Annotated in this window: 54 protein-coding genes (2 of these 54 running past the window's edge); 32 read left to right on the top strand and 22 right to left on the bottom strand. The window is 63.7% G+C overall.

What is annotated here, in order from left to right; genetic code table 11:
* On the bottom strand, window positions 1–480 hold the 5' portion of the coding sequence (locus NFJ07_RS00525; protein ID WP_269991722.1) for a purine-cytosine permease family protein. The gene continues 954 nt to the left of window position 1, outside the view; 480 of the gene's 1,434 nt are visible here — the first part of the coding sequence; it begins with the start codon at window positions 478–480; the stop codon falls past the left edge of the window.
* Between the two features lie 105 nt (window positions 481–585).
* Entirely contained in the window at window positions 586–1,524 is a 939-nt protein-coding gene (locus NFJ07_RS00520; protein WP_269991721.1) for a flavin reductase, read from the bottom strand.
* Between the two features lie 140 nt (window positions 1,525–1,664).
* On the opposite strand from NFJ07_RS00520, the gene NFJ07_RS00515 reads away from it, so the two are divergent.
* From NFJ07_RS00515 to NFJ07_RS00485, 7 genes are all read left to right on the top strand, one after another.
* Window positions 1,665–2,348, top strand: coding sequence for a GntR family transcriptional regulator (locus NFJ07_RS00515; RefSeq protein WP_269991720.1), 684 nt, complete (start codon window positions 1,665–1,667; stop codon window positions 2,346–2,348).
* A gap of 69 nt (window positions 2,349–2,417) precedes the next feature.
* On the top strand, window positions 2,418–3,026 hold the full coding sequence (locus NFJ07_RS00510; protein ID WP_269991719.1) for an amino acid synthesis family protein: 609 nt from the start codon (window positions 2,418–2,420) through the stop codon (window positions 3,024–3,026).
* On the top strand, window positions 3,023–3,577 hold the full coding sequence (locus NFJ07_RS00505; RefSeq protein WP_269991718.1) for an amino acid synthesis family protein: 555 nt from the start codon (window positions 3,023–3,025) through the stop codon (window positions 3,575–3,577). Before NFJ07_RS00510 ends, NFJ07_RS00505 begins: the two co-directional genes overlap by 4 nt.
* A 12-nt stretch (window positions 3,578–3,589) precedes the next feature.
* Complete coding sequence (locus tag NFJ07_RS00500; protein WP_269991716.1) at window positions 3,590–4,327, top strand: alpha/beta fold hydrolase; 738 nt, start codon at window positions 3,590–3,592, stop codon at window positions 4,325–4,327.
* A complete protein-coding gene (locus tag NFJ07_RS00495) occupies window positions 4,317–5,804 on the top strand; it encodes an aldehyde dehydrogenase (protein WP_269991715.1) in 1,488 nt (495 codons plus the stop codon). Before NFJ07_RS00500 ends, NFJ07_RS00495 begins: the two co-directional genes overlap by 11 nt.
* Before the next feature lie 49 nt (window positions 5,805–5,853).
* The gene (locus tag NFJ07_RS00490; RefSeq protein WP_269991714.1) at window positions 5,854–6,111 is read left to right on the top strand and encodes a tautomerase family protein; all 258 of its coding nucleotides are present in this window, start codon (window positions 5,854–5,856) and stop codon (window positions 6,109–6,111) included.
* Entirely contained in the window at window positions 6,111–7,178 is a 1,068-nt protein-coding gene (locus NFJ07_RS00485) for an LLM class flavin-dependent oxidoreductase (protein WP_269991712.1), read from the top strand. The genes NFJ07_RS00490 and NFJ07_RS00485 overlap by 1 nt, the downstream gene beginning before the upstream one ends.
* Before the next feature lie 32 nt (window positions 7,179–7,210).
* On the opposite strand, the gene NFJ07_RS00480 is transcribed toward NFJ07_RS00485, so the two are convergent.
* Genes NFJ07_RS00480 through glnT form a run of 7 tightly spaced genes read right to left on the bottom strand, consistent with a single transcriptional unit; the run spans window position 7,211 to window position 14,712 of the window.
* A complete protein-coding gene (locus NFJ07_RS00480) occupies window positions 7,211–7,831 on the bottom strand; it encodes a helix-turn-helix domain-containing protein (protein ID WP_269991710.1) in 621 nt (206 codons plus the stop codon).
* Window positions 7,832–7,860: 29 nt separating this feature from the next.
* Entirely contained in the window at window positions 7,861–9,117 is a 1,257-nt protein-coding gene (locus NFJ07_RS00475) for an allantoate amidohydrolase (RefSeq protein WP_269991709.1), read from the bottom strand.
* Between the two features lie 27 nt (window positions 9,118–9,144).
* The gene (locus tag NFJ07_RS00470; protein ID WP_333482026.1) at window positions 9,145–10,290 is read right to left on the bottom strand and encodes an FAD-dependent oxidoreductase; all 1,146 of its coding nucleotides are present in this window, start codon (window positions 10,288–10,290) and stop codon (window positions 9,145–9,147) included.
* A complete protein-coding gene (locus NFJ07_RS00460) occupies window positions 10,290–11,663 on the bottom strand; it encodes an FMN-binding glutamate synthase family protein (RefSeq protein ID WP_269991707.1) in 1,374 nt (457 codons plus the stop codon). The genes NFJ07_RS00470 and NFJ07_RS00460 overlap by 1 nt, the downstream gene beginning before the upstream one ends.
* Window positions 11,664–11,672: 9 nt before the next feature.
* A complete protein-coding gene (locus tag NFJ07_RS00455; protein ID WP_269991706.1) occupies window positions 11,673–12,383 on the bottom strand; it encodes a protein glxC in 711 nt (236 codons plus the stop codon).
* Window positions 12,371–13,279, bottom strand: coding sequence for a glutamine amidotransferase (locus NFJ07_RS00450; protein ID WP_269991705.1), 909 nt, complete (start codon window positions 13,277–13,279; stop codon window positions 12,371–12,373). Before NFJ07_RS00450 ends, NFJ07_RS00455 begins: the two co-directional genes overlap by 13 nt.
* Window positions 13,280–13,308: 29 nt before the next feature.
* Window positions 13,309–14,712: a type III glutamate--ammonia ligase gene (gene glnT / locus NFJ07_RS00445; protein ID WP_269991703.1), complete on the bottom strand. Its 1,404-nt coding sequence runs from the start codon at window positions 14,710–14,712 to the stop codon at window positions 13,309–13,311.
* A gap of 258 nt (window positions 14,713–14,970) precedes the next feature.
* Between glnT and NFJ07_RS00440 the strand changes: the two genes are divergently transcribed.
* The gene (locus NFJ07_RS00440; protein ID WP_269991702.1) at window positions 14,971–16,260 is read left to right on the top strand and encodes an ammonium transporter; all 1,290 of its coding nucleotides are present in this window, start codon (window positions 14,971–14,973) and stop codon (window positions 16,258–16,260) included.
* Between the two features lie 131 nt (window positions 16,261–16,391).
* On the opposite strand, the gene NFJ07_RS00435 is transcribed toward NFJ07_RS00440, so the two are convergent.
* Window positions 16,392–17,159: a sugar phosphate isomerase/epimerase family protein gene (locus tag NFJ07_RS00435; protein WP_269991701.1), complete on the bottom strand. Its 768-nt coding sequence runs from the start codon at window positions 17,157–17,159 to the stop codon at window positions 16,392–16,394.
* Between the two features lie 188 nt (window positions 17,160–17,347).
* On the opposite strand from NFJ07_RS00435, the gene NFJ07_RS00430 reads away from it, so the two are divergent.
* The 6 genes from NFJ07_RS00430 (at window position 17,348) to NFJ07_RS00405 (ending at window position 25,120) form a co-directional block, all read left to right on the top strand.
* Window positions 17,348–18,517, top strand: coding sequence for a substrate-binding domain-containing protein (locus NFJ07_RS00430; RefSeq protein ID WP_269991700.1), 1,170 nt, complete (start codon window positions 17,348–17,350; stop codon window positions 18,515–18,517).
* Between the two features lie 210 nt (window positions 18,518–18,727).
* Window positions 18,728–20,038: an ABC transporter substrate-binding protein gene (locus tag NFJ07_RS00425; RefSeq protein WP_269991698.1), complete on the top strand. Its 1,311-nt coding sequence runs from the start codon at window positions 18,728–18,730 to the stop codon at window positions 20,036–20,038.
* A gap of 55 nt (window positions 20,039–20,093) precedes the next feature.
* Window positions 20,094–21,026, top strand: coding sequence for a carbohydrate ABC transporter permease (locus NFJ07_RS00420; RefSeq protein WP_269991697.1), 933 nt, complete (start codon window positions 20,094–20,096; stop codon window positions 21,024–21,026).
* On the top strand, window positions 21,023–21,934 hold the full coding sequence (locus tag NFJ07_RS00415) for a carbohydrate ABC transporter permease (protein WP_269991696.1): 912 nt from the start codon (window positions 21,023–21,025) through the stop codon (window positions 21,932–21,934). Before NFJ07_RS00420 ends, NFJ07_RS00415 begins: the two co-directional genes overlap by 4 nt.
* On the top strand, window positions 21,931–22,944 hold the full coding sequence (locus NFJ07_RS00410) for a hydroxyacid dehydrogenase (RefSeq protein ID WP_269991694.1): 1,014 nt from the start codon (window positions 21,931–21,933) through the stop codon (window positions 22,942–22,944). Before NFJ07_RS00415 ends, NFJ07_RS00410 begins: the two co-directional genes overlap by 4 nt.
* Window positions 22,945–23,047: 103 nt before the next feature.
* Window positions 23,048–25,120 (top strand): outer membrane protein assembly factor BamB family protein, encoded by a 2,073-nt coding sequence (locus NFJ07_RS00405; protein ID WP_269991693.1) that lies wholly within the window; start codon window positions 23,048–23,050, stop codon window positions 25,118–25,120.
* A 13-nt stretch (window positions 25,121–25,133) separates the two neighbouring features.
* Here NFJ07_RS00405 and NFJ07_RS00400 read toward each other — a convergent pair whose 3' ends face one another.
* Window positions 25,134–25,919, bottom strand: a complete 786-nt coding sequence (locus NFJ07_RS00400; RefSeq protein ID WP_269991692.1) for an SDR family oxidoreductase — start codon at window positions 25,917–25,919, stop codon at window positions 25,134–25,136.
* Window positions 25,916–26,797 carry a helix-turn-helix transcriptional regulator gene (locus tag NFJ07_RS00395; RefSeq protein ID WP_269991691.1) on the bottom strand — a complete coding sequence of 294 codons (882 nt, stop codon included), beginning with the start codon at window positions 26,795–26,797 and terminating at the stop codon, window positions 25,916–25,918. The genes NFJ07_RS00400 and NFJ07_RS00395 overlap by 4 nt, the downstream gene beginning before the upstream one ends.
* A gap of 471 nt (window positions 26,798–27,268) precedes the next feature.
* On the opposite strand from NFJ07_RS00395, the gene NFJ07_RS00390 reads away from it, so the two are divergent.
* Both NFJ07_RS00390 and NFJ07_RS00385 read left to right on the top strand, forming a co-directional pair.
* On the top strand, window positions 27,269–28,153 hold the full coding sequence (locus tag NFJ07_RS00390) for an aldo/keto reductase (protein ID WP_269991690.1): 885 nt from the start codon (window positions 27,269–27,271) through the stop codon (window positions 28,151–28,153).
* A 20-nt stretch (window positions 28,154–28,173) separates the two neighbouring features.
* The gene (locus NFJ07_RS00385; protein WP_269991689.1) at window positions 28,174–29,190 is read left to right on the top strand and encodes an aldo/keto reductase; all 1,017 of its coding nucleotides are present in this window, start codon (window positions 28,174–28,176) and stop codon (window positions 29,188–29,190) included.
* A 275-nt stretch (window positions 29,191–29,465) separates the two neighbouring features.
* Here NFJ07_RS00385 and NFJ07_RS00380 read toward each other — a convergent pair whose 3' ends face one another.
* The 3 genes from NFJ07_RS00380 to NFJ07_RS00370 all read right to left on the bottom strand — a co-directional run bounded on the left by NFJ07_RS00380 (window position 29,466) and on the right by NFJ07_RS00370 (window position 32,565).
* Window positions 29,466–30,362 carry an RNA polymerase sigma-70 factor gene (locus NFJ07_RS00380; protein WP_269991687.1) on the bottom strand — a complete coding sequence of 299 codons (897 nt, stop codon included), beginning with the start codon at window positions 30,360–30,362 and terminating at the stop codon, window positions 29,466–29,468.
* A gap of 19 nt (window positions 30,363–30,381) precedes the next feature.
* The gene (locus tag NFJ07_RS00375; RefSeq protein ID WP_269991685.1) at window positions 30,382–31,581 is read right to left on the bottom strand and encodes an NAD(P)/FAD-dependent oxidoreductase; all 1,200 of its coding nucleotides are present in this window, start codon (window positions 31,579–31,581) and stop codon (window positions 30,382–30,384) included.
* 162 nt (window positions 31,582–31,743) lie between these two features.
* The gene (locus tag NFJ07_RS00370) at window positions 31,744–32,565 is read right to left on the bottom strand and encodes an IclR family transcriptional regulator domain-containing protein (RefSeq protein ID WP_269991684.1); all 822 of its coding nucleotides are present in this window, start codon (window positions 32,563–32,565) and stop codon (window positions 31,744–31,746) included.
* A 165-nt stretch (window positions 32,566–32,730) separates the two neighbouring features.
* Between NFJ07_RS00370 and NFJ07_RS00365 the strand changes: the two genes are divergently transcribed.
* From NFJ07_RS00365 to NFJ07_RS00310, 12 genes are all read left to right on the top strand, one after another.
* Window positions 32,731–33,939, top strand: a complete 1,209-nt coding sequence (locus NFJ07_RS00365) for an acyl-CoA dehydrogenase family protein (RefSeq protein ID WP_269991683.1) — start codon at window positions 32,731–32,733, stop codon at window positions 33,937–33,939.
* Window positions 33,940–33,983: 44 nt separating this feature from the next.
* Entirely contained in the window at window positions 33,984–35,168 is a 1,185-nt protein-coding gene (locus tag NFJ07_RS00360) for a flavin reductase (protein WP_269991681.1), read from the top strand.
* A gap of 172 nt (window positions 35,169–35,340) precedes the next feature.
* A complete protein-coding gene (locus tag NFJ07_RS00355; RefSeq protein ID WP_269991679.1) occupies window positions 35,341–36,327 on the top strand; it encodes an ABC transporter substrate-binding protein in 987 nt (328 codons plus the stop codon).
* A 2-nt stretch (window positions 36,328–36,329) separates the two neighbouring features.
* Entirely contained in the window at window positions 36,330–37,115 is a 786-nt protein-coding gene (locus NFJ07_RS00350) for an ABC transporter permease (protein ID WP_269991677.1), read from the top strand.
* Window positions 37,112–37,900: an ABC transporter permease gene (locus NFJ07_RS00345; protein ID WP_269991676.1), complete on the top strand. Its 789-nt coding sequence runs from the start codon at window positions 37,112–37,114 to the stop codon at window positions 37,898–37,900. The genes NFJ07_RS00350 and NFJ07_RS00345 overlap by 4 nt, the downstream gene beginning before the upstream one ends.
* Window positions 37,897–38,706, top strand: coding sequence for an ABC transporter ATP-binding protein (locus NFJ07_RS00340; RefSeq protein WP_269991674.1), 810 nt, complete (start codon window positions 37,897–37,899; stop codon window positions 38,704–38,706). The genes NFJ07_RS00345 and NFJ07_RS00340 overlap by 4 nt, the downstream gene beginning before the upstream one ends.
* A gap of 57 nt (window positions 38,707–38,763) precedes the next feature.
* Complete coding sequence (locus NFJ07_RS00335) at window positions 38,764–39,264, top strand: DoxX family protein (RefSeq protein WP_269991672.1); 501 nt, start codon at window positions 38,764–38,766, stop codon at window positions 39,262–39,264.
* Window positions 39,265–39,343: 79 nt separating this feature from the next.
* On the top strand, window positions 39,344–40,201 hold the full coding sequence (locus tag NFJ07_RS00330; protein WP_269991671.1) for a fumarylacetoacetate hydrolase family protein: 858 nt from the start codon (window positions 39,344–39,346) through the stop codon (window positions 40,199–40,201).
* A gap of 102 nt (window positions 40,202–40,303) precedes the next feature.
* Window positions 40,304–41,251: a VOC family protein gene (locus tag NFJ07_RS00325; RefSeq protein ID WP_269991670.1), complete on the top strand. Its 948-nt coding sequence runs from the start codon at window positions 40,304–40,306 to the stop codon at window positions 41,249–41,251.
* A 37-nt stretch (window positions 41,252–41,288) separates the two neighbouring features.
* Complete coding sequence (locus NFJ07_RS00320; protein WP_269991668.1) at window positions 41,289–41,597, top strand: YciI family protein; 309 nt, start codon at window positions 41,289–41,291, stop codon at window positions 41,595–41,597.
* Between the two features lie 148 nt (window positions 41,598–41,745).
* Window positions 41,746–41,946: a hypothetical protein gene (locus NFJ07_RS00315; protein ID WP_269991666.1), complete on the top strand. Its 201-nt coding sequence runs from the start codon at window positions 41,746–41,748 to the stop codon at window positions 41,944–41,946.
* Between the two features lie 183 nt (window positions 41,947–42,129).
* On the top strand, window positions 42,130–42,813 hold the full coding sequence (locus tag NFJ07_RS00310; protein ID WP_269991664.1) for a FadR/GntR family transcriptional regulator: 684 nt from the start codon (window positions 42,130–42,132) through the stop codon (window positions 42,811–42,813).
* A gap of 181 nt (window positions 42,814–42,994) precedes the next feature.
* Here NFJ07_RS00310 and NFJ07_RS00305 read toward each other — a convergent pair whose 3' ends face one another.
* The gene (locus NFJ07_RS00305) at window positions 42,995–45,199 is read right to left on the bottom strand and encodes a hypothetical protein (RefSeq protein WP_269991663.1); all 2,205 of its coding nucleotides are present in this window, start codon (window positions 45,197–45,199) and stop codon (window positions 42,995–42,997) included.
* Between the two features lie 253 nt (window positions 45,200–45,452).
* Window positions 45,453–46,100: a hypothetical protein gene (locus tag NFJ07_RS00300; protein ID WP_269991662.1), complete on the bottom strand. Its 648-nt coding sequence runs from the start codon at window positions 46,098–46,100 to the stop codon at window positions 45,453–45,455.
* Window positions 46,101–46,289: 189 nt separating this feature from the next.
* On the opposite strand from NFJ07_RS00300, the gene NFJ07_RS00295 reads away from it, so the two are divergent.
* Both NFJ07_RS00295 and NFJ07_RS00290 read left to right on the top strand, forming a co-directional pair.
* Window positions 46,290–47,336: a DUF2293 domain-containing protein gene (locus NFJ07_RS00295; protein ID WP_269991660.1), complete on the top strand. Its 1,047-nt coding sequence runs from the start codon at window positions 46,290–46,292 to the stop codon at window positions 47,334–47,336.
* 195 nt (window positions 47,337–47,531) lie between these two features.
* Window positions 47,532–48,155 (top strand): dihydrofolate reductase family protein, encoded by a 624-nt coding sequence (locus NFJ07_RS00290; RefSeq protein WP_269991658.1) that lies wholly within the window; start codon window positions 47,532–47,534, stop codon window positions 48,153–48,155.
* A gap of 50 nt (window positions 48,156–48,205) precedes the next feature.
* On the opposite strand, the gene NFJ07_RS00285 is transcribed toward NFJ07_RS00290, so the two are convergent.
* Complete coding sequence (locus tag NFJ07_RS00285) at window positions 48,206–49,285, bottom strand: amidohydrolase family protein (RefSeq protein WP_269991656.1); 1,080 nt, start codon at window positions 49,283–49,285, stop codon at window positions 48,206–48,208.
* A gap of 328 nt (window positions 49,286–49,613) precedes the next feature.
* On the opposite strand from NFJ07_RS00285, the gene NFJ07_RS00280 reads away from it, so the two are divergent.
* Entirely contained in the window at window positions 49,614–51,014 is a 1,401-nt protein-coding gene (locus NFJ07_RS00280; RefSeq protein WP_269991655.1) for an APC family permease, read from the top strand.
* A gap of 342 nt (window positions 51,015–51,356) precedes the next feature.
* On the opposite strand, the gene NFJ07_RS00275 is transcribed toward NFJ07_RS00280, so the two are convergent.
* From NFJ07_RS00275 to NFJ07_RS00265, 3 genes are all read right to left on the bottom strand, one after another.
* Complete coding sequence (locus NFJ07_RS00275; protein WP_333482025.1) at window positions 51,357–51,923, bottom strand: DUF6036 family nucleotidyltransferase; 567 nt, start codon at window positions 51,921–51,923, stop codon at window positions 51,357–51,359.
* Window positions 51,883–52,419 (bottom strand): hypothetical protein, encoded by a 537-nt coding sequence (locus tag NFJ07_RS00270; protein ID WP_269991653.1) that lies wholly within the window; start codon window positions 52,417–52,419, stop codon window positions 51,883–51,885. The genes NFJ07_RS00275 and NFJ07_RS00270 overlap by 41 nt, the downstream gene beginning before the upstream one ends.
* A gap of 361 nt (window positions 52,420–52,780) precedes the next feature.
* Window positions 52,781–53,719 carry a zinc-binding dehydrogenase gene (locus NFJ07_RS00265; protein WP_269991652.1) on the bottom strand — a complete coding sequence of 313 codons (939 nt, stop codon included), beginning with the start codon at window positions 53,717–53,719 and terminating at the stop codon, window positions 52,781–52,783.
* A 764-nt stretch (window positions 53,720–54,483) separates the two neighbouring features.
* Between NFJ07_RS00265 and NFJ07_RS00260 the strand changes: the two genes are divergently transcribed.
* Window positions 54,484–55,617, top strand: coding sequence for an ABC transporter substrate-binding protein (locus NFJ07_RS00260; RefSeq protein WP_269991651.1), 1,134 nt, complete (start codon window positions 54,484–54,486; stop codon window positions 55,615–55,617).
* A 125-nt stretch (window positions 55,618–55,742) separates the two neighbouring features.
* Here the strand turns inward: NFJ07_RS00260 and NFJ07_RS00255 are convergent, their stop codons facing one another.
* Window positions 55,743–56,331, bottom strand: the 3' portion of a protein-coding gene (locus NFJ07_RS00255) for a Fic family protein (protein WP_269991650.1). The gene runs 602 nt beyond the window's last position; 589 of the gene's 1,191 nt are visible here — the last part of the coding sequence; the start codon falls outside the window, past its right edge; the stop codon is at window positions 55,743–55,745.

The raw sequence follows: 56,331 nt of genomic DNA, 5'->3' as shown, positions 1-56,331 counted from the left end.
GATGAGCGCCGATAGCCAGAAGGGCACGTCGGTTAGCAATGCGATGGCCTGGCCGCCGAGAATGACGGTCACCGCTGCCCAGCCGATGCCAGCGAAGACGTTCACATATGCCACGGGGAACAGGTTGCCGATGAATCCGAGCGGACCGCGCCCTTGCATCTGCTGGGGCACGCCCAGCCGGACGCCCATCGCGGAGAGATAGCCCATTCCTGCCGAGGAGGTCACTCCGGCAAGAACGATCGCCAAGGCAGCGGCCCAGAAAGGGAGCCCGAAGTAGGCGGCGCTGAAGCCGAGGACGACGATGGGGAAGTTCATGCCGGCTGCGAACCAGAGGAAGAACTGGGAACGTGGCTTGCCGTGGCGTTCGACCTCGGGGATGTGCTCGATGCCGTACGGCTCGATCTTGGTAAGGCTGTCGCGGTAGCCGCGATCTTCGGCGATGCTGTCCTCGGAGACGGCACTTATGGTGTCTGGGATCATTTCTTGTCCTATTGTGGAATGCGCACCTATGGTGCGCTGCTTGAGAGAGCAGGTTGTGTCGGTGCGGCTGGTTTCCCGTGCAAGGCTTGTCAGCCGTGCCGACACTTAGAGTTCGGCGAGATTTCCGCCGTCGTAGAAATGTCCGGCCTTGTAGACCATTGGCGCAGAGTCGTCGATTTCGGCGTGCCGGACCCGGCAGATGAAGACAGTGTGGGTCTTCGCTTGGAAACGCTCTTGAATTTCGGCTTCCAAAGAAGCCGCGGACCCGTCCAAAAGCGGGCTTCCCTTCGGCCCCTCATGCCAGTCCAGGTCAGCAAACTTGTCTACGGCCTTCGAGGCGAACACACGCACCGTTTCGTGTTGTGCCGTTCCGAGGATGTTGATGCCGAGGTGGCTCGATGAGAACAGCGCCGGGTAGGTGCTGGAGGTTTTCTGGACACAGATCAGCACTAGGGGCGGCTCAATGGAGACTGAGCAGTACGAGTTCGCTGCCAGCCCTTTGGGGGTTTCGCCTTCTTTGGTGGTGACCACGGTGACGCCGGTGATGAACTGGCGGTTGAATGCCTTCATCAAGCCTGCGTCAAGCTCCGGGACGTCGCTGCTGTCTCCAACTGCAGGTGCAGCCGTACCGCGTAGTGGGCGAATCCCAAGGGCGGCCAGCAGCTCACTCCCGTCCCACGTCACGGTTTCTTTCGTGATCTTTCCATCTTTGAGAACCAAGATGTTCGAGCCCCTGGTCTGAACGGTGAGACCGGTCGCCGGAACGCCAAGATACTCGCGGGCGTGGGTGCCAGTGGAAGTCCAGAAGACGGCGACGGTGCCGTCCCCTTCGACGACGTTGTCAACGGTAGTGCGCAGATCGGGAAAAGCTTCGCGCACGGCAGCAATCTCAGACTTGAAGCCGGCGAGATCGACAGTTGCTCCTGTCGCCTTGCTGGTGCGGGTGTAACCATCCGCCACGAGGCCGTCGAGGGCGTTGAGGTCACCCTTGTCCCAGGCGTCGAGCCAAGCTGATGTGATGATCGGTTCGAGAGTCTGTTGCATACCAACGACGGTAAGGCAGGTCACACGTTTAGGTCAATAGAACCGGGCAAAGTAGCCATAAATGCCGAAATTTCAAGAAACTTCTCAAAGGATGACGGGACTCTTGACGCCCTTCATGCATGCATCATAAGCTGGCTCCCATGGAAGACACTCTGATGGTTACGACAGAAGCGGTCGGGCAGGAAGGCCTCCTCGACAGGATCCGGCGACTCGTCCTGGGCGGCGAGTTCCCCCCGGGCGCCCTCCTGCCCGAGGCCTACCTCGCCCAGGAATTCGAGGTCAGCCGCACTCCCGTCCGGGAGGCACTCAAACAGCTCCAGCAAGAAGGCCTGGTGGAAATCCGCCCGAAGGTCGGTACCTTCGTGCGGGAGCCCACGCGCCGTGAGATCGTCGAGCTCTTCCAGCTCAAGGAGTCCTTGGAGGGGTTGGCGGCGTCGCTGCTTGCCCGTCGCGGGGACGCGTCCGAACTTTCGGTTCTACGCCGGAACCTCAAGGACTCCGACGAGGCAGTCCTCACTGGGGACAAGGAAGCCTATGCCCGGCTAGTCCACGAATTCCACTGGACGATTGTCCGGGGCTCGGACAACCTCAAGCTTTACGAACACTATGAACGGCTGATGAACCAGCTGGCGTACCAGCGGCTGGTAGTGCGCACCGTCGAACACCCAGGCCGGATCGCGGCCTCCACCCGGGAGCACCATGCAGTCCTCGAAATGATCGAGAACAAAGACCCCTTCGGCGCGGAATCCGCCATGCGGAACCACGTCTACGCGACGTCCCGCGAAGCCCTGGTCACCGAACCGGCACTGGATCGCCGGAGCTAAGCGAAACACTATGCGAGAGGAAGCCATGCGCTTTTCGATTTTCCAGCACGCCCTGGCCAGGACGAAATGATGAACGATCAGGGCTTGGGAATCCGCAAGATTGTCTATTACAGCGAGGAGATCCTCCTCGAGAACGGCCTCTCCCCCGCTGTCCCGGCGGTCCGTGCAACGGCGGCCGCTGTGGTTACCAACCCGTGGCTGGGTGGAACCGCCACCGATGACTTGAGCGAGGAAGTAATCCAGCTCGCCCCGGTGCTTGCGCGAAAGCTCACTGACGTCCTTAGCATGGAGCTAGGTGGCGTGGATGCTATCCAAGCCTTCGGCAAGGCAGCAATCGTGGGCACGGACGGGGAGATCGAGCACGGGGCCGCGCTCATTCACACCCCGTTTTTCGGCAACCTGGTCCGTGAGTATTTCGAGGGCGAATCGATCATCTGTTTCGCCGATAATAGGGCCGACGCCGGCAGCACCCTCGTAGTGCCGCTGTGGCACAAGAACGCCGCCGCAACCCGCACCCATTACCAGACCATCACCGCGCGAATCGGTGACGCGCCCCGCCCAGGGGAGATCGTCGTAGTACTGGGGGCCTCTACCGGACCCCGCCCCCATTCGCGTATCGGGGATCGCCTTACCGACCCCATCGTCAAAGCAGACACCATAGGAGAACTAATTTCATGAGCATCCGCAAGATTGTCACCTTCACGGAAGACATCCTCACCGAGGGCGGCCGGGACGTCACGCCGAAAGCACGCGTCGCCGTGGTCGCAGCCATCGTCAAAAACCCTTGGGCTGGCCAGGGATTCGTCGAAGACCTCTCCGAAGGGATCGACGGCAATGCCTCGGACATCGGCGCCCTCCTCGCTCCCCGGGTGCTCGAAGCCCTCGGCGCTCCGGCCGAAGCGTACGGAAAGGCCGCCATCGTCGGCCTTAACGGCGAGATCGAGCATGGCTCCGGTCTCATTCACACCCTTGCCTTCGGAAACCACTTCCGCGACGCAGCCAATGCGACCACTCTTTTGCCTGCTGTCGAGAAGCGCGGACCTGCCGGCGTTGTGTTCGACATTCCGCTCAAACACATCACCGACGCGACCATCCGATCCCACCACCAGAGCATCGAGGTCCGGATCAATGACGCACCCCATGCCGATGAAATCGTGATCGCGCTTGCCGCTGCGGCTCAGGGACGACCTCAGCAGCGTCTCGCGGCTTTCGCGACCGAAACGAAGTAGGTGATCGCCGTCGTGAGCCGCGCCCGTATAGCACTGATCCACGGGGTCGGCCTCGACGGGTCGATGTGGGGACCCCTGCGCGAATTCCTCGAGCCGGAATACGATGTCCAGGTTCTCGAACTCCTGGGCCATGGACAACGACAGAAAGCCCCTGAAGGGGTGACGCTTGCCGAACTCGCAGCCGACGTGGCCGAGCGTCTTGAACCGGCAACCCATGTTGTGGGGTTCTCGCTGGGCGCCCTCGTGGGGCAGCACCTGGCACGGTTCCGGCCCGACGTCGTCGCCTCCCTGGTGAGCGTCGCATCGGTCTGTGCTCGGACCCCGGAAGAACACGCTGCGGTGATGATGCGGCTCACGGCCGCCGAAGCGGACTTTCCGGCGACAGTGGAGGCATCTATCCGCCGGTGGTACCCGGAGGGGACCTCCGTCCCGGCGGAACTGGTCGAGGCCACACGCAGGGTCCTGCAGCGCAACGACCCACAATCCTTCCTGGCCTGTTACCGCGTGTTCGCTACTGCAGACGCGGAGATCGCGCCCGAACTCCCCCGGATCGCGGTTCCCTCCCATGCCGTGACCGGTGAGTTGGACCCTGGGTCGACACCGGAGATGAGCGCCCGGCTGGCCTCTGCCATCCCCGGCTGCACCTACTCCGTTATCAGCGGGGCCCGCCACATGATGCCGCTGGAACGTCCCCAAGAGCTCGCCAACACCCTCACCGCCTTCATCAAGGAGCATTCACATGTCCACTGAACGCCGCTACGAGCACTTCATCAACGGAGAGTGGGTTCCGCCGTCGTCCGGGGAGTACTTTGAAAGCACGAACCCGGCGACGCTGGACGTGCTCTACCGCGCCGCACGGGGCAACGAGGCCGACGTCGAGCGGGCCGTATCAGCCGCGGGGGCGGCGTTTGAAAACCCTGCATGGCGCGACCTCAGCCAGACCCGGCGTGGGCACTTGCTCCGCCGCTTGGGCGACCTCGTCGGCGAACACGGGGAAGAACTCGCCCGGATGGAAACGGAAGACAACGGCAAGCTCCTCCGGGAAATGCGCGCCCAGCTCGCCGCGATGCCCGAGTATTATTACTACTACGCCGGGCTGGCTGACAAAATCCAGGGCGACACCATCCCGGGCTCCAGCCGGGCCATGCTCAACTACACCCTCCGCGAACCCCTCGGGGTGGTGGGTGCCATCACGCCGTGGAACTCGCCGCTGACGCTGACCACCAGCAAGCTCGCCCCCGCCCTCGCCGCGGGCAACACCATCGTGATCAAACCGTCGGAATATACCTCCGCTACCGTGCTGCGCTTGGCCGCACTGGCCGACGAAGCCGGTTTCCCGCCCGGTGTCATTAATGTCGTCACAGGCTTCGGCGCAGAAGCCGGAGCCGCGCTGGTCGACGACCGCCGCCTGGCCAAAATCTCCTTTACCGGCAGCACCGCCACCGGGGCCCGCATTGCTTCCTCAACCGCTTCCCGCTTTATCGGCTCGACGCTGGAATTGGGCGGCAAGTCCCCGAACATTGTTTTCGCGGATGCCAACGTGGCCAATGCGTCCATGGGGGTGGTGGCCGGTATCTTCGCCGCGGCTGGCCAGACCTGCATCGCAGGCAGCCGCGTGTTCGCCCACAAGGAGGTTTACGACGAATTGCTTGAGCGCGTCGCCAATCGCGCCCGCAGCATCGTGATCGGAGATCCGCTCCTGGACGCCACAGAACTCGGGCCGCTGGCCTTCCAGGATCAGCGGGACAAGGTGGCCGGCTACGTCGATCTCGGCGTCTCCGAGGGTGCCACTGTTCTGACCGGAGGGGGCCGCCCCAATATCGGCCTCGGCGGCTACTTCTTCGAACCCACCGTTCTCACCGGCGTCGACAATTCCATGCGCGTGGTCAGGGAGGAGATCTTCGGCCCTGTCGCAGCGATCATGCCTTTCGAAACCGAGGAGGAAGTGCTGCGCCTGGCAAACGACACCAGCTACGGACTAGCGGCGGGTGTCTGGACTACCAACCTCGCCAGGGCACACCGGATGGCCAGCCGCCTGGAAGCAGGCACCATCTGGGTCAACACTTACCGCACCATGTCTCCCCAATCACCCCGGGAAGGCTTCAAGACCAGCGGTGTCGGCGTCGAACACGGCATGGAGAGCATCCGTGAATACACCAGGCTCAAGAGCGTCTGGATCAACACGGACGAATCCCCCATTGCGGACCCCTTCATCATGAGGAGCTGATCATGCCCCTATCCGAGCTGTTCGTCCTCCGCAGTCATAAGGAGCCGTAATGCCTCTTATCGAAGTCTCCATCGCCCGGGGCCGGACCCCCGAGCAGCTTCGCTCGCTCATCGGCGCGCTTCACCGTGCCGCCGAAAGCTCAGTGGGTGCGGTACCCGAAAACACCACCGTCATCATCCGCGAAATCGAGCATGAACACTGGTCCCGCGGCAACCAAACCATCGCCGAACGCAACGCAGCCGCCCAGGAAACGGCACCCAGCCAACACGTGTCGGTGAACATCGCCGCAGAACGAAGGAGTCACTAATGCGCTTTTCCCTCTTTGCCCATATGGAGCGCTGGGACGAAACCGTCTCACACCGCGAATGCTTTGAGAACCTCACGGAGCTCGCGCTCATCGCGGAGGCCGGAGGTTTCAGCACCATCTGGATTGGTGAGCACCACTCGATGGAGTACACCATCTCTCCCAGCCCCATGCCCCAGCTCGCATACCTGGCAGCGCGCACGTCGCGCATCCGGCTGGGCGCGGGAACAATTATCGCGCCGTTCTGGAACCCGCTACGCGTTGCCGGCGAGACGGCGCTTCTGGATGTCATCAGCAACGGCCGAATGGAAGTGGGGCTGGCACGCGGCGCCTACCAGTTCGAGTTCGACCGCCTCATGGGCGGCATGTCGGCAGTCGACGGCGGCAAGCACTTGCGCGAGATGGTTCCCGCCGTGCGCGCCCTCTGGGAAGGTGACTACGCACACGACGGCGAGATCTGGCAGTTCCCGACCTCCACCAGTGTCCCAAAGCCCCTGCAAAAGCCCACTCCGCCCATGTGGATCGCCGCCCGCGACATCTCCTCGCACGAGTTCGCCGTCGCCAACGGCTGCAACGTGATGGTCACGCCTCTCATGAAGGGCGACGAAGAGGTCGACGACCTTGCACGCAAGTTCGACACTGCTGTCGAAAACAACCCCGGCGTCCCCCGCCCGGAACTCATGGTGCTCCGCCACACCCACGTCCACCCTGCGGACGAGCCCGAGGGATGGCGGCGTCCGGCGGAGGGCATCGAGAAGTTCTACCGGACCTTTGATGCTTGGTTCGGAAACAAGAACACCCCGAAGAACGGTTTCCTTGAGCCCAGCCCGGCCGAGAAGTTCGCCGACCGCCCGGAGTTCACGCCGGAGTCCCTGCACCAGACGGCGATGATCGGGACGCCGGACGAGGTGATCGAGCGGCTCCGCCACTACGAGGCCCTCGGCGTAACCGAGTTCAGCCTGTGGTCCGACAACAGCCTGACCCATGAGGAGAAGAAGCGCTCGCTCGAGCTCTTCATCGAGCACGTCGTTCCGGCTTTCCAGGAGCAGACCGCTACCGCGGCCCGCTGATCTCAACTGGTTGCTGAGTCTCGCCCAGGTTGCTATTTTGCCGATATGGCCAGGAACCTGATGGGCAGTTCGAGCAGTTCCAGGGGGCCATGGGGTCCTTCGCCGTCCAGAAGAAGTGAGTCCCCCGGTTCCATGGTGTATTCGTACGCACCGTGGCCGTAGATCATCTTTCCCGAGAGCATGTAGATGAATTCGGTGCCGGGGTGCTGGAACAGCGGGAAGACGTCGGAGGCGTTCGTCAGCGTGACCAGGGTGGGTTCGAGGGCGTCGGTGCGGCCCTTGAGGGTCCCGAGGACGCGATATTCGTGCCCGTGCTGGGTTCCGCTGCGCACGGTCAGGCTGCCTTCGCCGTTCTTGGTGAACGTTGCGTCCCTGTCGGTGTCCGCGCCGCGGAACAGGGCTGTGACCGGTATTTTCAGCCCGTCGGCCAGCCGCTGCAGGGTCGTGAGCGAACACGAGGTGCTGGCCGATTCGATCTTGGAGATCATCGCCTTGGACATGCCGGTCCTGGTTGCGAGTTCTGCGGCCGAGAGTCCTTGGGCGGTTCGGTAGTGGCGGAGCTGCGCGGCGATAATGCGCTCGAGCTTGCCGGCCACTCCATCTACTGCGGTCTCTGCTGACACATCCGTCTCCCCGCCTGTCTGATTGGTCACCCAGCCATCATAGGTGGCGGCCATGGCTTCTAGCCGATCACCCGGGCCTCACCCAACAGGCCCGAGAGGACGTCCGCCAAAGCTCGGGCTCCGGCTTCTGCGTCGGCGTCGTCGACGAGTTCCTCGGGAGAGTGCGAGATCCCGGTGGGGTTCCGGACGAACAGCATCGCCGTGGGGATGTGGCCTGCGAGCACTCCGGCGTCGTGGCCGGCGCCGGTGTCGAGGACCGGCGCGTTGGGGAGCAGGGTTTGGAGCTGGTCCCGCAAGCCGGTGTCGAAATGGACGGTGGGGCTGAGCGATTCAGTCCCGAAGGTGACAGTGCAGTTTTCCTCGGCGGCCATGACCTGGGCGTTGAGGTGGATGGATTCGACCAGGGCTGCGGTGACTTCGTCCCGGGGGTGCCGGACGTCGATCCACATATCGACCCGGGAGGCGATGACGTTGGTGCCTCCCGGGACCGGCTGGAGTCGGCCCACGGTGGCGCGGGCCTCCTTGTAGTTCCTGGCGGTGTCCCGGATGCCGATCATGATTTTGGCGGCGGCGATCATCGGGTCTTTCCGGTCCTTCATGAGGGTGGTTCCGGCGTGATTGCCCTGCCCGTGCACGGAGAGCTTCCACCGGCCGTGGCCCAGGATCGATGATCCGATGGCCACCGGCTGGCCCAGGTCGCTCAGTCCCCTCCCTTGTTCGACGTGTAGTTCAACGAACATGCCCAGCTGTTGGAGGGTTGTGTGGTCTGCGCCGATGAACCGAGGGTCTTGTCCGTTGGCTGCCGCCACCTCGGCGTAGCTGTTGCCATCCGCGTCTTTGAGGTTGCGGGCCTTGTCCGGGTCCAGGGCCCCGGTGATGAGCCGGGAGCCCAGGCAAGCGACGCCGAAGCGGGAACCTTCCTCTTCCGGGAACACCGCGATCGCCAGCGGGCGGCGCGGCCGGGTGCCGCGGGCCTTGAGGATGTCGACGGCGGCCAGCGCCGAGGCGACACCCAACGGGCCGTCGTACTCGCCGCCCCCGGGAACGGAATCGAGGTGGCTGCCGGTCACGACGGCGTCCGTGCGGACCCCGGTGGCGGTGTCCCACCAGGCCCAGATGATCCCGTTGTTGTCGGTGGTGACGTCCAGTCCCCGCCTGCCGGCCTGTTCGATGAACCAGCTTCGCAACTCGGTTTCGGCGTCGGAGAAGACCGGGCGGGAGTAGCCGCCGCGGTGCAGGTCTGTCCCGACGCCGGAAATGTCCCGCATGAGGGCGGTGACGGTGTCGGTTGTCGGTGTGGTCGCCGAAGAGGTCATTGGCTGGGTCCGTTTCTGCAGAAGGGTCTAGTTGGTACGGATCCGGGCGGTTGCCTGGCGGAACCGGGACGGGACCTCGCCGGTCCCGGTAGCCAGATCGGCCGCCCACCGGCCGATCAGGGGTGCGAATTTCGCGCCGTGCCCCGAGCAAGGGGAGACGATGGTGAGGCCGCCGGCCCGGTCGATGAGGAAATCCTCATTGGGAGTGTTGGTGAACAGGCACGTGGTCTCCGCGTACGGCTCGGGGTCAAGACCGGGCAGGTATTTCCGCACGTAGTCCGCGACGCGGCTCCGGTTCTCCGGATCCACCCTGCCGGTCTGCTGAAGGGCTGACGGAATGAATTTGCCGCCGTTGTATTCGGCGACCTTCTGGCCGGCGAAGCCGGCATCCCGTCCTCCGGGCAGACCGTAGGTCTGGATGTCCGCGCTCTTGTGGATGAAGGTGGGCCAGGCCGCAACGCTCCCGGGATCGAGGTAGCGGAAGTGGTAGGCCTGTTCCTGCCGGACGGTGAACTCCGGCAGCCCGGCCAGGAACCCGGCCGGAAGCGGCAAGTGTCCCAGCAGTGAGGGCAGCCACCCGCCCGCGCTGATGATGACGTTCCCGGCGTCGAGCGTTTCCCAACCGCCGGAAAACAGCCGGTAGCCGGTTCCCCGCTTTTCCACGCGCGAGACGTTCCATCCGGTCAGCAGCCTGGCGCCGTGCTTCACTGCCTGTTCGATCATGGCGTTCACCGAGGACTCGGCGTCGATCACGCCTGCGCCGGGGTGCCAGAGCACGGCTGTGTCGAAGGCGATGTGCGGCCAGCGCTCCCGTGCTTCGGCGGCGCTGAGGAGTTCGTGTTCGACGCCGGCCGCGGCGAGGATCCGGGCGAGGTGCTCCGGTTGCCGCTCGGGGCCGTAGTCCACGGCCCCGCAGGGTGTGATCAGTTCCAGTCCGCTGGCATGGTCCAGTTCATCCCACAGCTCGCGGGATTCAATGACCGCCCGGGTGTAGAACTCGTCCGGGTAGGCGTAGCGGAAGATCCGGGCGGAGCCGTGGGAGCTGCCGTCGTGGGCCGCCGCTCGCGTGCGTTCCAGGATCGTGACGTCATGGCCCCGCAAGGCCAGCTGCCAGGCCGTGGCGGCGCCGGCCAGCCCGGCGCCGACCACGACGTATTCGGAGGATTCCGGCATTACTTCGCCCCGGGGATCCAGCTGGTGCCGGCGAGGGGAACCCTGGCCATGGCGGAGGCCTCGATGGTGAGGGCCACGAGGTCCTCGGGTTCCAGGTTGTGTAGGTGGGATTTTCCGCAGGCCCGGGCGATGGTCTGGGCCTCCATGGTCAGGACGCGCAGGTAGTTGGCCAGGCGCCGCCCGCCGGCCACCGGGTCCAGTCGGGAGGAGAGTTCGGGATCCTGGGTGGTGATGCCGGCGGGGTCTCGTCCGTCCTGGAAGTCGTCGTAGAAGCCTGCCGCCGATCCCAGGGCGGCGTATTCGGCGGCGTAGCGGGGGTCGTTGTCCCCCAGCGCGATCAGCGCCGCGGTGCCGATGGCGACGGCGTCGGCACCCAGGGCCATGGCCTTGGCCACGTCGGCTCCGGTGCGGATGCCGCCGGAAACAATCAACTGGACCTTGCGGTGCAGTCCCAGTTCCTGGAGGGCCTGCACGGCCTGCGGGATGGCGGCCAGGGTGGGGATGCCGACGTTTTCGATGAAGACCTGCTGCGTGGCGGCGGTGCCGCCCTGCATTCCGTCGACCACGACCACGTCGGCTCCGGCCTTCACGGCCAGGGCGGTGTCGTAGTAGGGCCGGGACGCGCCGATCTTGACGTAGATGGGTGTCTTCCAGTCGGTGATCTCGCGGAGTTCACCGATCTTGATTTCCAGGTCGTCCGGCCCGGTCCAGTCGGGGTGGCGGCTGGCGGAACGCTGGTCGATGCCGACAGGCAGGGTGCGCATGCCTGCGACGCGTTCGGTGATCTTCTGGCCCAGCAGCATGCCGCCGCCGCCAGGCTTGGCGCCCTGGCCGAGCACGATTTCGATCGCGTCGGCCTTGCGCAAATCATCCGGGTTCATGCCGTACCGGGAGGGCAGGTACTGGTAGACAAGGTGCTTGGACTGGCCGCGCTCCTCAGGCGTCATGCCGCCGTCGCCCGTGGTGGTGGAGGTTCCCACTTCGCTGGCACCGCGCCCCAGCGCTTCCTTCGCGTTCGCGGACAGTGCGCCGAAGCTCATGCCGGCGATCGTGACCGGGGTCTGCAGGTGCAGCGGCCGGCTCGCGTGGCGGTCGCCGAGGACGACGTCGGTATCGCACTTTTCGCGGTAGCCCTCCAGTGGGTAGCGGGACATCGAGGCGCCGAGGAAGAGCAGGTCATCGAAATGCGGGACCTTGCGCTTCGCGCCCCAACCGCGGATGTCGTAAACGCCCGTCGCAGCGGCGCGCTGGATATCGGCGATGGTCGCACGGTCAAACGTCGCGGACTCGCGCAATCCCAGCTCCTCGGTGCGCTGGGCAGGGATTCCCGGGGCGGGCAGGACAGTGTCCTGGGGCAGTGAGTTGATGGTCATAGGGTGTCCTTAGTACGAGGCCGAGTTGTGGACGCTGAAGTGGTAGAGGTTCCGTGCGGAGCCGTACCGTTTGAAGTCAGCCGGGTCGTCGGTGCGTCCGGCAGCGGCGAGCAGTCCTTCCAGCTCCTCGAGGTGTTCGATGTTCATCGGCTTTTCGATGCAGTCCGCGCCCAGGGAAGCGACGCTTCCCTTCACGTATATGCGGGCTTCGTAGATGGAGTCACCGAGGGCTTCGCCGGCGTCGCCGCAGACCACCAGCCGGCCGGCCTGGGCCATGAAGGCGGACATGTGGCCGATGTTCCCGCCGACCACGATGTCCACGCCTTTCATGGAGATTCCGCAGCGGGCCCCGGCGTTGCCGTCGATCACCACGAGTCCGCCGTGGCCCGTGGCCGCCGCTGACTGGGAGGCGTCGCCTTTCACGTGCACCTTGCCGGACATGATGTTCTCCGCGAGTCCGACCCCGGCGTTGCCGCTGATGGTCACGGTGCCCGTTTTGTGCATCCCGGCGGCATAATAGCCGGCATGGCCCTTGATGGCGACGCTGATGTCGGCGTCGATTCCGACGGCGAGGCTGTGCTTGCCGCCGGGGCTGGTGACGGTCCAGGCCTGGCCGTCGATGGCGTTGTGGAGGGCCTGGTTCAGGTCCCGCACCGGGCTGCCGGCCAGGTCAATTGTGGTTGTTGGGGCTGTTGTTTCGGGGGCTGTCAGAGTGACCATGTGTAGACCTTTCCGGGTTCCGGTTCAAAGATGCGGGCTGTTTCGATGCCGGGCAGGGACGCCAGGGCACGGTATTCGGAGGCCATGGCCACGTAGTCCCCGGTCTCGGCGATGATGGCGGGCTTGCAGGCGATCGGGTCCCGGACCACGGCCATGCTGTCCGCGGTGGTGACCACCAGGGTGTAGAAACCGTCGAAGACCTTCCCGAGGTTGGTCAATGCCGTTTCCAGGTCATCGCCCTGCTGCAGGCGCGAGGCGATGTAGCGGGCGCCGACCTCGGTGTCGTTGTCCGAATCGAACACGACCCCTTCACGTTTGAGCTCCCGCCGGATGGTGGCGTGGTTGGAGAAGGATCCGTTGTGGACAAGGCACAGGTCGTCGGCCACCGAGAAGGGGTGGGAACCGCCGGCCGTGACGGCGGACTCGGTGGCCATGCGCGTGTGGGACAGGCCCTGACTTCCGGCCATGGCCTGAAGCCCGTGCTCGGCGGCGATGTCCATCGGATGACCCACGCTCTTCATGACGGCCACGTGCTCTCCGCGGCCAATGATGGTGGACTCCGGGAGGGTTTCGCGCACTGCCTTCACCAGCAGCTCGGTCCCGACGGCGGCGCTCACCAGGGTGGTGTCGCCCACCACCCTGACGTCCGGAGCCGCGGACGGGGACAACAGGGTTTCCAGGGATGCCGTGATGTCAGCCAGCGGCAGGCCGTGGTTCTTGCCCAGGAGGCTGAGGGTGGATGTCCCTGCAGAGACGAGGCCCGGGGTGTCGTAGACGGCCAGGCCGGCGGAATCCGGCCCGCGGTCCACGATCTGGCACATCATCGAGGACAGGAGGCTGCCCATCTCGGGATGCAGCGAGGGGTTGCGCAGCTGCAGCGCGGCAATTCCGCACATTGTTGTGTCCTTTGCTAGGTGGGAGGGGGTCAAATCGAAGTCAGGTAGGTGCGGATTTCCCAGTCACTGACCTGGTTGTGCCAGCTCAGGAACTCTTCTTCCTTGGCGTCGGCGTAGTACTGGCCGATCGCCTCATCGCCGCTCAGGCTCGCGAGCATCACCGGGTCCCGGCGCAGGGCTTCGACCGCGTGCAAAAGGGTCGCCGGGAGCGAATGGGCGCCCGGCTGTGCTTCGCCGGGGCCGGAAGGCGCGCCGGGGTCGGTGCCGTTCGTGACGCCGTCGAGCCCTGCTTCAATGGCCGTGGCGATGGCGAGGTACGGGTTCGCCGAGCCGTCCCCTGAACGGAGCTCGATCCGTTTCTCGTCCGGCACCCGGATCATGTGGGTGCGGTCGTTGCCCCCGAACGAGGCCTTGCGCGGTGACCAGGTCGCTCCCGAAGAACTGGTCGTTGCGCCCGATCGCTTGTAGGAGTTCACCGTCGGAGCGAGGAACGCCTGAAGGGCAGGCGCATGCTCCAGGATGCCCCCGATGAACGAATAGGCGAGGTCCGAGAGCCCAAGTCCCCTGCCGCCGTCGTCCGCACCATCGTCATCACTGGGGAAAAGCGCGTCCGCTCCCGACCACAACGACAGGTGGAAATGCAGGCCGGTACCCGTCCGGTCGGTGAACGGCTTGGGCATGAACGTTGCGGTCATGCCGCGCTGCTCGGCGAGGATGTTCAGGATGTAGCGCAGGGTGACCACGCGGTCGGCCGTGGTGAGCGCGTCCGCGTAGTTGAAGTTCTGCTCGAACTGCCCGGCCGCGTCCTCGTGATCGTTCGCGTAATTGCCCCAACCCAGGCCGTTCATCGCCTCCGAAATGGAGGTCAGGTGCTCATACATGCGGGTGACACCGCGGGCGTCATAGCAAGGGCGGGGCGAGTCATCGCGGGCGTCTGCAGTGCTCAGGGAACCGTCGGGATTCTTGTTCACCAGGAAGTACTCCACTTCCGCGCCGACCTTGGCCTGCATGCCCTTCACCCCCAGGCGGGCGAGCGTGTTTTTCAAGATAACGCGTGGAGCGTAGGGCCACGGGTTCCCGTCCACGTGCGGGTCGCAATGGATGATCGCCAAGCCGTCCTTGATGAACGGCACGGGCGTAAAGGACGCCAGATCCGGGACCGCGATGAGGTCCGAGTCCTGCGGCTTCTGCCCAATCAACCCGGCGGCATACCCGGCAAAACCCATCGCACCGGCCTCAAGCTCGTCCGCGGCTTCAACCGGGACCAGCTTGGCGCACGGCTTGCCGGTCATGTCCACAAAGGCGGCCAGCAGGAAGCGCACCTCATGGGCCCTAGCGATGTCGCCCAGGGAAATCTGTCCGGCCTCGGCCGGCAGCCCGGCGTTTGATAGCGCTGACGCGCTCAGTACTGCAGGGGTTGCGACACTTGTCATCGGAACTGTCCTGTTCAATGTGGGTTAGCTGTTAGGAAACGCTGTTGAACCACAGTAGTCAAAGTGATGTTACAGTCGCGCACCCCGAACGTTAAATCCCGATGTCACGATCGGGCGGCGATCGCAACGGAAACGTAACGCACACGAAACCCGCGACCGTTCACTGTCAGGAATCATGGTTTCATCTCACGGTTACTTCTTGCGCGGTCTTTTGCGCCCTTCGCCGTCAGACCCCAACCCCTTCTGATTGGAGCTCCCATGAATTCTGGAGACACCGCCTGGATCCTCGCCGCGAGCGCGCTCCTGTGCATCATGATCCCCGGCCTTGCCCTGTTCTACGGTGGCATGGTCGGTTCCCGAAGGATCCTGAACATGATGATGATGTGCTTCGGCGGAATGAGCATCGTCGCCGTGCTTTGGGCCGTGTTCGGCTACTCGATGGTCTTCGGCAACTCCGTCGGCGGTGCCGGCCTCATCGGCAACATCGCCGAATATTTCGGGATGGAGCAATTGCTGTCCGAGGACCCGAACGCCGCCATACCTGCCGCCCTGTTCGCCGCCTTCCAGTTGTTCTTTGCCGGAATCACGACCGCGATCATCGCCGGAGCAGCCGCCGGCCGCATGAAGTTCGGCGCGTGGATGACCTTTGCGGCCCTGTGGGCGACCCTGGTCTACTTTCCGATCGCCCACTGGGTGTTCGCCTTCAGCTCTGCCGACGGCTCAGTGACCGGCGGCTGGATCGTCAACAACCTCAAAGCCGTTGACTTCGCCGGCGGAACCGCCGTCCACATGAACGCCGGAATCGCAGCCCTCGCCCTCGCCCTGGTCCTCGGACGCAGCGCCGGCTGGCCCAAGAGCGAACACACCAAACCCCACAGCCGGCCGCTGGTCCTAGTCGGCGCGGGACTCCTGTGGGCCGGCTGGTTCGGCTTCAACGCAGGCTCGGCGCTCACGGCCGGGCAGTCCGCTTCCGTGGTTTTCCTTAACACCGCCGTCGCCGCATGTGCCGGCCTCCTGGCATGGGCGCTGGTGGAACGCATCCGCCTCGGCAGCGCCAGCAGCATGGGCGCCGCCTCCGGCCTGATCTCCGCCCTTGTCGCCATCACTCCGGCGTGTGGGGCCGTCAGCCCCCTCGGTGCCCTAGCAATCGGCGTAATCGCGGGCGCCGTCTGCTCCCTCGCTATCGAACTAAAGTTCCGCTTGGGCTTCGACGACTCACTCGACGTCGTCGGCGTCCACCTGGTCGGCGGCATCCTCGGCACCCTGCTGATCGGATTGTTCGCCACGGACGCCGCCCCGAACAAGGTCAACGGACTCTTCTACGGCGGAGGTTTCGGCCTGCTCGGCATCCAGACGCTCGCAACCCTGGCCGTGCTCGGCTACTCATTCATCGTCACCTGGATCATCGCGAAAGTCCTCAACGTCACAATGGGCCTGCGCATCCACGAGGCAGACGAATTGCGCGGAATCGACATCGCGGCCCACTCCGAGGCCGCCTACCTTAGCGACGAAGAGCCCGTGGAACTGGGTTCCCCGCACCGCGCATAGCCGAAGCCGGACGGGCTATTCCAAGAGCCGGGATCGCCCGCGACCGTGGTCCGCTCGTGCGTTGCAGTTGGCGCACGGTGGTTCGGCCGCCGTCGCGGGCGATTTCGCCTCCGCAGGAGCACGAGCTCGCCCTAGAAGTTCGTGGCCTCCGCAGTGATCCGGCGCAGGACGCCAGCATCGCGCAAAACGTTTGAAGGGAGATCCCCTTCGACGAACTCGAGCATCATGTCCATATCCCGCCCATGCCCCCGGACGACGTCGGCCACGGCCCGCCACAGCTCCCCACGATCCTCCAGAGGAAGCCGCTCCTGGGCGGGCCACCACGAGAAGCAATGGACGCCCACCACATGCTCGATCACCTGGCGCAGCGACTCAATGGCCTGCTGGTCGCTCAGACCGACGGCCGGCTGCCAATACGTGCCCACATTGGGCCGGTCCACCCGGCGTAGGAGTTCGAGGGTGGTCTCCGGCGAGTCCGTCAGCGTGCCCCCGTGGTACTCGAAGGCCACCTCCATGCCCCGTGCGGCGGCGAGCCCGGAGGTCCGCTGCGTGTCTTCGACCACGGCGTCCCACTCCGCCTCTTTGGCTTCGGCAGAACCCACATCACCGGCCCACATCCGAATCCGGGGCGCGCCGAGTTTCGCGGCGAGGGCGAGGACACCATCGAAATTGCCGAATGAGCCGGCGCGGTAATAGGACCCGAGGGAGAGGACCGTGAGCCCGGCGGCTTCCGTGGAGGTCCGGGCACGCTCCGCGGAGGCGGCATCGTGGACATGGACGTCGGAACCCCACTCGATTCCGGCCAGCCCTGCGGCGGCGGCCGTGCGTACGACCTCATCAATGCCGAGTGCCCGGAGGGTCACCGAACAGATGCCCGGGTTGAGTTCTGTTTGCGTCATGGGAGGAGTCATATGCTCCACCCTACCGGAAATGCGCTTACCCGGCCGTGACTCAGCGGACCCTCCACCCGGCTCATTTAGCGCGCCGAGGCCAGGGTGAAGTGCACTTGAATGTCAAAGTTTGCCTTGACTCTTCACGAGATCTCCGATGTAGTTCATAGTGAACAGATCGCACAAAACTAAACATCATGGAGGCTGCCCGGATGTTGACCGAGGACAGGAAGAACCAGATTCTTCGCGAACTGGCGCTGCGCGGGTCATTGAACGCGGCCGAGTTTGCACGGCGGATGGGGATCTCCGGCATGACGGTGCGGCGCGATCTGGCCTTCCTCGACGGACAGGGACTGCTTCAGCGTGTCCATGGCGGGGCCGTTGCCGTTATGGGCCCGCCCAGGGGTCCCTCGAGGCAGGTTCACGGAAACAGCGGCGGAGCGGCAAGCGAACCAGGACCTCCCGCGTTGGCCGGAAGCGGGATGCGACCGCCCGCCAGACAGCGCCCACTCGCCACCATCGGCATGATCGTGCCAACGGCCACGTACTATTTTCCCGGGATCATCAGGGGGGCCGAGACTGCAGCGCAGGAGCTGGGCGTCAGGCTGGTCCTCGGAGTCTCTAACTATTCGCCTGCCGAAGAGCAACGGCAAATTCAACGGTTGCTCAAAAGCGGTGTCGATGGACTGCTGGTGACGCCCAGTGGAGAAACCCTGGCAAACACGCCTACCTTGGACCTGCTGGCCTCCGCTGAAGTGCCTGTCATCGTCGTCGAGCGCTCCATCGACGATGTCATGGATGACGGCAGCCTCGAGTCGGTGCGGAGCGACCATGTACGGGGTGCGGAGATCGCCGTCAACCACCTGCTGGCCCTGGGCCATCGAAAAATAGCCCTGTGCGTGCGCGAAAGCAGCCCCACGGCATCACGCGTCCTAGAAGGCTACCGCTCCGCGCTTCAGAAGGCCGGGATTCCGCATGATCCCGCCATGACATGGACCATCACGACGGACACCAACGACCCTGAGGCACTCCGTCAGGAGGTGGACGGCATCGTGGACGGGTTCGCGGCCGCCGGGGCAACGGCCGGCATCATCCACAATGACGAGGATGCTCTCATGTTTGCCGACTTGTGCGAAGCACGGGGACTCCGCATTCCGGCAGATCTCGCGGTGGTGGCCTATGACGATGAAATCGCTTCGTTTGGGACCGTACCCTTGAGCGCGATAGCGCCGCCCAAGTTCGACGTCGGATACCACGCCGTCCAAATGTGCCTGAACCGCCTAGGTCCCCGGCGCGGTTCGCGCTTGGCACTTCAGCGGGTCAGTTTGTCCCCCACTTTGGTCATCCGGGATTCGACGGCCGGCTAGGCGCCCACCAGGCCGGGACTTTCACCGGGTGCAGCGGCGCGGCGGGCCGCCTGCCCGGGAGCTTCAGGGCTCCATCGACCCCGGTCTCCGATCCGCGTTGTTCATTACTGTTCACTTTATTGGATCTGTTCAACTCTGCGTGTTTCATTGGATTACACCATGTGGCAACGACCACATTCCACCTTCGCATCGTAGATTCAAGGGAGAACCATGCAGCGTCGCAAACTACTCATCGGGGTGGCAAGCGTGGCCAGCAGCGCACTGCTGCTTGCAGCGTGCGGAACGGGCCCCAATCCCTCCGCCGCCCCCACGCCAACCGAGGATCCCTCGGGGACCATTACCTTTTGGTCATCACTGGCAGGAATGGACAAGGTCGCAGCCGCGTTCAACGCCAGCCAAGCCAAGATCAAGGTCAATTTCGAGACCGTCCCCAATGGCGACAACGGCGGTTACGCCAAGCTGTCCACCGCCATCACGGCAGGAAACGGCCCTGACGTGGCCACCATCGAGTACCCGCAGCTCCCCCAGTTCGTCAGCAACGGCCAGGTGCAGCCACTGGATGGACTGATCGACAAGTCAGCCACCGTGGACAAGCTCGCCAACGAAATCAGGGGCATGGTCCAGTTCGGCGGCAAGACCTATGGTTTGCCCTACGACGCGGCTCCTATGGTCATGTACTACCGCAAGGACATGCTGGCCAAGGCCGGCGTCGGGATCCCCAAGACCTGGCAGGAATTCGAAGAGGCTGGACGGAAGCTCAAATCAGTTGCACCCAACGCGTACCTGGCAAGCTTCAACCCCAATCAGGTGGCAGCCACCGCGGGACTGGCCTGGCAAGCGGGGGCCAAATGGTTCGGTACCTCGGGCGACAGCTGGCAGATCGGCGTGAACGATGACGCGACCAGGAAGGTGGCCGACTACTGGCAGAAGCTGATCGACAACAAGATCGTCAAGGTGCAGCAGGCCTTCAGCGACGAATGGAGCCTTGACTTGGCGAACGGCACCGTCGTCGGTGTCCTGGGCGCCAACTGGAGTGCAACGGGCATCCAGAAGCGCACCGAAGCAAGCGGACAGAAGGGACAATGGATCGCTGCAGAAGTGCCGAACTGGGGCACCCCGGCCAGCGCCTTTTACGGCGGATCCAGCTTCGACGTCACCAAGAGCAGCAAGAACCCCGCGGCCGCTGCCAAATTCATCGAATTCCTCGCCACAAGCCCGGAAGCCATCAAAGCGCGCGGAAATACAGGATCGGCGTTTCTGGCCTTTCCGGGATTGACCCCGGTGGCGCAGGACGCCTATGACGCCAGCTACTTCGGCAACGATATCTACGCCGTGTTCAACAAGGCGTACTCAACAGTCAGCCCAGGCTGGCAGTGGGGCCCCAACTGGGACATCACCAACACGGCGCTCAAAGACGCCTACGGCAAGCTCGGCACCGGTGGCACCGTCCAGGAGGCAGTAGACACGGCCCAGACGGCCACTGTGGCCGGGCTAAAGCAGACTGGCCTGTCCGTCAAATAGCAACATCCCACTGGGCTGCCTCCGCGGAGGCAGCCCAGGCAGTTAGGAGATCCTCATGGCCTCTCAGGCCTTCATCAATGGTCCGCGCCGCAGGCGCAGTGCAGCCTCAGGAACCGGCGGCAGGACCGCAGCGCTCTTCCTGGTCCCCTTCTTCGTCGTCTTCGCCGTAGCCATGGTGGCGCCAGTCGTCTACTCGATCGTCCTGAGCTTCTATGCACAGCAGAAGTCGGGCCTCGGTTTCGGCGAAGCCAAGACCGCCTTCGTTGGACTCGAAAACTTCGTGCAGGTCTTTCAGTCGGAATCGTTCGTCGGCGGCATCGCCCGGCTTGCCTTGTATTGCCTGATCTACATTCCCTGCATGGTGGGCGGCGCGGTCGTCTTTGCGCTCCTCCTGGATGCGACGGTCGCCCGGGCGCGCAAGCTGTTCCAGCTGCTCGTCTTTCTTCCGCACGCAGTGCCCGGCGTCATCGCGGCCCTGATCTGGGCCTACCTCTACACTCCGGGCATCAGCCCCCTAGTGCAGGTGCTCCAGGGCGGCGGCCTCCAGATCAACTTCCTGGATGCACACCTGGTCCTTCCGGCAATCGTCAACATCGGCGTCTGGGAGTGGACCGGCTACAACGTCATCATTTTGTTCACCGCGCTACAGGCCGTTCCACGGGAAATCCTGGAGGCAGCCCGGGTTGATGGCGCCGGGGAGGTCCGGATGGCCCTGAGCATCAAGTTCCCCCTCATTCTGCCCGCGCTGAGCGTGATCATGGTGTTCACCATCATTGGCACGTTGCAGCTGTTTACGGAGCCTTCCATCATCGCCAAGGCCACATCCTCCGTCACCAGCACATGGGTGCCGAACCTCTGGGCCTATGACGCGGCCTTCATCAGGCACAACCTCAACCAAGCCGCGGCCGCGTCGATCATCATTGCCGGGCTGGCAGCACTCCTGTCCCTGGTCGTCACCCGCTTCAGCTCGAGGATGAACAAAGCATGAGCACAGATACCCTGACCCGCCCCGGAACCACGGCGACGAAACCCACGCCGCGCGAGAAGCCCCCTGCACGCCAAGGCGGTTTCGCCAGCAAGCTCAGCGTCAACGGGCTCCTGATCCTGGGGTCCGCCTACATGGTGGTGCCAGTCCTCTGGTTGCTCTTTGCGTCCACCAAGAATGCCGCTGACCTCTACGGCACCAGCGCGTATTCCTTCGGGAGCTTCGCGCTCTTCGAAAATATCTCAGCTGTGGCCGCCAAGGACGGAGGAATCTTCTTCCGCTGGATGGGCAACTCGGTCCTCTACGCCGGCTTCGGCGCCGTCTTCGGCGGCCTCATCTCCGTCATGGCCGGCTACGCCTTTGACAAGTTCCAGTTCCGGGGCAAGAACTCCCTGTTTGGATTCGTCCTGGTGGGTGTTCTAGTCCCCAACACGGCAACGGTGCTGCCCATGTATCTGCTGGCATCACTGGTGGGCATGACCAACACCGTCTGGGCAATCTTGATCCCTGTCCTGTGCAACCCCTTCGGCGTGTATCTTGCCCGCGTCTACGCCGCCTCCTACGTCCCGATGGAGACGCTCGAGGCAGCCCGGATGGACGGTGCCGGACCCATCCGCTCCTTCTGCTCCCTGGGCCTGCCCATGATGATGCCGGGCTACGTCACTATCGCCCTGTTCCAGTTCGTCGGAGTGTGGAACAACTTCATGCTTCCCCTGGTCATGCTGCAGGACCAGCAACTCCTGCCGGTCAGCGTGGGCATCTCGATCTGGCAGGGTTACGCGGTTCCGCAGCCCGAATTCGTGCCCATGGTGATCACAGGTTCTCTGCTTTCCGTGATCCCGCTGCTCGTGGCGTTCATCCTCCTGCAACGCTTCTGGAAGTCCGGACTGACGGCGGGAGCCGTCAAATGAGGCCGGAAAACCCGAACGTCGCGCTTGCCATGGGGGCCGGCGTCGCCGCCAGGATCTTCCCGCAGCGGCGTCTGAATTCCCTGAAACCCGGCCTGCGGCTCCTGAGCCCGGAGCCCATGGAGGACTTCACATCATCCCGTTCGCTGGGACTGCTCGCCGAAACCGACATCCTCATCACCGGATGGGGGTGCCCCACTGTGGACATCGCCGTCCTCGATTCCGCTCCGCGGTTGCGCCATATCCTGCACGCCGGCGGGTCCGTCAAGCACCACGTAGGCGCCGAGTGCTGGGCCCGGGGCATCCAGGTCAGCACTGCCGCGGACGCCAACGCCGTCCCGGTGGCCGAGTACACGGTGGCCATGATCCTGCTGGCCAACAAGCGGGTTCTGCAAATTGCCCGGACGCTGCACACCGAAAAGTCAGCCGTCGATCCGGAGCAGCTGTTCCCGGACATGGGCAACTATGGCAAACGAGTGGGCATCATCGGCGCGTCCAAGATCGGCAGGCACGTCATCCGGCTGCTCGCACCCTACGAACTCGACATCATGGTGGCAGACCCGTACTTGAGCCCCGAAGATGCTGTGGCTCTCGGCGTGCAACTGGTGAGCATGGAGAAACTCATGGAAAGCAGCGACGTCGTGTCCCTGCATGCACCGTCGCTTCCCTCCACCCGGGACCTGATCAATGCAGGGTTGATCGCGCGACTCCGGACCGGGTCTACCTTCATCAACACAGCCCGCGGAGAGTTGGTTGACCAGGACGCGCTCCTCGTGCGCCTGGAACGGCACGAACTGTTCGCCGTTCTGGACGTCACTACGCCCTGGGTCCTGCCGGCGGATTCGGGCTTCTACTCCAATCCGAATGTCCTGCTGACCCCTCATCTTGCGGGATCGCTCGGCAATGAGCTGGAGCGGTTGGCCGCCACCGCCGTGGCCGAGGCCCACCGCGTTGCCCGGGATGAGCCGCTGCGCTTCCCCGTCAGGATCGGTGACCTGGCCTTCACCGCATAACCGCGGCACCTCCTTGGGCGCCGGGGCACGTTCGCGGGCAAAAAGGCCCGACGGCGACACTTTGCAATGACCTTCACCTCCCCTTCAGAACAAAGGAAGTTCCATGAAGAATTCCCCCATCGGCAGGCGAGCCATTTTGCAGGCGGGCGGTGCGGCCGGGCTGGCGGGCGCACTCGGCCTGTCACCGACGGGTCCGGCAGAGGCTGCAGAATTGTCCGCTCAGCGTGGCGGGCACAGCGCCACCGAAATCCTGGACCTGGGACCGGCGGTGGTTCAGTTCTCGTTGATGAGTTCAGTTCTCGTCGGCGATACCGTCTACATCGGTTCCCGCAACCTAGATCCTGTCCGCATCGTCGCGTTCCATGTGCCGACGCGAAAGGTGATAGCCCAGACCGAACTCGCTACGGGTTACAGCATCCAGGCCTTGGCGGCCGATTCCACGGGCCGCTACCTGTACGCCGGTGTCCTCCAAGATGCTGTTGGGACCCTGCCGAACCTTTACCGCTGGGACCTGACCACCCTGTCCGCGCCGGCAACGCCGATCGGCCGGATCGGTGACCGCGACGTGCGCGACCTCAGCGTGGCACCGAACGGTCGCCTGTACGCGGTGGGCGGCGGGAGTGCCACCAAGCCGGCATTGTGGGAGTTCAACCCTTCGACCGGCCAGGTCGGCAACCTGGGGATCCCCGATCCCGGGGTTACGCTTGCGCGTGCGGTTGCCGCAACCGACACCACAGTCTTCTTCGGCGCCGGCAGCACCCTCGGTGGCGGCGGCAGTGCAGGCAGGGCGTGCCTCTACGCGTACAACCGCGCCACGCAAACCTTCACGCTGGTCACTCCATCGGAGATGTTGGCGGATCCCAGTATCCGGGAACTGGCCATCTTCGGAGACAAACTCCTGGTTAGTTCTGCCGCTTCGACCCAACCGTCGAAGGTTGCACTCATGAGGCTGGACAACCTCGCTTCCTATTCCGTGGCGACGTCCATCGGAAAGACCGCCAAGAACTTCACAAGCATCGGCGAGCAGGTGTACTTCGCCAACGAGTCGGGCCTGTGCGTGTACTCCGTGGCATCGAACTCGATCTCGCAGCTGACCCTCAATGGGCCGTCGCTCGGCGAAATCTGGGGCGTGGACGCCGTAAACAACAAGATCCTGGCCACCTCGGGTTACGGTTTCGTGGCCGAGATCGACCCCGGCACAGGAAGCATGGCGGCCACCGACCTTGGAGAGGCCGGCGCCTCCGCCACGCCCCAGACGGTCATGGGCCTGGCAGCAGGTGCGGGATTCGTCCATGCGGGCGGCAACGGCGTGATCGCCCGCCACTCGCTCGCCGCCGGCCAGACGGTCAACCTGCAGGCCCCGGGTGAGGCCAAGGACGCCGTGATGGTGGACGGTGTCCTCTTCACAGGCCAGTACAGCTCGCAGGGCATCTGGACGTACGATCCGCGCAGCGGCCAGCCAATCCACCAAGCAGCCAGCTTTCCCGCGGCGCAGAACCGGCCACTGGATGTCTGCTGGGACGAAGACAACAAACTCGTGCTGCTCGCCGCACAGTCCGACACAGAGGGCGGCGGCTCGTTCTGGACCTACGATCCCCGCACCGGAGCGAAGCAGTACTTCATCAACCCGATCGACAACCGTCAGCTCTTGCGCGCCGTAGCCACCCGCGACGGCGTGGCCTACCTCGGCGGCGGCCTCCCCACACTGGACGGTCCCGGCACTATCGTCGCCTTCGACCCGGTTGCCGGCAAGGAGCTCTGGAGGATCGAACCACAGATGGGGGCGGGCATTTCCGCACTCGCCGTCCAGGGACGGAATCTCTACGGGCTGACCCGCAAGGGTGGCATCTTCATCATCGACATCCCCAAGCGCAAACTGGTGCACCAGGCAGACATCAGCTCCCTGTCCTATGGGTTCGGTGCACTGGTGGCCAACCGCGGCGTGATCTACGGCGTCTCCGACACCACGGTCTTCCGGATCGATCCGAAGACATTCGCCGTCTCCGTGGTCGTAGCCGACATCAACGGCGGCTGGTATAGCGGCCCGCACATTGCCGCTGACGAAGACGGCCTGCTCTACACCCTGCGCGGCCCCAACCTCGTCCGGATTGATGACAAAGGAGCAATGCAGACCATGAGGCGCCAACCCTTGCCACAGACGCTTTCGCCGAACTAAGCCCCCGGAGCTACTAACCGGCTTTGGCGCTTCCTGCTGTGATTTGGGCGAGGTCGCGCCGGAACATTTCAGGCTCGCTCTCCGCGGGGAGTTCGACAATATCTTCGGCTGCGTCGAGAGATGCGGCCGGGTCTGGTGTCAGAGAGGTGAAGACGGTGGTGAGGTCGTCTTGTTCGGGCCCGTTGTCGGCGACGAGTTCGAGGGTCTTGTGGTCGGCGGCGTCAATGTGAAGGCTGTCGATGAGGACGCGGGCGATCTGGTCCCTGGCGATGACGCCGTCGGCGGGTGAACCGGACTGTCGCCTGTCGCCCTGGAGCATGACGATCTTCCGCTGGCCGGGTTGGTTGTAATCGAACCAGCCTGGCCGCACGATCGTGTAGGGGTTGTCGCTGGCGCGGATGAGACGCTCGCTGCGCAGCTTCCACCGGGCATAGGCGACGCCGGGCCGGGTGGTGCCGATAGCGGTCATGAGGGCAATACGGGTCCGGCGGCCGTCCAAGGTTTTGAGGACGTTTGCGACGCCGGTGTAGTCGTTGTCCCGCACGTCGCGTTCATTGGTGGTTGACCCGTGGGTGAAGACGATTGCCTCGACGTCCTCGACGGCTGTGTCGAGGGTTTCGGGACGGGTCAGGTCACCGACGACGAGTTCGACGCCGTCGGGAAGGATGCGGGCGGCGCGGGTCTTGTCGCGCACGAGGGCCCGGACCGTCCAGCCCTGCTGGAGCGCCTCGGCCACGGCATGGCGGCCGATGCTGCCGGTGGCACCGACGACCAGAACAATGGAGGGACGGTGGCTCATTTGCTCTCCTTGACTGCGGCTTCTGCGGTGGTCCGCTGGGTCGCGGCCCAACTGGCGAGGACTTTCAGAGCGTCCTCGGAGGGTGTCCCGGGATCTGCCGTGTAGACGTTGATGCGCAGTCCCGGGTCTGCGGGGAGTTCGAGCGCTTCAAAGCTCAGGTCCAGGTCTCCAACGATCGGGTGGTGGAGGCGCTTGCGGCCGGCACGGTGGTACTTCACGTCGTGACGGGCCCATCGGGTGCGGAACTCCTCGCTGCGGGTGGAGAGTTCACCGATCAGGTCCGTGAGGTCCTTGTCGTACGGGTTTTTCCCGGCTGTGGAGCGCAGGACCGCGACGATGTCATCCGCCGCGCGTTCCCAGTCGGCGAAGAACTCCCGCGCCTTCGGGTTCAAGAAAGTGAAACGTGCGCTGTTCGGCGGAGTGGGCCCCTCTGCCATCATGTCCAGATAGAGGGCACGGCCCAGTTCGTTGGCGGCGAGGACATCCCCGCGGTCGTTGCGGACCCAGGCCGGTGCGGCCGTGATCGCATCGATGACGCGCTGCACGCTCGGCCGCACCGTCTGCGGGCTGTGCCGACGCCGCACCCGGGGAGAGGCCGTCGCGGCGCGGGCCAGGTCAAAAAGGTGGGCCGTTTCGGCGTCGTCGAGCTTCAGCGCACGCCCGAGCGCTTCAAGGACACTGTCCGAGGCGCCGGAGAGGTTTCCCCGCTCCAGGCGTATGTAATAGTCGATGCTCATGCCAGCGAGCATCGCGACTTCCTCACGGCGCAGCCCGGTAACGCGCCGGTTGCCGCCGTAGACCGGCAGCCCGGCTTCATCCGGCGTGATCCTTGCGCGGCGGGAGGTCAGGAACTTCCGCACGTCGTCGCTGTGTGTCATGGCATCTACGCTACGCGCGGTCGATCGGACGAGGGAGGCACTGGCGTTACCCGGAACGGCCGTGACTTCCGGCCTGTAAGGAATCACGGTTGCATTGAAAGCATGAAACCTGCACCTGCAGGCCGGAATGGGATTCCTCCCGTTGATCGCAGTCAACCTGCCTTGGGCTTGGCATCGCGGTCGCGGCAGCAGCGACCATCCTGACCACGGGTTCCGCCGTAGCGCACCTGGCCGCCCAGGTCGGCGTCGCCCTCACGACGGGCAGCGTCCTGCTGCTCCTGGCCCTTGCCGTCACCGCGTCCCTCATCCTGCCCGCAGACCTGGCCGCCCACCGCTCCAGGACACCGCTCGGGGCCGCACCGGCGCCGCAGCTCGAAGCCGCTCGCTGAACCTCCTTGGCTCCCGCTTCAAGGGGGTACTGACGTGCACTCCCATAACCCGGCACATCTGAATACCGTGAAAGGCATGGACATGGAACTAACACTCAACAACGGCATCACGATGCCAGCCCTCGGCCTTGGCGTCTTCCAAAGCGCCCCTGAACAGACGACGGCGGCCGTCGGGGCCGCGCTGGCTGCAGGCTACCGACACGTCGACACCGCCGCCGCCTACGGCAACGAGCGGGAGGTCGGTGAGGGCATCCACAGCTCCGGCCTGGACCGGTCCGATGTGTTCATCGAAACCAAGGTCTGGGTCAGTGACTACGGCTACGACCAGACGCTGCATGCCTGGGAAAAGGCGACAGGCAAGCTCGGCGTCGACTACCTGGACCTGCTCATCCTGCACCAGCCCGCCCCCGACCGGTTCGAGAAAACCATCTCCGCGTACAAGGCGCTGGAGACCCTGCTCGCCGACGGGCGCGTGCGGGCGATCGGCGTCAGCAACTTCATGCCGCACCACATGATGCAATTGCTCGAATCGACCGACGTCGTCCCAGCCGTGAACCAGATCGAACTACACCCTTACTTCACCCAGCCCGCCGTACAGGCAGCCGACGCCGAATTCGGGATTCTCACCCAGGCCTGGTCACCGATCGGAGGGATCACGTTCTACCCAGGATGGGGCGGTCAGGAGCGGCGGAACGTCATGGAAGACCCGGCAATCGCCACCATCGCAAGGGCCCACGGCAAGAGTCCGGCCCAGGTCATGCTCCGGTGGCACCTGCAGCAGGGCCGCTCAGCCATCCCGAAATCGACCAACCCGGCACGCATCGCCGAGAACTTCGATGTGTTCGACTTCGAACTCAGCGCCGCCGAACTCGCCGCCATCGACGCGCTCAACACCGACAACCGCAACGGTCCGGACCCGGACGAAGCCCGCGAAGAACGCTTCGCCATGGTCATCCCCGAAGCCTAAGACAAAGAAAAGGAACCACCATGGAATACCGTCCCCTCGGCCGCACCGGTGTGCAGCTCAGCCCCCTCTGTCTTGGTGCGATGATGTTCGGCCCCTGGGGCAACAGCGACACCGCGGACTCCATCCGCATCATCCACCGCGCCCTCGACGCGGGCATCAACTTCATCGACACCGCAGACGTCTACTCCGGCGGGGCATCCGAGGAAATCGTCGGGCAGGCGCTGGACGGGCGCCGCGACGACGTGTTCCTCGCCACCAAGTTCTTCATGCCCATGAGCGAGGACCCCAACCAGCGCGGCGGGTCCCGCCGCTGGATCATCCGCGAGGTCGAGAACTCCCTGCGACGCCTGAACACCGACTACATCGACCTCTACCAGGTCCACCGGCCCAGCCCGGACACCGACGTCGAGGAGACCCTCGGCGCGCTCAGCGACCTCGTCCGCCAGGGCAAAGTACGCTACATCGGCTCCTCGTCATACTCGGGGTCACAAATCGTCGAAGCCCAGTGGGCATCCCGCGAACGAAACCTGGAACGGTTCGTCACCGAACAGCCGCCCTACTCAATCCTCGTCCGCGGCATCGAAGAAGATATCCTCCCGACGGTCCAGCGCCACGGCATGGGCACGCTCACCTACAGCCCGCTTAGCGGCGGCTGGCTTTCAGGGCGCTGGCGCAAAGACTCAGCGTCCGCACCCACCTCCTCGGCCCGTCCGAACGCCCGCTTCGACATGAGCAGCCCGGCGAACCAGCGCAAGCTCGACATCGTCGAAGAACTCGCCCAGCTCGCCGAACAAACCGGACTCGCGCTCATCGAGCTGGCTATCGCGTTTGTGATCAACCACCCAGGCGTCACGGCCGCTATCGTCGGACCGCGCACCATGGAACAACTCGAGTCCTACCTGCCCGCGGCTGACATCACGCTGAGCACAGACGTGCTGGACCGCATCGACCAACTCGTCGCACCCGGAGTTACTGTCAACCCGGACGACAACAGCTACGGGGCACATGAACTTACAGCGCAGGCACGACGGCGGTGAAAACCGCGGTGGTAACAGTCGAAGTCATGTGCGAGGCGATGGTGGCGGCGTCGGGAGTTCCACGAGCGAGTCCGGCCCCAGTTTCGGCTGTCTACGGCCCGTCTGCGATTACCCGCCGACGCGGCTCAGGGACTATCTCACCGTCGACCCAACCGCGCAGGACAGCGCCGGGTTCGAGCCCGAGCGCACGCGCACTGGAGAACCATGGCCAGCCCTCGGTGCCACCGAGCTCCACTCCCGGTAGCGCAGTGTGAGCGCATCTCCGTGAGGGCTGTTTATCGCAGGGCGAGGGACGCCTCGGCGTGGATGCGGGACAGTTTCTCGGGATTGCGGACGTAGTAGATGCCGGAGATGCAGGCGTCGTCGACGCGTATTGTCATCACGCCGTCGATTTCGCCGTCCACGCGAAGGACAAGGGCGGGGTTGCCGTTGATCACGGCACGAGCAACGCCGACGGGCGCGCCGCTTTTTCGGATACCCCCGATCATGAAGCGCAGGACCTTTTCGGCACCAACGATCGGCCGCAACGCGGCTCGCTTGAGGCCACCGCCGTCGCTCACCAGGACGACGTCGGGGGCGAGCACCTCAAGGAGGCTCTGCAGGTCACCGGTTTCGAATGCGCGTTGGAACGATTCCAGGGCCGCCCTGGTCTCGCCTTGGGAGACGATGACGCGGGGGCGGCGGGCATCGACGTGTTGGCGGGCGCGGTGCGCAATCTGGCGGACGGCGGCAGGGCTTTTGTCGACGGCTTCAGCGATCTCTTCGTAGCCGACGTCGAAGGCCTCCCGCAACACGAAGACGGCGCGCTCGGTCGGCGAGAGTGTCTCAAGGACAAGCATGATCGCCATCGAGACGCTCTCGGCGAGCTCGACGTCCTCCGCCACGTCCGGTGCGGTGAGCAACGGTTCAGGGAGCCACGGTCCGATATACGCCTCGAGACGGCTCTTCATGGTGCGCAACCGGTTGAGGGACTGTCGGGTGGTGATCCGGACCAGGTAAGCTCTCTGGTCGCGCACTTGCTCGAGGTCGACTTTGACCCACCGCAGCCAGGTTTCCTGGAGGACGTCTTCGGCGTCGGACGCCGATCCGAGCATCTCGTATGCGACGGTGAAGAGAAGGTTGCGATGCGCGACGAATATTTCGGTCGCCGGGTTCGTGGGCAGTTCGCTCATTTCTCCAACCTTTCGTGGTTCAGGATGCTTGGTGAGTGGTGGCCGGCGACCCATGTCTGGCCTGCAGAAGCCGGGAGCGCTCATCGTCTTTGGAGAAGGCCCAGCTCAGCGAACCGGGCTTGCGTGCCTCGTCCCTCAGATGCTTGACCGTGCCCCAGCAAACCAGTGCCTTGAGTCTTGCACCAGGGCGACCCGCGACGAAAGCCCTCGTTGCGGTGTCGTTCCTGCGGGCGAACTGGAAGATGCCGGACCGGCGACCCAGGCTGATGCACTGGCCGACAAAGCCGAGAGCGATCGGAACGGGCTGCCCACCGGCGATCCGGCTGAGCAGCGTGTCGGCGGCGTGCGCACCGAGCGGGCCCGCGGCCTGGCAGCTCATGCGGAACGGCAGGTCTGACGGAGCGGCCGAGTCCCCGGCCGCGACGATGCGTTCGTCGTCCACGCTCGTCAGTGTCTCATCCGTGAGGAGACGGCCCATGGCGTCGGTGCTCAGGCCGCTGCGGCGGGCCAGGTCCGGCACACCGAATCCGGCGGTCCAGATGGTCACTGTGCTCGGAAGCTCGCGGCCGTCACCCAGCTCCACGGTATTTGGTTTTACCGCTGCCACCGCCGAGTCGGAGCCCTCGAGTACGGTCACGCCGAGCGCAGCCAACTGTTTCGCTACCGCGCGTCGACCGCGAGGATGCAGGTATGGACCGAGCTTCTCTCCACAGACCAGAGTCACGGTGCGGCCCAGCTCGGCCAGTTCGGAGGCGGTCTCGATCCCAGACGGCCCCGCCCCGACGACCGTCACTGCGGCCGAGGCGGGGGCGGCCTTGAGCGCAGACCGCAACCGCTGCGCCTGCTCCAAACTCGCAAGCGGGTAGGCGAACTCGGCCGCTCCGGGCACCTCAGCGGCGGCGCTCCCACTTCCCACTGCGTAAATGAGGTAGTCGTAGGCGAAAGTCCCGCCCGTCGCTAACGCCACGGTCCGCTCCGAAACGTTGATTCCCGTGGCGCTGTCGACGATCAGGTGAATGCGCTCTGCCAGGACGGCTCGGTAATCGAGGACCGCATCGTTGGACCCGCCCACCAGCTGGTGCAGTCGGATCCGTTCGACGAAGGCCGGGCGCGGGTTGATCAACGTCACTTTCACGTCGTTGCGCTGGGTCAGGCGATTTGCCGCCATCACGCCGGCGTAGCCGCCGCCAATCACAACAACGTTGGTGTCCTTGGTCATGATCTCTCCTTCATTTTGGGGTTCGACCATAAGACACAGCGAGATCGACATTTGTGACAGCCAGGTGGAATATTGCGTCGGCGGCATCGCATCACACAGACCCATATCCGAGCAGGCGGAGGGCCGACCACCCAGGGGCTCTTGTCCCGGAACCCGTCGAAGTCAAGATCCGACGGCCCCGCCCGGGGCGGTCCGTGATGAGGACGGGCGGGACTGCCACCGGGCCCAGTCCTGATGGGTTTTTTCTGCCGCCTCTTGTAGCAGGGGCAGGTAGACGCCGACCAGCGTTTCGATGCCGATTTCAGCGGCGTTGACCGTGACATTGATCGACGCCTGCACCTTGCCGGAACCATCGGCCACAGGTACGGACACCGAGCGGACACCAGGGGCCAGCACCTGATCGGCCACCGCCCAGCCTTGGTCACGCACCTTGCCCGTGGCCGCGAGGATCTCTTCCCGGGATTCGCGGGGTGTTGGCAGTCCCGAGCGGGAGGGCTCGGTGAGGGTGTTCAGGGCTTCTTCGGGATCCAGCGCGGCGAGCAGGACCATGCCCTGGGAAGTCAGCAATGCGGGGAACCTGGTGCCGATGTCCACACGCAGGGCAATGAGTTTTGGAACGACGACCTGCGCCACATAGACGATGTCGGAACCGTCGAGCTGGGCCATGGAAACTGGCTCGTTGGTCCTCCGGGCCAGCTCCTCCAGATGGGGCCTCGCCATGTCCCACAACCCGAGGGAGCCGACATAGGCCATCCCCAGTTCGAGCACCCGAGGGGTGAGGGCGTGGCTCCCGTTGCTGATCCGCACATAGCCCAACTCCTCCAAGGTCAGCAGTATCCTGCGGGCGGTGGGACGGGCCAACTCTGCGGCCTGGGCTACCTCGCTCAAGCTCATTCGAGGGCGGGCCGGAGAGAAGCTGCGCAGAACATCCAGCCCCCGTGATATTGCCTCGATGAAATCTGGTCCGTGACCGTTCTCAGCCATCGTTCTCCCTCGTTTGATTGAATTCGTGACCCTTGACACGTCGAGCGTCCTGGTTCATTGTATAGAGCATATCAGTTTTTCGGACATGTGTCCGTACAGCGGACACTGGGTCTTCGGAACCTGATCCGGAGCACGCAAGCTCACAAACAATCGAGAAGGGGCATAATGACCACCACTACAGCCGCTACAGCCACTGCCTGGCCCGTGGACCCGACGGAGCGACGCCGGCATGCACTGGACCAGGTCGAACGTATCCGCGAAACCCTTGAAGCCGGGGTGAGTGAGTCACAGAGATTAGGCTGGCTCGCGCCTGAGTCCGTCCAGGCCTTGCGCGACGCGGGCATCATGGGCATCATGACGCCCGACGACCTGGGCGGAAATGAGGTCGACCCGGTCACGGCGTTCGAGATCATCGAGGCCATGGGGCGGATCGATCCCAGCTTGGCATGGGCTACGGCAATCCTGCTCGAGGGGGCAGGTCAGCTTGCCACCCACCTTTCGCCCGAGCAGGCCGCAAAGGTCTTTGGCGAGAAGCTTCCACTGGCAGCGGCGTCCCTGGCCCCGGGCTCCGCGCAGAAGACCAACGGCGGTTACGTAGTCAACGGGCGCTGGGACTTCACGAGCGGCATCCACCATGCGAATTATGTCGCCGCGACCTTCTGGACGGATGCCGAAGACGGCCGCACCGAACGTCGAATGGCGCTCATTCCAGCCGGGCAGATCGAAATTCAGGATGCGTGGCATGTTCTGGGTATGAAGGCAACCGGATCGACGGCTTTCGAAGTCAATTCCGTGTTCGTTCCAGATGAGATGATCTTTGATCCGATGGGTACCCCGCGCCGCAGCGATACCCCGCTGGCCCGGCTGGGCATGACCCCATACGTCCTCCAAATGCATCCGGGTATGGTCCTCGGAGCCGCCCGCCGGGCGCTGGATGAAATCATTGCGCTGGCCCCGGCAAAGCGCCGGGGCAGCCGAATCAACATCGGCGCCTCCAAGAGCCTGGCCGAATCTTCATGGTTCCAGCGAGAGCTCGGAGAACTGGACGCCCAGCTGCGGGCAGCCCGCGCCCTGGCCATCGAAGCCAACAAACGCGTCCGGGACTCCCTGGCCGACGGCAGCGGAATCGATTTGGAACTCCTTGACCTCATGCAGACCGCATGCTCTTTCGCCGGTAAAACGGCCCAGCAGGTCATCACCCGGGCCTTCCGCAACACCGGGGCCCAGGCCATCATCGAAGACTCCGTGCTTTCCCGGCTGCTGCGCGATATCAATACCATTCTTGCCCACGGCGTGCTGGGCGAGATCGGCTTCGAACTCCACGGCGAGTTCACCCTGGGTCTTCAGACCCTCCAGAACCGGCGCATGGTTTGAGCCATGCGCCGCTCGACAAACCACAGCAGTAAGGAATGATTGCCTTGGAAACGTTGACGAATCACCTCATTGATCCCCAGCTCTTCCGCCGGGTCCTGGGACACTATCCCACCGGTGTCTGCGTCATCACGGCGCTGGATCCGGAGACGGGCCCGATCGGGATGACCGTCGGCACTTTCACCTCGGTTTCCCTGGATCCGGCCCTGATCGCGTTCCTGCCCACCAAGGAATCCGGCACGTATCAGCGGATCCGGAAAATCGGCACGTTCTGCGTCAATGTCCTGGCCTCGAACCAGGACGATCTCTGCCGGCTCTTTGCCCGGCGCGGAGCGGACAAGTTCGACGAGGTCGCATGGAACCCCGCCCCCTCAGGGGCACCCGTCATTGACGACGCCATTGCCTGGATCGACTGCCAGTTGTTCGCCGTGCACGAAGCCGGCGATCACGACATCGTCATCGGAGAAGTCACCGGACTGGGCACGGTTGACGATTCCATGCCTCCGCTCCTCTTCTTCCAGGGAGGTTATGGACGGTTCTCCACCCTGTCTCTCATGGCCGACGCCGACGACATACTCTCTGCCCATCTCCGTCTTGCCGACCGGGCCCGGCCCTACATTGAGTCGCTGGCACAGCGGTATGGGGTGGACTGCCATGCCTCGGCGCTCATCGGTGACGAGGTAATCCAGCTCGCTTATGCCGGCGCAGGTGGAGCGGATCTGGGATTCAGCCGGGTCGGCCTCCGGCTTCCTGTCATTCCACCCATGGGATCGTTGTTCGTGGCCTGGGCCGGCCCGGAGGCCGCCAGTGAATGGCTGTCCCGCTCCGGAAGGGACGTCGACCCGATTGTGCGGAGGAGCTTCGAGGCACACTTGGGACAAATCCGCGCCCAGGGCTGGGCTGCCACCCCTAACGACGAACGGCTCCACGCGATGGAAAGCATCATCGGCAGTATGGCAGCCAATGGATCCCTGCCCGTCAGGCGGCGGGAATTGCAGGAACTCCTGGGCGCGGTCGCCAGTGACTTTGCCACCCCGGCGGATTCATCAGCTGAATCCCCCGTGCACAGCATCTCAGCACCTGTTTTCGACGACAATGGCGCCGTGGTTCTGGCGCTCACCGTAAATGATGGCCGACGTCGGAACGGCGACGCTCGCTTTGACTACCAGGCCGCATTGTTCGATGCGGCCGCCCGGGTCACCCAGGAAATCGGCGGCCGCTCCCCCGTCTAACCCCGGCGCCGCGAGAAACCCCCGTATCGCCTCGAGGCACTATTCATTTCTCATGCTATTCATCATAATGAATAGCATCATTGGGAACGTCGACTGACCAACTCGCCGTTGTGAGACGGCGCGGCCTGGCCAGACAGCACTTTTCTTTGAATGCATAAGAACAGGACACACCATGATCAATATTCGACGCACGGCTGCAGCCGGCACTATCTCACTGGCTCTCGCCCTGGCCGGCACCGCCTGCTCATCGGCAGCCGGATCGGCGCCTGCCACCACCTCGGCGGACGGAACGACCAGCCTCACAGTGACTTTGGCCCCGATTCCCGACTCGGCGCCTTTGTACATTGCTGTTGAACAGGGCATTTTCAAGAAGCATGGCCTTGATGTGAAGATCTCGCCGGCACCCACCATGGGGGCGAGCATCCCGGCACTCGTCTCCGGTGCCGCCCAGATCGGAGTTCTGGCCAATGTGGACGCCATGCAGGCCTCAGCCGCGGGCGTCCCGCTACGGCTTTTCGGTGCCACCACAGTCACCACGGACAAGCCTGCAGAGGATACGGGCAAGGTGTACGTCGCCAAGGACAGCCCCATCAAGCAACTGTCCGACCTGGCCGGCAAGACCATCGGGGTCAGCGGACTCGGCGGGGCGGGAGAACTGTCGCTGAGGGTAGCGCTCGACAAGTCAGGGGTCGACAGCAGCCACGTCAAGTTCCTCGAGGTACCCCTGGACAGCATGCTCAATTCCTTGGAGCGGGGACAGGTGGACGCCATCAACACCATCTCCCCCTTTACGAATGCCGCGGAAGCATCCGGGGCGCACTATATCCTCTCCCCTGGCGCCGTGGCCGTCCCTCACGCTTTGCAGTTTGTCATGGCGACCACCGCACAGTTCCTTGACGTCAACAAGGCCGTAGTCGAGAACTTCAAAGCCGCCGTCGATGAAGCGACCGCTTACGCTGCCAAAAACCCCAACGCGGTGCGGGCGATCCTTCCCAACTACAGCGGCACACCCAAAGAACTGGCGGCTGTCATGCAGCTCCCGGAGTTCAATTCCGACTTCACGAAGGACCGCGCCCGCATCTGGTCTGACCTCATCGCGAAGTACGGATTCGTGAAGGGCACCATCGACATCGACACTCTCATCGTGCAGAACGGCTAGCGATGTTGGTCCGACTATTGCACTACGGGCGCAAGGCAAGCGGCGTCCTGACCATCGCGGTAGCGCTGGCCGCCTGGGAACTGGGCAACCGGTCCGGGATGCTGCCCCGGTCGATGTTCCCGAGCATGTCCAGCACCTTTGAGGCGTTGTTGTCCCTTATGGGCCAGGCCAGGTTCTGGCAGGCACTGGGCCTGACGATGCTCAGCTGGGTCATCGGGCTCGCACTTGCGGCTGCGGTAGGCATCCCCCTAGGGATGCTCTTGGGACGTGTGGGATTCCTGTATCGGTCCACGAGGTTGCTCATCGATTTTCTGAGCACCATTCCGTCAGTGTCGGTCATACCCGTGGTTCTGCTGCTTTTCGGGGCGACCACCCAGATGAAGGTCGTCCTCATCGTCTACGGGGCGGTCTGGCCCATTCTTGTCCAGACCGCCTACGGCGTCAGGGACACCGACCGGGTGCTCATCGATACGGCGAGGTCCTATTCGCTGTCCCGGCTTCGGTCCATCCGGTACGTCCTGATTCCGTCGGCCATGCCCTACATCATGACAGGGGTGCGGATCGCAGCGGTCATCGGCCTGCTGCTGGCCGTATCCTCCGAAGTCCTGGGGTCTGCACCTGGAGTCGGGATGGAAATGGTCTTGGCGCAGTCCGGCGGCGCCCTTGCCCCCACCTACGCCTACGTAGTGCTCATCGGACTGGTCGGCGTCGCGGTTTATCTTGCGTTCAACGAACTGTCGCGGAGGCTACTCAACTGGCACCCATCAGAGAGAGGAGTAATGACATGAGAGCCGTTCTGGGCAAATCCACTGCGCTGCTGACCGAGATCTGGTTACCCATTCTTACTGTCGTGGCGTGGTGGACTTTGAGCAGCAAGAGCACCTCGCTCTACTTCCCGCCGCTGAGCCGCATCATCTCCAAACTGGGCGAGGTTGTGACGACACGCTTCGCGTCCGACATCCTGCCCAGCCTGCAGAACCTGGCAGCCGGGCTTTGCATCTCGGTCATCCTCGGCGTCATCTGCGGCTTGGCCCTGGGCCTGCTGCCACCCCTGTACACGGCTTTCCAGCCGCTCCTGGAATTCATGCGGGCCATACCCGGCGTCGCACTGCTGCCGGTTGCCCTGTTCATGTTCGGGATCGGCTCAGACATGAAAGTCGCGATCATCGTCTTCGGCGCCTTCTGGCCCGTGCTGATGAACACCATCGACGGAATCCGCGGGATCGACATCCTCGTCAAGGATGTCTCCCGCAGCTACAACATCCGGCGGCGTGACCATCTGACCCGCATCGTGCTTCCGGCGGCGGCACCGCAAATCATCGCAGGCATCCGGATCAGCGTCTCCCTCGGAGTCATCCTGATCGTTGCGAGCGAATACGTCGCCTCCACCGAAGGCATCGGATACATCGAACTTCAGTCCGCCCGGCAGTACTACATGGACGTCATGTGGGCTGCGCTCCTGCTGCTCGGAGTCCTCGGGTATCTGCTGAATGTCCTTTTCAGAGTTGTTGAACACCGTCTGCTCCGCTGGCATCGCGGGCTCCGTGGAACGGACCAAGGAGGAACAAAATGACCGAAATCATCGCACGCGGCACTCTCACCGGAGTCCCCGCCCTGTCCGCCCAAGGACTGTCCAAGACCTACGGCAGCGGCGCAAACGCCCGCCAGATCCTGGGCGACGTAAGTTTCGAGGTGCACGACCACGAGACCGTATGCATCGTCGGCCCGTCGGGGGCAGGCAAGACAACCCTGCTGAGGTGTCTGGCCGGCCTGATGCCATCCACCGCCGGCTCGGTCTTCATCGGCGAGGAAAAGGTCGTCGGCCCTCCGCGCCGGATGGCCGTGGTTTTCCAGGATTACAGCCGTTCTCTGATGCCCTGGATGACGGTCCAGGCAAACGTCGAACTCCCCCTGCGGGGACGTCCGGGCCTCACCGCCGCGGACAGGCGTGAACGCGCCCAAACCGCTCTGGCAAGCGTCGGACTGGAAAACAGCGGCACGTTGCACCCATGGCAGCTCTCCGGCGGCATGCAGCAGCGTGTCGCCATCGCCCGGGCGCTGGCCTACGAACCCGACGTCCTGCTCATGGATGAACCCTTCGCATCCGTGGACGCCCAGACACGGGCGGATCTGGAGGACCTCACCCATGCGATCAAGGCGAAGTACGGGATGACCATACTGCTCGTGACACACGATATCTCCGAATCCGTGTATCTCGCCGACAGGGTAATCGTCCTGTCCGGAACACCCACCAGCGTCACCGAAATCGTCCCGGTGGACCTTCCCTACCCCAGGGACCAGGTCAGCACTAAATCCACCTCGGAGTTCTCCGAGCTCCGGGGCCACATCCTTGGCCTCGTCCGCAGGACTCAGCCATAGAAGCATGCCAGCACACTGTGGTCACTCTGATCTTGCTCGCACTGAAAGGAAAGTGTCATGGATGATGGAATCCTGCTTCTGAGGCTGATTCTGGCCGCGCTCGTGGCCGGTCATGGTGCCCAGAAGCTCCTGGGATGGTTCGGCGGCGGAGGAATCCAAGGGACGACGCCGCTGTTCGCTTCCTGGGGGCTGCAACCAGCGCGCCTCATGGTCGCCGTTGCGGGCGGACTGGAACTGATCGGCTCTGCTCTGATTGCGGCCGGAGCGGCCACCATTTTGGGGTCTTGCATCGTCTTTGGCACGATGCTCGTGGCAAGTGCAGTCACCTGGAAAAAGGGGCTTTGGGCCGCCAAGGGTGGCTTTGAACTACCGCTCGTGTACGGGCTGGTGGCCCTGGCAATCGGCGCGACCGGTCCGGGCGACTACTCCGTCGATCAAGTGATCGGGCTCCTGAACTTCTCAGGAATCAACTTCGCCATCGGGGCTGCCGCGATCGCCGCTCTGGGCGCGGCGCCGCTTCTCCTGCGAATAGCCCGAGCAACGAAGACCTCTGCCTGACGAGGTCAAATTACCCCGACTGAACGGCACCCCGCCCGTTCGGCCATGAATCTTCCCTACCCGGAAATAGGAGTTTGTTGTGCGTATTGCCAACCTTGAGAACCGTGCTGTCCTGCTGGTCAGCGACGAGCACGGAATTGATGTCGAGGCCGCTAGTTCGGGCCGGTTCGGTCCGGATCTGGCCGGTGTGTATGAGCGGTGGGAGGAGTTCACCGCCTGGGCCGGCAACCTCACGGACACCCCTGCCGACGCGGTTGTGGACCGGGGCCTGCTGGGGTCCCCGTCCCCGGCACCGCGGCAGGTCTTCGCGATCGGTTTGAACTATTCGGCTCACGCGAAGGAATCCGGCTTCGCCCAGCCCGACACTTTGCCCCCGGTATTTACGAAATTCCTCACCTGTATCACCGGTCCCGACACCGCTGTGGTGCTCCCCGAAGGCGGGAACACCGACTGGGAGGTTGAGCTTGTCGCGGTGATCGGCAAGGAAGCCAAAGACGTTTCCGCCGCAGATGCGTGGGACTATGTTGCCGGCCTTTCAATTGGTCAGGACATTTCCGAGCGCCTCTCCCAGCTCCGCGGCCCGGCCCCGCAGTTCGGCCTAGGCAAGTCCTTCCCCGGCTTCGGACCGGTCGGTCCCTGGCTGGTGACCCCCGATGAGTTCAGGAACCCGGACAACCTGGAAATCGGATGCAGCATCGACGGCGAAGAAGTCCAGAAGGGCCGCACCAGCGAACTGATCTTCTCCGTCCCGGCCCTCGTCGAAGGCCTGTCCCAAACCGTGCCCCTGCTCCCGGGCGACATCATCTTCACCGGCACCCCCGCCGGCGTCGGACTGGGCCGGAACCCCCAGCGTTTCATCCAACCCGGCGAAACCCTCGTGTCCCGCATTGAGGGCATCGGCGAAATGACCCAGATGTTTATCTCTGCCGGCAACTGAATTCGTTCACAGCTGCCCGGCCCATTCCGGGTCCGGGCAGCAGAAACCGGGCCCAGGGCCCGGACATAAGCCCACCCGCTACGGATACAAAGGAGTAACCCCATGTCATTGCACCGACTGACCCGCGTCGTGATGGGCGTGCCGAACGTGGCCGACACGGCCGCCTATTACGAAGAATTCGGTCTGGACCCGCTCGGCAACAACTCGTTCGGAACCCGCGACGGCGGCGAACAACTCAAGATCGTCCCCGCCCCCACCCGGCGCCTCGTCGAGCTCGGCGTCGGCGCAGACAACGAGGACGACATCGCCAAAGTCACCCACCAAATGACCCGCCTCGGCGTCCCGATCAACCACAACGGCATAGAACTGCTCGCCACCGAACCCGTCTCCGGATTCACCGCCCGCATCCACGTCGCACCCCGGATCGCCCAGGAAAAAACGCCTCCGACCCCCTACAACGGCCCCGGCCGGATCGAGCGCTGGGGCCGGGCCCCCGGCGTTGTGCGCGACTACCCGATCAAACCCCGCAAACTCGGCCACACCGTCATCGGAACCGTGAACCTGGAAGCAACCATGCGCTTCTTCACCGAAGGCATCGGATTCAAAGTCAGCGACTACATCTCCGACAGAGGCGCCTTCATGCGCTGCTCCATCGACCACCACAACGTCCTGGCCCTCGCCGCCCCCGTGAATTTCCTCCACCACACCTCCTGGCAGGTCGATGACATCGACGACGTCGGACGCGGCGCGAAAGCCATGCTCGAAAACAACCCCGAACGCCATATCTGGGGACTCGGACGCCACCACGCCGGATCAAACTTCTTCTGGTACCTCAAAGACCCCGCCGGGAACTTCTCCGAGTATTACTCCGACATGGACTGCATCCCCGAAGACGAAATCTGGACCCCCGAAACCTTCGAAGGCGCCCAAGGACTCTTCAACTGGGGACCACCCCCACCCCCGTCCTTCCTCGAACCCGATGACCTCGCCGCCCTCATGACCGGCACCCACGCCCCAACCGCCCTGGGGATCCACTCACAACCGGTTTGAGACCGGTACGGGACAAAGATGTCTGAAAGGCTCCACCATGTTCGTCATTAACATCAGCTACACGGCGTCCGCCGATGTCGTGGCTGTCCACCGCCAACCCCACATCGAGTGGCTCCAGACGGCCATTGACTCCGGTCTGATCGCGGTTGCGGGCAGCAAGTCGACCCGGGATGGCGGCGTACTGCTTTCCCTCGTCCAAGACAGGGAGTACCTTGAGGTCGAACTGACCAAAGATCCCTATGCCGCCGCAGGCGTTGCGGCCCACCAGGTGACCGAAGTCAGTGTGCCAATGGTCGCAAGAGGGTTGGAGCAGTTAATGAGCCAACCCCTGAAGACTTCGACGTGATCATCGCCGGATATGGACCGGTCGGAAGGGTTCTTGCCCTCCAACTGGGGTGCCGCGGCCCGCGCCCCGCCTGGGTGACGGACTTCACCGGTACGATGTGCCGGGTGCAGCCACCGCGGTCGACAGCAGCGGTGCGTATTCACGATGGTTGGACGAAATCGTGGCCGATTCGGTGCTGATCAGGCCGGACTTCTACGTCTACGGCAGTGCGGTCGCCGGCGGCGTCCCGGAACGGGCCGGGGACTTCCTGGCCGATCTGAAACCGGTTAAGGGTGCCGACGCCGGTGACCGGGTTCCGATCGGTGTGACCTCGGTCGAGGGGGTGGCAGCTGCCCAAGCTCGAGTGTGACCGGCGAGCTTGGGTGACTCCGATGTCAAGAATGCCTAAGATGATCATGATGAATTTGGTCTGAGCGGCGGAGGATTCGTGAAAACAGATGAAGCGCCCCACACGGCGGCGGCCTTCGATGTGTGGACTTCACTACCCTCCCACGAAGAATCCGCTCGGATCACTCCTGCCAACAGAGCCGAGATGGCAGCGAATCTAATCGCCGAGCTCGCCGCCAATACCGGCTCCGATGATCGGCTGGGGAGCAAGGAAGAAGTTCGGCAGCGCTGCTCGGTATCCGTGGGAACCTTTAACGAAGCATTGAAAATTGCGCAGGCCCGCGGCGTGGTTACCCTCCGACGCGGCCCAGGTGGAGGGATCTTTGCCGCCCAGCAGACACCGCTGGTCCGATTGGGAAACCAGATGCTGGCCATGGACGAAAGCGAACACATCGTGGCTGACGCCCTCCGGATGCGCAACGTTCTGGATCCGCTGGTCATCGAGGACGCCCTGATGTACTCGTCGGCTGCTGACGTACTTGTCATGCGGGAGGAGGTCAAGGCGATGAAACAGGCAATGACCGACGGTGACGTTCCGGCGTTTCTGCACGGCAATTGGCGCTTCCAAGCCCGTGTTGCCAGCATTTCGCCGAATTCCATGCTGCGAACTGTCTTCTTGGGCTTGCTAGAGATTCTCGAGCGTCACGCCGTTACCCTGCGGGCGCCCGGGGATGAGCCATTGCCTGGACTCTTGCAAGAAAGATTTGAGCTCTACGAGCAGATGGCCGACGCTATGGAAACGCGGGACCGGGATGCTGCGATGCAGATCATGCACATCCATAACAACACGGGCGTCCAGCCAGCGGCGTCCCAAATGGATCTTGCATGATCGCTGGGAGGACTCGGAGTTCCTAGTGACCGGCTTACGGGCGCCGCGGAGAGTGCACCGGCGCGCCGAAACATCAGCCAATTAGAGACCAATGCAAGGGCCCATGACGACCGTTGCCGCAGTGTTCGGAATGGCATTGCCCGGCAGCCTCGACTCAGGACGGCGTCCCATGATCCCGGAACTACCCGGAATCACGAGCGCGGCGGCCCCTTGCGGCCACCAAAACGGCACCGCCAGCCGCAACCAGGACCAGGATCCCGCCGAACACGTACGGAATCCAGTTAACGTCGTCCGACACCTTGGAGATATCCGCCGGTACAGCAGCGGGGTCAGCCTTCGGGGTGACCAAAGGCGTGGGATCGGCCTGAGCAGCATCTGAGTTTTGCCCGGAAACCTTTTGGGCAGTGATCGGTGCAACGACGGAGGGAGCAGCTTCCGGCCTCGGCGTGGGGTCCAGGCTGGTGAACGCTAGCAGGTTCGTGGCCACCGCCGCTACAAGTGGAGCCGGTGCTGGCTGTGCCGGAGTCACGGGTTCTGGAATGACCGGAGGTGTGACAGATGGGTCAACCGGAGTGACCGGAACAGCAGGTACAGCGTTGAACGTGGCCTGAAGGACGTCGCCGTTGGTATCAGCCAACGTCAGTGTGTAGGTTCCCGGGGTGTTCACCCGATAGGCAATCTTGTCATAGTGCATACCGAACGTGCCGTCGACTTCGGCCAAGGTGATGAAGGTTCCGACGCCGGGAATGGTGATCGATATCAATCCATAGGGGTCGAAGCCGCTACCGGTGACCTTTACATAGCCGCCGGCAGTTACGACCGGTGTTACCGAAATGATGGGCGAGATCCGTGGCACTACGAGGAGGGTGATGCTTGATACCCGATTGCCATCCTCGGGGCGGGCCGTGACGGTACGGTTACCGATCGGAGAGTTCAGGAACACTTTCATTTGGTAGATCAACGTGCCGTCCGGGTTCACCGTTTCGGTGTCAACAGTGGTTCCGTCCACATCGATGATTACCCGCTCCCACGGCTTATATCCGGAGCCGGTAACGGTGAAGGTCTCTCCCTGCTGCACCTGGGAAGGAGCAGAAAGGACGGGGTGGAAGATGTGTTCTGTCACCGTGGCTGTACCGGTGAGCACGGTTAATCCGGCATACACCGTGACGGCGTGATCCCCGACAGTGGTGTCGTAGTTTGTCGCCATGCTGACGTTGATCTTGCCGTCGGAGTCGGTGTAGTCATCCACCCGTCCTACTCCGTCGATATAAACCGACACCTTAGCATTGGGGCGGAATCCGTCACCAGCGACCACTATCGGTGCGCTCTGCTCCACCGGAGCGATGGTACTCAGCTTGGCGTTCGGGTGGACGTTGTCGATGATGGCGACCGAGGTGCTGGCGGTAGTGTTGTAATCACCGGTAGCAGTGACGGTCACCTTGGTACCGGCAGGGAAATCAGGACCACCCTCCACCGTGATAGAGGCGGTGATGTTGCCGTTCGCATCCGAGGTGACCTGGGCCGCGGGGCCATAGGTGAAGGCAGGCGTCGTTCTCAGCGTCACCGTGGAGTTCGGCACGAAGGCGGTTCCTTTGATGATGATCCTGTCCTGATCGGCGACTGCCGAGACTGTCGGACTCATCGTGGGTGTGTTCGCCTCCGCGGTGGAGGTGACTATCCTGGTGGTGATTCCGTCGGTAACCGTGACAACGACAGCTCCTATCGTCTGCGGAGTCACCGTTGCGGTGAAGCTGCCATCCACGGCGGGAGTCACGATGTCGGCTATGTCGGGCCCAATCTCTGTCACCGCGACCGGACCCTTGGTCCAACCGGTACCAGTGATCGTTACGGGCTGGCCCACCGTGACAGTAGGCATGGCCGTCGCTGCAGGAGCATAGGTGTACACCTTCGCCAGCTCGAAGCTGGTGGACACAGCCGTCGACGTTGTACCCGTCGCGGTCAGCGTGTAGAACCCCGATGCGGCATCGGTTGCGGTGATGGTGAGAGAGACAGTACCTGCCAAGTTCGCCTGTACTGTGGCGGGAATGGAGAGACCGTCACTGCGGTCCAGTGCCAGCGTCAAGGCTTCATTCGGTTGAAAGCCGGAACCGCTGACGGTGACGGTGCGATCCGAGACCGTTGAGCTCAGAGAATGCAGCACGGCCGCCTTCACGGGAACCACTGCTGCAACCGCGGATGCGGGCTTCGGAGCGAGGGTCGGGGCCGTCGCGGTCACAGGGACAGTGATGGTTGTTCGCTGAGTCAGTGCGGGAACAGGTGTCTCCGCAGCCAGCGCAGCCGGAGCGGCAATCACCCCGGGGACGACAAGTGCAGCACCTGTCGCCACCGCCAGTGTCGCACGACGCAGGCCGTTCTTCCGTTTCACGGTAGAACTGACGTCACCGGCAACTATTCTTTTCAATTTTCTCCCCAATACCCGTGGAACCTCGAAGGAACGCTGTCCAAGGACAAGTTCCCAGATGGGCACCAGACCGATTCTTTGAGAATGGTATCGGAACCGAGAACTTCAGCGTGGTTGAAAACACAAGTTGTTCAACATTTTGGATCGTTGGATTGTCAAAGCAAAGGGCAGGTGCTTTCCGGTCTCCCGGAAAGCACCTGCCCCCTGTGAATACGGGTTACTCGCCTGGAGCCTGGCCCTTGGCTTCAGCAGTCTTAGCGCGGCGGCGAACCACCGCTGCGGATGCTGCGCTGGCGGCCAGAGCGCCTGCGCCGACCAGCGACCACATGACCAGGTTGGAATCGGCAACGGTGTTGGCCTGGCCGGTTGCGGCGCCAGCGGCGGTAACGCTGGAAACAGCAGCGAGACCGGAAATACCTTTGCCTTTGTCGTTGCCGCCGCCGTGGTTGCCGCCGCCGTTGTTGTTGCCTCCGCCGTTGCCGGAATTAACAACCACGGCTGCCCAGCGCGTGTTACCGGAGGTGGCGCCGACGGCGCCGATCATGTAGTTGCCACCGTCCATGAAGGTAATGGTGGTGGAGAAAGCTCCGGTACCGTCGGCGATGACGCTGAAATTGGACGGAGCGGGCCGCTCGCCGTCGGAAGCCTTCTTGCCGCCGGTCCGCTTGAACGTAATGTTGATGGTTTCGCCGGCGATATAGCCGCTGCCGGAGAAAGTGGTGGATTCGCCGCGAGCTATGGTGCCGTCGGAGACGGTTCCGTACTCATTGCCCGGCGCCGGGTAGGTGGTGGCTGCCACGGCCGGAGCGGTTCCAGCCAGTGCGATTGTTCCTGCAAGTGCAAGCGCTGCAATAAACTTCTTCATTTGTCCCCCCTGAGACGAATTACGGAATTCTCGTTATGGTGGGGATACAGATCCCCATGCGATAGCGTGCTGAAATCCCAAATGTCTAGCCAGTGACGACGGTATCATTCACAGCTTGCTCTTAGCAGATTATGTCCAGAGTAGTTCCAAAGGATTAACCTACGGTCTATCTCGGTGATAGGAGTGAGCATGGCGCAATCAATCGAGCAGCGGGTTGCCCGGGCGGCTGAGGAGGCATTGCGGGACCACGGTTACGTCGCGCCGGTCGACGTGCTCGTGGGAATGGGCTGGCTGCAGCCGGTGCACCGAGACCATTGGCGCCAAGGACGCATACCCTATCTCGAGCAGGTGGTGCCGGTCGGCTTGGGCAAGGTCTCCACGGCGATGCGGGCATTGCATCGCTGGGCCGATGAGCAGGGGTTGCAGCCCAGTGAGACCAGCTACGTCGCCCGGACCCGCGACCGCAAGACGCTGCAGTTCTCCGCCAGCGGCAGCCAGTCCATCGAACGCGGATACCGTACACACTGGCTCCCCCCGACTCTGTCAGCGGCCAAGCGCGTGCGCGTCCAGGAGCAGGCCGGTCGGCCGCCGGACCTCGTCGTCGTCTCTCCGCTGAAGGACTGGACATGCACGGGGTGCGGCGGGCACGGGGACTTACTGCTAATGGAAGACGAAGGGCCGCTGTGCATGGCGTGCGCCGATCTCGACTACCTCACCTACCTGCCCGCCGGTAATACCACCCTGACGCGCCGGGCCCGCAAGGCCAGCGGCCTGTCGGCGGTGGTAGTGCGCTTCAGCCGGTCCCGACGGCGCTACGAGCGACAAGGCGTCCTCGTCGAGGAACAGGCGCTGGTGGATGCCGAGGCATCGTGCCTGGCGGACGCGGAGGCGCGCACCCGGCGTCGAGCTCGCGATGAGGAACGGCGCCGCGAGGCTGACAGCCAGCTCGCGGACCGGATGGCTGCGGAGATCAGCCGACTGCTACCTGGATGTCCCCCTCAGCGTGCTGCCGCGATCGCCGCACACACCGCGGCACGGGGCAGCGGCCGGGTCGGACGCACCGCCGAGGGAAAGCGCCTTGACCAACAGGCCCTGGAGTTGGCGGTCGTGGCCTCCATTCGCCACCAAGAAACCGACTACGACGCACTGCTCATGGCGGGCGTGTCGCGGGACACGGCCCGCGACGGGGTCCGCGAAAAAGTCCGCGAGGTCCTCGAGCACTGGCGCCGGGGCTAGCCTCCGGGGGCGGCTGCCGGGTCCATGGAGTTGCTTTCCCAAGCTCGGCCGCGGGGCGGGCGCCCGCCTGTGATGAAGTCAATCCGGGGCGCGGGTCGAGGCCTTGATACCGGTTGCTCTGAAGGGGGAAGGTGTGGCAGCCTCGAAGTGATCCCGTCGCCGGGGCGACGGCGGGCGACAGAGAAAGAGCACGGCATGGGACTCATCCATATTGACCTGTTCACCACGCTCGACGGCGTCGCGCAGGCGCCCGGCGGCCCGGACGAGGACGCTGGCGGCGGTTTCGCGTTTGGCGGCTGGCAGGCGCCTCTCTTTGACGAACTCGTCGGCGAGCAGGTCGAAATCGGGATGGCGGGGATGGACGCGCTTCTGCTTGGGCGCCGGACCTACGACATTTTCGCCGCGTACTGGCCGCACGCTGACGGGGACATCGCGCGGCTGTTCAACCGCCTCCCGAAATACGTGGTCTCGCGCCAGACGCCGACCCTCGAGTGGGCCGACTCCACACTGCTCGGTCCTGATGTCGTCGCTGCCGTGCGCGAACTGCGCGAGCGGCACGCGAACATCCACGTCATCGGCAGTCTCGACTTCGTGCAGACCCTGTTCGCCGAGCGACTCTTCGACCGGCTCACGCTCTGGGTGTATCCGATCCTCCTCGGCGGTGGAAAGAAGGTCTTCGCCGACGGCGTGGTTCCGACGAACCTCAGACTCATCGAGCCGGTCGTCGCCTCACCGAAGGGTGCGGTGCTGCAGCGCTACGCACTTGCCGACGGGACGCCTGGCGTCGGCGATATGTCGGCCGGCGGCCAGGAGGGTTAGGGCGAGTTTGCCGTGCCAAGATGGCCAGTGACCGCCACCGCTTGAGGGTTTCAGAACGACACCGGAGTGCCATTGCGCACGACGCGCAGCGGAGCCGGACGGTTGACCACCAGCTCCGGCGCGGAGGCCGCGGCAAATTCCACCCGGTGTGCCGAGCCCGCTCCGGAGAAGCCGAGCACCTCCGGGACACCCACCAGCTCAGCCCCGCCCACCGTGGCGATGCGCAAGCAGTGTTCCAGCTCAGCATCCGTCAGGGCGCCCGTTCGGTAACCGAGCAGGTGCATGCGGTCGACCATACTGCCGGTGCCAAACGGTGTCCAGGAGTCCCGGACACCATCTGAGCCCAAGGCAACCCGGACCCCGTGGTTTTCCAGGAGGCCCAGGACCGGGACCGGGTCCGCGCCCAGCGCGCAAGTGGTCATCCACATACCGGCGACCGCCATCGCATCCAGTGTCACGGACAGGTCCGGCTCCGAAGGGTCACACAGGGCGAAGGCGTGCCCAATGGTCACACGGCTCTGGAGGCCTTCGGCGATGGTCCTCCTGGCGATTTCGCGGATCTGCGCCAGGGCGTCGGGGCCCGTGTCATGAAGGTGAATATCCAGGTCGCGTCCGTATTTTCCGGCCAGCCCGAACACCGCATCCAGATGGCCTCCGAGGTCCCCGTCCAGGGACTGGGGGTCAATGCCGCCCACCAGATCCGCACCCTCACTGAGGGAGGCCTCCATGAGGTCCAAGGTACCGGGGTTGCTCAGCATCCCGAACTGCGGGAATGCCACGATCTGGACCTTGAGGTAGGGCGCCAGCCGTTCAGCGGCAGCACGGACGCCGTGGATATTCGCCAGCCCGATCTGCGTGCCGACGTCCACGTGCGCCCTCATGGCCATGGTGCCGTTTTCCACGGCATTCCTCATGAGGGCGAAGGCCCGGTCTTCCACACCGTCCGCAAAACCGAGCTGGGCCTGAAGGTCGTTGGATATGAGGTCTGCCAGGCGAGGGGCGGGCCTGCGGGAAAGCCAGGAGGAGCCCCACGTGGTCTTGTCCGGGTGGATATGGCCGTCCACGAACCCGGGTGTGGCCAAAACTCCTGCGGCATCGTCTCCGGCAACAGATGTAGCTGGCGTGATCATCTGGTTCCTTTGCTTGCATCGGTCCTTGCGCCGGGCGGGCGCAGCAGAGGGTTCAGCATGCCGAATGCGACCGGGTACGCATCATGGTATACCAAATAGCAATCACCCTAGTGCGCGAGTTTTCGGATCCCCAGTTTCTGACGCCTCGAATTCCTGACTATCTAGACGATCTAGCCAAGCCAAAGACTGGGAACTCGTTGCGCCTGAAAAGCTCTCTCAAGAGATATGGCATACCAAACATGGACATTGACGGCGAACCGCCCTACTCTTATGAACGTCATTCATTTATTGTGACCCATCTCTCATGGCCACCGCGAAGGAGCACCCAATGTCCAATACCCCCGCCGCCGGCGGCCAGCCCCCCAGCTTGAAGAGGACCCTCGGCCTACCGTCACTCATCGCCTTCGGGCTGACCTCCATGGGCATCCTTTCCGTGGTTTCCGTCTACGGATCAGGCACCCAGATCAGCGACGGACACCTGCCCGCGGCGTACGTGCTCGCCGTCGTCGCCATGCTCTTCACCGCACACAGTTACGGGCGCATGGCGCGCTACGTTCCAGTCACGGGCGGTGCCTACGCGTACACAGGGAGGGCTTTCGGCGCCCCGGTGGGCTTCTTTGTTGGTTGGGCCATGATGCTGGACTACCTGTTCCTGCCCATGGTGAACTTCCTGATCTTCGGACTGTACTTCAACAGCCTGTTCACGAGCGTTCCACCACAACTAGCCGTTCTGGGATGCCTCGTGGTGGTGGGGCTCTTCAGCGTCATCGGCGTGACCTGGGTGAAGAAGATGAACTTCGTGGTGGTGATTGCTTCTGTGCTGGTCATCCTAGCCTTCCTGGTTCTGGCAGTGGCCAATGCCCCGCAGCTGAGCTTGGAAAGCGTAGTCCGACCATTGACTCCGGGAAATGGCGGATTCGCGCCCCTGATGGCTGCGGCTGCCATCGTGGCGTTTGCCTTCCTCGGGTTTGACGGCGTGTCCACTCTGTCCGAGGAGGCACGCAACCCGAAACGGGACGTGCCCCGCGGCATTGTCTATGCCACCCTTTTCGCCGGCGTGGGCTATGTCCTCTTCTCCGTGGCGGGCAGCCTGATCGTGCCCGACTGGCACAGCCTCGGGAACCTTGATGCGGCCGGTACGGAACTCATGCAGAAGGCTGGCGGCGATGTACTGATGGTGGTGTTCGTGCTGGTGAACCTCACTGGGTTGGTCCTCTGCGGCACGGCCGCACAGATGAGCGTCAGCCGGGTGATCTTCGCCATGGGCCGTGACCGCATCCTGCCAGGTATCTTTGCCAGCCTGCACCCTCGCTTCCGGACACCCTTCATCGCAGCTCTGGTAGTCTCCGCGTTTTCCCTCGTGGCCCTCTTCATCACCCTGGACCAGGCCGTGTACATGATCAACTTCGGCGCCCTGCTCGCCTTTGCCATGGTCAACCTGGCCACCATCAAGGTGTTGTTCTTCGATCTCCGAAAACGCGGAAAGACCGGCGTGCTGCGCCACCTTGTCATGCCCGTGATCGGTTTCGCCTTCATCGCCTGGCTGTGGACCTCACTGGCCTGGTTCACCTACGCGCTTGGCGGCGTCTGGATGCTCATCGGCTTGGTGGTCTTCCTGCTCCGCCGGAAGAAATCACAGGGAGCACTGGCCCTGGACTTTGCGGAACGTGAGGCTTCCGAAGTTGCCCGCGTGGACATTGAACAGCAACTCACGACCACACCAGGCTGATAATTCCGGACCGCGACGCCGTGCCCTGGGGAGCGACGACATTGCTTTTCTGACAGATTTCGAAGAACGCAGAGCGGCTGCCGCCCCCATTTTGAGGAGGAGCGGCAGTCGCTCTGTGTTCGGGTACAACGGCATTCGAATTGATATCAGGCCAACTCGTTCCGGACCCATCCGTTCGCGGCACAAATGCCGACTCGAATTCAGTCACGGCTGCACTCCCCGCCGAACTTCTCATGGGCCGACTTGCAGGAGCTCGCATTACCTTGCAAGAACCGTGGCAATCGGCTGGGATGAAACAGCGCGGTGCTCAGTCGCAGGCGGCCGTCGGGGATACGGAAGGCGTCAGCGGCCGACGGAACTCCGCACACATGCCAGTGCCCGGTCCCGGCGGATGTCGTCATTGCGGATAGTTTCGAGCCGGCTGGCTATCGTGTCCGCATCGACCAGCCCATGTTCAAGAAGGGCTTTGACGAAAATGCGGTCCTTGATCCTGCCGGCGATAAGCTTGGCGGCACATAGATCGTGCGGTTCCAGACACAGGCCGGTCCGGCCATTGGTGTTGGCGTTATTGACCTTCACAAGCCTGTCGACCCAGCCCTCCGAAAGCACCGCGGTGTCCATGCCAACGCCCTGGACATAAAACCCGTGCGTTTCATGGAACTGGGACATCTCACCGAAGCCTGTCGCAGTCGCCAGCGACTGAGCATCGTCATCTTCCATCAGAGCGACGTCAACTTCCTCGGACATCGTCGCCTCGATCGGCAACTCGTCCTCCGTGAAGGACCCCAGGATCGCCTGGCTGCCGATAATCACTACGATGTCATGCCGGATGATTTCCGTCGCAGCCCGAATGGCATGCTCAAGTTGCCTACGCTCCAGCCTTGTGAATAGCCAAAAGCCTTTCCTCATCAGTCAGCACTCCGGCGAATGGTGTCATCTGGCGCAGGTCAATGGACCGCTCATCCGGGCGGAGCATGACCTCAACAAGGTCATCTACCGGTCCGGCGATCAACGCCGACCACTCGCTCACCCAACCCTCGGCAAAGGCGCCACGGGACTTTGCCGCAAGACGGCCGAGGTTCACCCCCGCCTTGCTCAGAACAGTCTGAGGATCGACACGCAACTTCTCGGCAACGGCCCGGTGCAACTCATACGACACCCGCTCCTCCCGCCGTTCAAACGCCGGACGGCTGGCCCGGGCCTTCTCCAACAGGCGCTGACTCACCGAAGGACTGACAGCCGTGGCCCGGGCGATACTCCGAACCGTCATGCCCTCGACCCACAAAGAGTAGACAGCTTCCGCACGACTGTCCGACGCCGCGACCATTTCCCGCCTTGCCTTATTGGCGGCCTGGCCAGCAATTTTTACCTTCTGGATGAGCTCATCCGTCAACGGGGTTGACATGGTTGTATCCTACCCGGGTACAAGCGATTCCCAAAGCCTGCGACGCTGTCTTTACGGAGCCATCGCCCATTTTCAAGGTGCCATGACACCGCGTGGATTTGGCCGTGAAATTAACACCCCGGAAGGCAGGAACGCTTCATTTCCGCACAGGTACCGGCCCCACTTGTCTTCAACGCTTCCAAGTCCGAATATCGCCTTGGACCCACTGTTGGGTCTGGTCTTTCCTTCGGTATACCGAATGATTGGGGAGTCAGCATGGGTGCGATTCGGATGGTTTCTTGCGCTTTGCCGGATCCGTGCTCGACCCCTAAGCCCATGTGGTGGTGCGAGTGACCCTGCTCGTGCTGGTCTGCCTACTGTGTCAGTCGCGGACGGCCACCAGGCGGCCCACAACCTCGCCTCGCTCGAGTCTCTTCACGCCTTCGCCGATCTCGTCGAAGGAGACTTTCGTGATGTTGACCTTGAGTTTGCCCTCGCTGATGAGCTTCAACACCGCCGCGCAGTCCTCCTGGGTCCCGGCCTGGGACCCAACCAGGGTCAGGCGGGAGAGTGTCAGACGCTGGAGGTTCAGGGTGCCCTCGGGGCGGCCCAGCCCGACCTGGACAACCTTGCCGTCGGGACGCACCGTCTCGATGGCCCCGGCCGTCGTCGTGCCGAAGCCGGCATAGTCAATGATGACGTCAAGGTCCTTGTCGGCGAATTCGCGGATATCCTTGGCTACGGCGGCGGCCCCGAGCTCCCTGCCCAGGTCCCAGACTTTTTCGTTGATCTCTGCGGCGTAGACCTCCGCGCCGGCACCGACACAGATCTGCACGGCCAGGGAACCGAGGCCGCCGACGCCGATGATGCCGACCTTGTCGCCGGCCTTCACACCGCCGACCGTCATCGCCGCGTGGTACGCCGTCATTCCCGCGTCGGTCGCCGCGGCGGCTTGGTCGAAGGGGACCCCGTCCGGCACCGGAATGACGAACTTGGCCGGGGTGAGGACCTTCTCAGCGAATCCGCCGTCCATGCTGGTCCCTGGGGTCGGGATGTCGCAGGGTATGGCAACCCGCTGACCCACCGCGAAGCCGCTGACATCGGGGCCGACGGCTGAAACGATTCCCGCGATCTCATGGCCAAGGGTGATCGGCCGCTTCGGCAGCAGCCCGGACAACGTCCCGTCGAGGAACCCGACGTCGCTGTGGCAAATACCCGCGCCTTTGACATCCAGCACGAGTTCGCCCGGACCGGGGACCGGCGCGGGGACATCGTGCAGCTCCAGCGGATGGTTTTCGGTAACGAACTGCCAAGCCTTCATGGTCGCTTCTTTCGACTAGACCCCCGTGGGCTCAGGCTAACCCCAATTCCAGGACATCCCCAAGGGGTCGCGCACAACCACTTCAGGAGCACGCCGCCTACACGGCAAGTCGAGGATAGGCGTCAACCCCAAGACCGTAATTGCCGGCGCGCCAAGGCCGAGCCGAGCAGCCCGATGTCAGGGTGTTACGACGCCAGATCGCCCGCGAGCGTGTCGATGGCGCGCGCTCTTGGGTCCGTCTCTGTTGTTGTCACTTCGGTCTTTTTCTTCCCGGGTGACAGCGTTCTCCGGAAGTTCTCCGAAGCATTTACGCCGTCATCTCAGGGCCTGGAATTCCGGCCTCAAAATGACCGGTGGAATTTTCTCCCTAAAAGACTATTTGGCTAGCCGCGATCTGCCACCCCGCAAAGACAAGCAATTACACATTTGTAGGTTTGGAGTAATTGGATTTCTCGATTCATCAAATTGGGTAACCAACCGAAATTTTGAGCGATTCTCGGGATGGGCAGGACACTCTCCGCCCTGCGGACCGGGAGATGAAGGTTTTAGTCGTCTCACGACGCTGTGCGTCGGCAAATTAACCTCAGCGTCGCCCGATTACTGCCGGTGTCACGCCCCGTTGTCCCCACGCAGCGGACGTCCGTAATCTCAATCCATCCACGGCGTCCGAAGTGGCCCCGTAGATCATCCCCTTCACCCCCAACAACTCTCCGTTCCCAGGCCTGGAGCAAAGTGCAGGCCCCCACCCCTGAAGGAATACTTCCGTGTCATCAACTCATGACAACTCGACCACGCGCATCGTCGCCGGCGAGAGCACCAAACCCAAGCGCCGCCGCACGCTCGAGATCGGCATCGCCGTCGGACTCGTCCTGCTGATCGGTGCCGGCGCCGCCGTCGCATCGGTGGTCGCGAAGAACAACGAAACCCAGGCCGCAGCGGCAACGTCGCCTGCCACGGAGCTCAAGCTGGGCTACTTCGGCAACGTCACCCACGCCCCCGCACTGGTCGGGGTCAGCAAGGGCCTCATCGCGAAGGAACTGGGCAGCACCAAGCTCACCACCCAGATCTTCAACGCCGGACCTGCAGCCATCGAGGCCCTGAACGCCGGAGCGATCGACGCCGCCTACCTTGGCCCGAACCCGGCCATCAACTCCTTCGTCCAGAGCAAGGGCGCCTCCATCAACATCATCGCCGGCGCAGCCTCCGGCGGAGCCCAGCTGGTGGTCAAGCCCGGCATCAACACCGCCGCGGACCTCAAGGGCAAGACCCTCGCGTCACCGCAGCTCGGCGGCACCCAGGACGTGGCGCTGCGCGCCTGGCTGGGCAAGCAGGGCCTGAAGACCAACCCGAACGGCGGGGGCGATGTCGCCATCAACCCGACCGACAACGCCCAGACCCTCAAGCTCTTCCAGGACGGAAAGCTCGACGGCGCCTGGCTGCCCGAACCCTGGGCCTCACGTCTGGTGCTCCAGGCCGGCGGCAAGGTCCTCGTGGACGAAAAGGACCTCTGGGACAAGGGTGCGTTCCCCACCACCATCCTGATCGTGAGCAAGAAGTTTGCCGCAGACCACCCGCAGACGGTGACGGCCCTGCTCAAGGGCCACGAAGCCTCCGTCAACTGGCTCAACACCGCGTCGGCCGCAGACAAGGCCACCGCCATCAACGCCGCGTTGAAGGCGACCGCCGGCAGCACGCTTCCGGCCGACGTGATCGACCGTTCCCTGAAGAACATCACCTTCACCGTGGACCCGCTCGCCGGAACCTACAAGAAACTCCTCCAGGACGGCGTGGACGCCGGGATCACGAAACCGGCCGACATCAACGGCATCTTCGACCTCCGCGCCCTCAACAGCGTGACCGGGCAGAAGACCTCGGCCGCAGGACTGGGCCAAGACTGAACCGCCAAGGCCCAACTGACTCGCAGTTGTTGTCGTTTTGAAGGCTCATAACGACAACAACTGCCAGCTACTTGGGTGCACAGTGCATGAAGTCCGATGGGCGGATGCCAGTCCTGACACCTTTGTCAGACGCCCGTTTGCCAAGTCGCAAGGCGCCTGTTGAGCCTGTCGACCTCGTCCAATACCTCGGTGGCGGCCCAGGCGCGGTTCCGCTGAGAGGCGGTGATTTGGGTGATGACCCCTGCTTTCGTGAGCCGTTCCAGCGCGCCATAGACCGACCTTTCCTCGACGCCGGCGACGTGGGCAGCGCTGTGAGCCTCAAAGACGGGCCGTTCCAGAAGCCAAGGAATGATCTTCTCGTCGGCAGAGCCTTTTCTCGGCTTGGCCAGCTCCACCCATGCGGCCGGTAGCGCGTCCAGGGCAGTGACGGATTCGCGTGCAGCGTCCGATGCGTGGAGCGCTGCCTTGGCCAGGTACAAGACGAACGGGTCGGCTTCGCCCGTCCGGTAGTTGTTCACCAGGGCAAAGTACTTTTCCACGTCGGCAACCATGGCTGAAGCGATGGGCGTGACCGTGTTCTTTGTCAGACCCCGACGACGGGATATGGCGCCAATCAGGGCCCGGCCAATGCGGCCATTGCCGTCCGTGAAGGGGTGGATGGATTCGAACTGGGCATGGGCGATGGCCGCCTGGGCCATGATGGGGACGTCACGG

It is taken from the genome of Arthrobacter sp. B2a2-09 (assembly GCF_027587375.1).
In the GTDB taxonomy this organism is placed as follows: Bacteria; Actinomycetota; Actinomycetes; order Actinomycetales; family Micrococcaceae; genus Arthrobacter.
Note: the sequence above shows the minus strand (reverse complement) of the source record. Positions and strands in the feature narration are given on the sequence as shown.

Excerpts from the sequence above, each read along its gene's own strand:
- NFJ07_RS00520 (WP_269991721.1), bottom strand. The coding sequence starts at position 1,524 with ATGCAACAGACTCTCGAACCGATCATCACATCAGCTTGGCTCGACGCC.
- NFJ07_RS00515 (WP_269991720.1), top strand. The coding sequence starts at position 1,665 with ATGGAAGACACTCTGATGGTTACGACAGAAGCGGTCGGGCAGGAAGGC.
- NFJ07_RS00510 (WP_269991719.1), top strand. The coding sequence starts at position 2,418 with ATGAACGATCAGGGCTTGGGAATCCGCAAGATTGTCTATTACAGCGAG.
- NFJ07_RS00505 (WP_269991718.1), top strand. The coding sequence starts at position 3,023 with ATGAGCATCCGCAAGATTGTCACCTTCACGGAAGACATCCTCACCGAG.
- NFJ07_RS00495 (WP_269991715.1), top strand. The coding sequence starts at position 4,317 with ATGTCCACTGAACGCCGCTACGAGCACTTCATCAACGGAGAGTGGGTT.
- NFJ07_RS00490 (WP_269991714.1), top strand. The coding sequence starts at position 5,854 with ATGCCTCTTATCGAAGTCTCCATCGCCCGGGGCCGGACCCCCGAGCAG.
- NFJ07_RS00485 (WP_269991712.1), top strand. The coding sequence starts at position 6,111 with ATGCGCTTTTCCCTCTTTGCCCATATGGAGCGCTGGGACGAAACCGTC.
- NFJ07_RS00475 (WP_269991709.1), bottom strand. The coding sequence starts at position 9,117 with ATGACCTCTTCGGCGACCACACCGACAACCGACACCGTCACCGCCCTC.
- NFJ07_RS00470 (WP_333482026.1), bottom strand. The coding sequence starts at position 10,290 with ATGCCGGAATCCTCCGAATACGTCGTGGTCGGCGCCGGGCTGGCCGGC.
- NFJ07_RS00460 (WP_269991707.1), bottom strand. The coding sequence starts at position 11,663 with ATGACCATCAACTCACTGCCCCAGGACACTGTCCTGCCCGCCCCGGGA.
- NFJ07_RS00455 (WP_269991706.1), bottom strand. The coding sequence starts at position 12,383 with ATGGTCACTCTGACAGCCCCCGAAACAACAGCCCCAACAACCACAATT.
- NFJ07_RS00450 (WP_269991705.1), bottom strand. The coding sequence starts at position 13,279 with ATGTGCGGAATTGCCGCGCTGCAGCTGCGCAACCCCTCGCTGCATCCC.
- glnT (WP_269991703.1), bottom strand. The coding sequence starts at position 14,712 with ATGACAAGTGTCGCAACCCCTGCAGTACTGAGCGCGTCAGCGCTATCA.
- NFJ07_RS00440 (WP_269991702.1), top strand. The coding sequence starts at position 14,971 with ATGAATTCTGGAGACACCGCCTGGATCCTCGCCGCGAGCGCGCTCCTG.
- NFJ07_RS00435 (WP_269991701.1), bottom strand. The coding sequence starts at position 17,159 with ATGACGCAAACAGAACTCAACCCGGGCATCTGTTCGGTGACCCTCCGG.
- NFJ07_RS00430 (WP_269991700.1), top strand. The coding sequence starts at position 17,348 with ATGGAGGCTGCCCGGATGTTGACCGAGGACAGGAAGAACCAGATTCTT.
- NFJ07_RS00425 (WP_269991698.1), top strand. The coding sequence starts at position 18,728 with ATGCAGCGTCGCAAACTACTCATCGGGGTGGCAAGCGTGGCCAGCAGC.
- NFJ07_RS00420 (WP_269991697.1), top strand. The coding sequence starts at position 20,094 with ATGGCCTCTCAGGCCTTCATCAATGGTCCGCGCCGCAGGCGCAGTGCA.
- NFJ07_RS00415 (WP_269991696.1), top strand. The coding sequence starts at position 21,023 with ATGAGCACAGATACCCTGACCCGCCCCGGAACCACGGCGACGAAACCC.
- NFJ07_RS00410 (WP_269991694.1), top strand. The coding sequence starts at position 21,931 with ATGAGGCCGGAAAACCCGAACGTCGCGCTTGCCATGGGGGCCGGCGTC.
- NFJ07_RS00405 (WP_269991693.1), top strand. The coding sequence starts at position 23,048 with ATGAAGAATTCCCCCATCGGCAGGCGAGCCATTTTGCAGGCGGGCGGT.
- NFJ07_RS00400 (WP_269991692.1), bottom strand. The coding sequence starts at position 25,919 with ATGAGCCACCGTCCCTCCATTGTTCTGGTCGTCGGTGCCACCGGCAGC.
- NFJ07_RS00395 (WP_269991691.1), bottom strand. The coding sequence starts at position 26,797 with ATGACACACAGCGACGACGTGCGGAAGTTCCTGACCTCCCGCCGCGCA.
- NFJ07_RS00390 (WP_269991690.1), top strand. The coding sequence starts at position 27,269 with ATGGAACTAACACTCAACAACGGCATCACGATGCCAGCCCTCGGCCTT.
- NFJ07_RS00385 (WP_269991689.1), top strand. The coding sequence starts at position 28,174 with ATGGAATACCGTCCCCTCGGCCGCACCGGTGTGCAGCTCAGCCCCCTC.
- NFJ07_RS00380 (WP_269991687.1), bottom strand. The coding sequence starts at position 30,362 with ATGAGCGAACTGCCCACGAACCCGGCGACCGAAATATTCGTCGCGCAT.
- NFJ07_RS00375 (WP_269991685.1), bottom strand. The coding sequence starts at position 31,581 with ATGACCAAGGACACCAACGTTGTTGTGATTGGCGGCGGCTACGCCGGC.
- NFJ07_RS00370 (WP_269991684.1), bottom strand. The coding sequence starts at position 32,565 with ATGGCTGAGAACGGTCACGGACCAGATTTCATCGAGGCAATATCACGG.
- NFJ07_RS00365 (WP_269991683.1), top strand. The coding sequence starts at position 32,731 with ATGACCACCACTACAGCCGCTACAGCCACTGCCTGGCCCGTGGACCCG.
- NFJ07_RS00355 (WP_269991679.1), top strand. The coding sequence starts at position 35,341 with ATGATCAATATTCGACGCACGGCTGCAGCCGGCACTATCTCACTGGCT.
- NFJ07_RS00350 (WP_269991677.1), top strand. The coding sequence starts at position 36,330 with ATGTTGGTCCGACTATTGCACTACGGGCGCAAGGCAAGCGGCGTCCTG.
- NFJ07_RS00345 (WP_269991676.1), top strand. The coding sequence starts at position 37,112 with ATGAGAGCCGTTCTGGGCAAATCCACTGCGCTGCTGACCGAGATCTGG.
- NFJ07_RS00340 (WP_269991674.1), top strand. The coding sequence starts at position 37,897 with ATGACCGAAATCATCGCACGCGGCACTCTCACCGGAGTCCCCGCCCTG.
- NFJ07_RS00335 (WP_269991672.1), top strand. The coding sequence starts at position 38,764 with ATGGATGATGGAATCCTGCTTCTGAGGCTGATTCTGGCCGCGCTCGTG.
- NFJ07_RS00325 (WP_269991670.1), top strand. The coding sequence starts at position 40,304 with ATGTCATTGCACCGACTGACCCGCGTCGTGATGGGCGTGCCGAACGTG.
- NFJ07_RS00320 (WP_269991668.1), top strand. The coding sequence starts at position 41,289 with ATGTTCGTCATTAACATCAGCTACACGGCGTCCGCCGATGTCGTGGCT.
- NFJ07_RS00310 (WP_269991664.1), top strand. The coding sequence starts at position 42,130 with ATGGCAGCGAATCTAATCGCCGAGCTCGCCGCCAATACCGGCTCCGAT.
- NFJ07_RS00300 (WP_269991662.1), bottom strand. The coding sequence starts at position 46,100 with ATGAAGAAGTTTATTGCAGCGCTTGCACTTGCAGGAACAATCGCACTG.
- NFJ07_RS00295 (WP_269991660.1), top strand. The coding sequence starts at position 46,290 with ATGGCGCAATCAATCGAGCAGCGGGTTGCCCGGGCGGCTGAGGAGGCA.
- NFJ07_RS00290 (WP_269991658.1), top strand. The coding sequence starts at position 47,532 with ATGGGACTCATCCATATTGACCTGTTCACCACGCTCGACGGCGTCGCG.
- NFJ07_RS00285 (WP_269991656.1), bottom strand. The coding sequence starts at position 49,285 with ATGATCACGCCAGCTACATCTGTTGCCGGAGACGATGCCGCAGGAGTT.
- NFJ07_RS00280 (WP_269991655.1), top strand. The coding sequence starts at position 49,614 with ATGTCCAATACCCCCGCCGCCGGCGGCCAGCCCCCCAGCTTGAAGAGG.
- NFJ07_RS00275 (WP_333482025.1), bottom strand. The coding sequence starts at position 51,923 with ATGAGGAAAGGCTTTTGGCTATTCACAAGGCTGGAGCGTAGGCAACTT.
- NFJ07_RS00270 (WP_269991653.1), bottom strand. The coding sequence starts at position 52,419 with ATGTCAACCCCGTTGACGGATGAGCTCATCCAGAAGGTAAAAATTGCT.
- NFJ07_RS00265 (WP_269991652.1), bottom strand. The coding sequence starts at position 53,719 with ATGAAGGCTTGGCAGTTCGTTACCGAAAACCATCCGCTGGAGCTGCAC.